Origin of the sequence: Dysosmobacter segnis, assembly GCF_014297285.1 — a bacterium.
GTDB classification, from domain to species: domain Bacteria; phylum Bacillota; class Clostridia; order Oscillospirales; family Oscillospiraceae; genus Oscillibacter; species Oscillibacter segnis.
Map to the genome: position 1 here is coordinate 1 of NZ_JACOQI010000017.1, position 56,747 is coordinate 56,747.

A 56,747-nucleotide genomic window follows, 5' to 3' on the forward strand; every position below is an offset into this window, starting at 1 on the left:
GACTACGGCCTATTCACCCACAACTTCGTCGCGAGCCTCGTGAAAAGCTCGCTCCGCTGGTGCTTTCTTTTCTCACGTTGTTTAATTTACAAGGTGCACGTCCCTCAAGCGGAACAGTCACTATTATATCAGGCTCAGTTTCGTTTGTCAAGTACTTTTTTCAAATCTTTTTCAGATTTTTCTTCAGATCTTTTCAGATCTTCAAGCACCCGACTCATTCACTTCATCGCCGTCAAACAGCTTAGTTAGAATACCAGACGATCAAGGAAAAGTCAACACGTCTTTCGACGGTTTGTTCACTTTTTTCCGGCTCTCCTAAAATAGTTTACATAATGTTATTATTTTCCACACCTAGCTAATGCTGATTATAGCTATCATCATCTGTGCTTATCTATTTTTTGACGCGTTTCGTCATTTTGCCTTATCAGGTAAATCAGCTGTCAAATTCATGTAAAGGGCCGGACACCGTTTTTCTGTGTCCGGCCCCTCAAAAAACTACTTTAAGAGCAGCGGTTGAAGCTGTTTTCCCTCCAGTGCTGCCTCTACTGTTTTTCCGATCAGCCCAAAATCCGCCGCCAAGGATGCAGGCTTCTTCTCCGGATCATCCTGTCCAAAGGGTACAAAGTAATAATGCTTCCGATTCAACAGCTCCCCGATGTTCTTCGCCGAGGCGGAAAGGCCGTCATTGGTGGAAAAGGCGATCACCACAGGCCTGCCGCACCGCAGATGGGATTTGGCTGCCATGGTCACTGCCGTATCGGTGATGCCGTGGGCCAGCTTCGCCAATGTGTTGCCGGTACAGGGAGCGATGACCAGCACGTCGATCATCCCCTTTGGTCCCAGCGGCTCCACCGACGGAATATCGTAGAGTACCTCATGGCCTGTCAATTCCTCCAGCTGCTCCAGCAGTGCGTCGGACGTTCCGAACCGCGTATCCGTAAAAGCGGCGTTCTCCGACACGATGGGAATGACCGTCTCATATTCTTCCGTCAGCCGTTTCAGCGCCGCAAGCGCCTTTTCGTGAGTGCAAAAGGACCCGCACAGGGCAAAGCCCACCCGCTCCGTTCTCATAAAATGACCCCCTGTTCTTTTATAATAGTATAGACCGTGTCCCGGATCACGGCTCCCGCCGTTTTGGGCATCAGCTTTCCCGGCAGGCCTCTGGCCCAGATACATTCCAATCCCAAAGCCTCGGCGGCGCTCAAATCGATTCCCTGAACGGACGCCACATCCACGCAGAGGCAGCCTGGCTTCAATTCCCGCAGACGGTCCTCACCGAAGATCGGCTCCGGGACGGTGTTGACCACCACATCAAATGCTCCCAAATTCCCTTCCAGCTTTCCAATGTCCGCTGCTTTATAGCCATACGCCTTGGCCCACGCAAGGCTCTCCGGACGCCGAGCCGCTGCCGTCACATGGGCGCCCATGGCCGTCAGTCGGTGGCACAGCAGCTTTCCGATGCGCCCAAAGCCCAGCACCAAACACCGACTCCCCAGCAGCGACCGTTCCAAGCGTTCCAAAATCACCTGGACTGTTCCCTCCGCCGTGGCGGCGGCATTGGCCACTGTCAATTCTTCGCGTCGGAAATAGTCGACAAGCTTCAGGTCCAACTCCGCCGCAAGGGCTGCCTGGGCAGGCTTCACCTGTCCCGCCAGGATCAGCTGATCCCGCCGAAGCTGGCGGAACAGTGCCCCCGCGCCCCGCCGCGGGCCTTCTATGTTCAGGGTATCCCCCTCCTTGCACAGCGGCAGCGGCAAAATCACCACCTCCGCCGCTACGGCAGCGTCCCAATCCATTTCTCCGGCCACGCCGCAGGCCGCCACTGTGTATCCGTCCCGGCGCAGCAGCGCCAGCAATTCCTCCTGTCGGCGGTCACCGCCGATGATTCCAAACAGCAAAATCCACGCACCCCCTTGCCCCAGCGTATGACGCCGACGCAAAGCTGTGCGTGGATCTCATCTGATTTTTCCGGCCGCCGTCAGCAGCGCATCCCGGTCATTGGGCAGCGTTCCGTCCATGACCTGGTCCAATAGCCCTTGCAGCGTCCGGCCCACCGCCGGGCCGGACAGTCCCAGTCCCAGCAGATCGTTTCCGTTCACCGCCAGCTGCTTCAGAGAAAAGCAACTTCCCTTTTCCAGTTCCCGGTCCAGCATGGCCTCGATCCGGTCGATCTCCTTCTGCCGGCCACGGAATTCCTCCGCCTGCCCCATGTTGTCCGCCCGCTGGATGGCGAGAAGGTACCGGAAATTCCGTTCTCCGAAGCGGTTCAGCATCCGGCGGATGCCCTTTTCCGTCTCCACCCGGTGATCATGCCACTCCACCAGCTCACCGATCCGTTCCTTAGCGGCATTGTCGAACCGAAGCCGGTCCATGACGCCGTCGGCAATGCGGCGGGAAACCACGCCGTGTCCCATGAAATGTCCGATGCCCTGCGTGTCCAAGGCGAAGCACTCCGGCTTACCCATATCGTGAAACAGCACCGCCCAGCGGAGCACCGAGTCCGGCGGCGCGGCGTCCAGAGCATGAAGCGTGTGCTCCCATACGTCATAACAGTGGTGGGGGTTCCGCTGGTCAAACCCCACCATCGGCAGGATCTCTGGCAGCCCCGCGCCGATCACGTCCGGGTACCGCCGCAGGACGGACGCTGCCCACGGGCCGCAGAGCAGCTTCGTCAGTTCCTCGTGAACACGCTCCGGGGCCATCTCCCGCAGCAAGTTCCGACAGGTCATCAGTGCCTTGCCGGTTTCCGGTTCGATGGAAAAGCCCAGCACCGCCGCAAACCGCAGGCAGCGCAGGATCCGCAGGGCGTCCTCCGAAAACTGCCGCTCCGGATCGCCCACGCAGCGCAAAATTCCCTCTTGCAGGTCCGCCTGTCCGCCGAAGGGGTCATACACCGTCCCTCGAAGGTCTGTTGCCATGGCGTTGACGGTAAAATCCCGGCGGGCCAGATCTTCTGTCAGATCAGGGGTAAACGTGACCTGTTCCGGATGACGGTGGTCGGCGTAAGCGCCATCCCGGCGGAAGGTGGTGGTCTCCACTTTGCCCTCCTGACAGCAGACGGTCACCGTACCGTGCTTCAGTCCCGTGGGAATAGCCTGGTCGCCGAAAACCTTCATGGTCTCCTCCGGCAGCGCGGAGGTGGTGACGTCCCAATCCTCCGGCATCCGGCCCAGCAGGCTGTCCCGGACGCAGCCGCCCACGCAGTACGCCTGATGGCCCGCCGTCTCCAGTGCCGTCAGCGTTTCCCGCACATAGGCAGGAATTTTTAAGTTCACTCGTTTTTCCCGCATATTTCCCGCCCCTTTCAGTTGCATTTTCCAAAAACACATACTATAATAAGTTGATTTGGAATCGGTACTACTATACACCATTTTCCGCCGTCACGCAATCACGGCGTTTTTTGAAAGGAAGAGCCTTTATATGATGAACAATCCCAAGCCCATTTCCGAATTTCTGGTTCCCGGCAAGCGCGCCCATCTGGTAGGCATCGGCGGCGTGTCCATGTGTCCGCTGGCAGAGGTGCTGGCCGGTAAGGGTCTGCTGGTGCAGGGCTCCGATATGACGGAGAGTGATTCCGTCAAGCATCTGCGCTCCAAGGGCATTTCCGTTGCCATCGGCCACAACGCGGAAAACTTAGGTGACTGCGATTTTGTGATCCGCACCGCCGCCGTCCATGACGGCAACCCGGAGATCGCCGGGGCCATCGCCCGGGGCATCCCCGTCTATGAGCGGGCGCAGGCCTGGGGCGCCCTGATGCGGAAATACCCCAACGCCCTGTGCGTTTCCGGCACCCACGGCAAAACCACCACCACCTCCATGTGCACCCACATTTTTATGGCGGCGGAGCAGGACCCCACCGTGATGATCGGCGGCACATTGCCTCTGCTCCACTCCGGCTACCGGGTGGGCCACGGCGACACCATTATTCTGGAATCCTGTGAATACTGCAACAGCTTTCTCAGCTTTTATCCCACTGTGGCGGTGATTCTGAACGTAGAGGCCGACCATCTGGATTTCTTCAAGGATCTGGGGGACATCCAGCATTCCTTCCGCTCCTTTGCGGAGCTAGTACCGCAGGAGACCGGTCATGTGGTTGCCAACTATGATAACGCCAGCGCCAGAACAGCTCTGAATGGTCTGGACCGCCCTCTGTTCTGGTTCAGCCTCCACGATCCCAAGGCCGACTGCCGCGCGGAGCACATCACCTGGACCGACGGTCTCCCCAGCTTTGACATTGTGATCCACGGCGAGGTCTACGCCCATGTGGAATTGAAGGTGGGTGGCGAGCACAACATCTGCAACGCTCTGGCCGCCGCCTCCGCCGCCTATGTGCTGGGTCTGCCCGGCAGCGCCGTGGAAACCGGTCTGGCCGGCTTTACCGGCGCGGGCCGCCGCTTTGAGTACAAGGGGGAGTATCACGGTGCCAAGGTCTACGATGACTACGCCCACCATCCCGATGAGCTTCACGCCCTTTTGACCATGGCCCGCCAGCTTGGCTATCAGCGGCTGGTGGTGGCCTTCCAGCCCCACACCTATTCCCGCACGGCCAAGCTGTTTGACCGGTTCGTGGAGGAATTGAAGTTGGCAGATGTGGCAGTTCTGGCGGAGATCTACGCCGCCCGTGAGCAGAACACCATGGGTATTTCCTCCGCTGATCTGGCCCGGAACATTCCCGGCAGCGTCTACTGCTCTACTTTAGATAAGGTAACTGCCCAGCTGCGGGAGCTGGCCCGCCCCGGCGACCTGATCCTTACCGTAGGCGCGGGCGACATCTACCGGGCCGGTGAAAAACTGCTGAGCGAAACGGAGGGCTGATGATGACCGTTTCTGAAATTTACACCACCTCCCCCACCCAAGGCCCTGAAAAGGTTCTGGAGAGCTTCGCCCTGTTGGACCAGCTCCACATCCCGTACAGCCGGGTAGAGCACGAGCCTGCCGAGACCATGGAGGCCTGCGCCGCCATTTCTGACGCGCTGGGCATCCGCATCTGCAAAAACCTTTTCCTCTGCAACCGCCAAAAGACTGATTTCTACCTGCTGACCATGCCGGAGGACAAGCCCTTTCACACCAAGGACCTCAGCGCCCAGATCGGCTCCTCCCGTCTCTCCTTCGCCCCGCCGGAACTGATGGAAGAGCTGATCCACTGCACCCCCGGCTCCGCCAGCGTTTTAGGACTGGCCTATGACACGGAGCATCGGGTCCGGCTGCTGATGGACCGGGAAACCTACGAGGCGGCGCAGTTCGGCTGCCATCCCTGCCTGAACACCGGCAGCCTGCGAATGGCCACCGCCGACCTTCTGAACGTGTTCCTCCCCCATACCGGCCACACGGTCACGGTAGTGGACCTGCCCAATAAATAAGGAGGCGCCATGAAAAAGTTGATTGCCGCACTGTCCCTGCTCTTTGTTCTCTCCCTCACCGCCTGCGGCAACTCCGATGCCGCGCTCCGACAGGAAAACGAAGCCCTCCGCCAGCAGATATTGGCTTTGGAGGCTGAACGGGACAATCTTACCAAAGAAAACAAGGATCTGACTGAGGAAAACGCCGCGCTGGACGACACAGCCCCAGAATCCGGGGACGATGAGGCCAATCCCATCGACCGCTTCTTTGAAGGTGTGGATGTCGGTTCCTCCACGGCAGAGATGAACGCCGTGGCCGACAGTTGGGCCGGTGCTTGGGAATCCGAATGTCGGAATGCTGCCAAGTGGCTGAAGGGACAGCTCCCGCTTCAGGAGGATCAGGCATTGGTGGATGCTTACATCGCCTCTGCCGAGGAACAGTCCGCCCGGATGGACATTATGGCTATCTATCCCATTGCGGACCTCACTCTTCCGCAGACTGACCGGAGCGCTTCCAGCGGCACCCTCCGGGGCGTCCTCTGGGCGGGAGCTCATCAGCAGATCTGGAAGGACACCTTCTATCAGCTGCTGTATGTGGCCCCGGACTACACCAGCGGCGTGGATTCCGCCGTGTCCTATCAGTTTCTCTTTGACGTAGAGGCAGCACAGACGCAGCTGGACTCGTTGCTTTCCGCAGATTGAAAAACGTTGTCCATTGTAACCGAATTATAGTTGACATAAAATCCACCCCATATGCTGTTCTCAAAAACAGATGTGGGGTGGATTTTATGAAGCATACGTGCTTGCATTGTTGGCCGCAGCATTACCTCCTCTCCCTCACCGCCTACGGCGGCTCCCAACCGGACGCGCCGGCACTGGAACCCGCAGGCTGACCGCTTCAGGTTTCCGTGCAAAGTTCTCCATTCAAGCTCAACACTCCTTATAAAAAAATCCTGCCGCAATGCGGCAGGATTTTTTTATAATAGGATTCTTTACTTGCTGAGAGCCTCATCGATGGCCTTGGCAGCAGTCTTGCCTGCGCCCATGGCCAGAATGACGGTAGCAGCGCCGGTCACGGCGTCGCCGCCAGCGTAAACGTGCTCGCGGGAGGTCAGGCCGTCCTCGTTGACCACGATGCCGCCCTTCTTGTTGATCTCCAGACCCTTGGTGGTGGACTTGATCAGGGGGTTGGGGCTGGTGCCCAGAGCCATGATAACGCAGTCCACGTCCAGCTCGAACTCGCTGCCAGGAACCTCAATAGGACGGCGGCGGCCGGAGGCGTCAGGCTCGCCCAGTTCCATCTTGATGCAGCGGATCTTGTTGACATTGTCGTTCTCGTCGGCCATGATCTCCACAGGATTGTTGAGGGTCTTGAAGATGATGCCCTCTTCCTCGGCGTGCTCCACCTCTTCCTTACGGGCGGGGAGCTCCTCCATGCCGCGGCGATAGACCACATAGACCTCGGCGCCCAGACGCTTTGCGCAGCGGGCGGCGTCCATAGCCACGTTGCCGCCGCCCACAACAGCCACCTTCTTGGGGTGCTGGATGGGAGTGTCGGAATCAGGCTTATAGGCCTTCATCAGGTTGATACGGGTCAGGAACTCGTTGGCGGAGAGGACGCCCTTGTAGTTGACACCGGGGATGTTCATGAACATAGGCAGGCCAGCGCCGGAGCCGATGAACACGGCCTCGAAGCCCTGCTCCTCCATCAGCTCGTCCACGGTGATGGTACGGCCGATGACGGTATCGGTGGCGATGGTAACGCCCAGCTCCTTCAGGCCGTCCACTTCTTTCTGAACGATGGTCTTGGGCAGACGGAACTCGGGGATGCCGTACACCAGAACGCCGCCAGCCAGATGCAGAGCCTCAAACACGGTGACGTCATAACCCTTCCGGGCCAGGTCGCCGGCACAGGTCAGGCCGGAGGGACCGGAACCCACCACAGCCACACGGTGGCCGTTGGAAGCGGGCTTCTCCGCAGCGCCGGAAGCATGCTCACGGTGCCAGTCGGCCACGAAGCGCTCCAGACGGCCGATGCCCACAGGCTCGCCCTTGATGCCGCGGACGCAGTACTTCTCGCACTGGCTCTCCTGGGGGCAGACACGGCCACAAACAGCGGGCAGAGCGGAGGTAGCGGCGATGATCTGATAAGCGGCCTCGAAATCGCCCTTGGCGACCTCGGCAATGAAATCAGGGATATGTACCATCACGGGGCAGCCCTGCATGCAGGGCTTGTTCTTGCAGTTCAGGCAGCGGGTGGCTTCATCCAGAGCCTGCTCCTCGGTGTAGCCCAGAGCGACCTCGTCAAAGTTCTTGTTCCGGACGTTGGGGTCCTGAGAGGGCATGGGATTCTTCTTCAAAGACATATTGGCCATGGTTATTCGGCCTCCTTCTTGAACAGGTTGCAGGTCTCCTCGTACTTGTGGGCCTCGAAGTCCTTATACATCTGGTTCCGCTTGACTGCCAGATCCCAGTCCACCTTGTGACCGTCAAAGTCAGGACCGTCCACGCAGGCGAACTTCATCTCGCCGCCCACGGACAGGCGGCAGCCGCCGCACATGCCGGTGCCGTCGATCATGATGGGGCTCATGGAAACGGTGGTGGGGATGCCGTAAGGCTCCGTGGTCTTGGAGACGAACTTCATCATCACCATGGGGCCGATGGCGAACACTTCATCATACTGGTTGCCGGCGTCGATCAGCTCCTTCAGAGCCTCGGTGACCAGACCCTTGCGGCCATAGGAACCGTCATCGGTGCAGACGATCAGCTTGTCGCTGGACTTCTTGAAGTCCTCCTCCAGGATCACCAGATCCTCGGAGCGGAAGCCCACGATGGCATGGACCTCAGCGCCATCGTCATGGAACTTCTTCAGCACGGGATACGCAATGGCGCAGCCCACGCCGCCGCCCACAACGGCGACCTTCTTCTTGCCCTCGGTCTCGGTGGGCTTGCCCAGAGGTCCCACGAAGTCTGCCAGGCAATCGCCTTCCTTCATGTGGCTGAGCTTCACAGTGGTGGCACCAACCGTCTGAACAATGATGGTGACGGTGCCCTTTTCGGGATCATAGGCGTTGATGGTGATGGGGATACGCTCGCCGTTTTCATCCGTCCGCAGGATGATAAACTGACCGGGCTGAGCCTTTTTGGCAATGAGGGGCGCTTCGATCTCATAGAGAGTTACGGTGGGCCTCAGTGCCTCTTTTCTCACGATTCGGTACATATTGGTGTCTCTTCCTTTCCTATCTGAAATTCTTCCAACATAATAAATCGCACATTGTCTGAATTTTAACATAGGTGCTTTCATCCGTCAACTGCTTTGGAGAAAAAAAGCGCGAAATTCTCAGAAACCGTGCAAATTCTTTGCCATCCCGCCCTTTTTAACGCTCCCGCGGCCGACGCTTCCCTGTGTCAAAACCGCTTTCCGGGCCTGAAAACCGCCGAAAACCCGTTTCAAAACCAGAATTCTATGGTATACTACCAAACAGGCGCAATTTTTCCCCGGAAAAAATTTCTTCAAATTTTCGGGAACTTTTTTCGTTCCCCTGCGTCTATGGTATACGGTGCCGCCTCGGCGACCATTCAAAAAACTTTCTGCAAGGAGAACACACATGAAAAAAATCACTTCCTTGGCGCTGGCTCTCGCGCTGGCCCTGACCCTCACCGCCTGCGGCAAGAAGGACAACACCGCCGGTAATGGCGATTCCAGCGTGCCCGCTGACGCCACCGCTCTGCTGACCGCCGTGTGGGACGCTCACTCCGACGACGAGAAGTTCCCAGCTGCCGGCGGCGACTATGAAAATCCCGTGGAGGACGCCCCCGGCGCCGTGAGCATTGCCGACGCCGACAATCTGAACTACATGCTGACCCTGCCCGTGGAGGATGCCGGTAAGATCGACGGTGCCGCCTCCCTCAGCCACATGATGAACGCCAACACCTTCACCTGCGGCGCTTTCCACGTCACCAGCAAGGACGATGTGGAGACCGTTGCCAGCGACCTGCGGGATGCCATCCAGTCTAAGCAGTGGATGTGCGGCTTCCCTGACAAGCTGGTGATCTTCACCTACGATCAGTATGTGGTGTCCCTGTACGGCGACGAGGAGTTGGTGAACACCTTCCGCGACAAGTTCACCGCCACCTATTCCGACAGCACCATCGCTTATGACGAGGCGATCCTGTAACGTTTCCGCTTTTCTCACAGCGTCCGCACCGAATCGTGCGGACGCTGTGAAATTCAATTTTGGAGTTGCCCTATGCTGTTTTCCAGTATTCCGTTTCTCTATACCTTTTTACCCTGCGTCCTGATCCTGTACTTTCTGGTCCCCGGCTGGCTGAAAAATACAGTGCTGCTGCTCAGCAGTCTGTTTTTCTATGCCTGGGGTGAGCCCCGCTTCGTGGTGTTCATGGTCATTGCCATCGTACAGGGTTATGTATTCGGCCTGCTGGCTGAAAAATTCCGCGACCGGCCCAAACGGGCCAAGCTGTGCCTGTGGGCCTCCGCCGTTGTCAGTCTGGGACTTTTGGGCTACTGCAAGTACGCCGACTTTTTCATCAGCGGCTTCAACACCCTCACCGGGCTGTCCCTCCCGCTGCTCCATGTGGCCCTGCCCATCGGCATCAGCTTTTACACCTTCCAAATTCTGAGCTACGTCATCGACGTATACCGGGGCGATGTGACTGCCCAGCGGAATCTCATTGACCTTGCCGCGTATGTGGCCATGTTCCCCCAGCTCATCGCCGGGCCCATCGTCCGATACGCGGACATCGCTCCCCAGTTGAAGCATCGCACCCACACGCTGGCCGATGCTGCCTACGGCGCCCGCCGCTTCATCCTCGGCCTTTCCAAAAAGGTGCTGCTGGCCAATGTCCTCTACGAACTGATCTCCGCCTACAAGAGCGCCGCGAACGTCTCCGTCCTGTTCGTCTGGCTTTACGCCGCAGCCTATGTGCTGCACCTTTACTTCGACTTTTCCGGTTACAGCGATATGGCCATCGGTCTGGGCCGCATCTTCGGATTCCATTTTATAGAAAACTTCAACTATCCCTACATCTCCGCCAGCGTCACGGAGTTCTGGCGGCGGTGGCACATGAGCCTGGGCAGTTGGTTCCGGGACTATGTGTACATCCCGCTGGGCGGCAACCGGGTCTCCAAGGCCAAATGGTTCCGCAACATTTTCATTGTCTGGCTGCTGACGGGCCTGTGGCACGGCGCGGCATGGACCTTCATCCTGTGGGGGCTGTTCTTTGCCGTGTTCCTGACGGCGGAAAAGCTCTGGTACGGCGAAGCTCTGGCCCAGACACGATTCCTGAAGCATCTCTATGTTCTGCTGCTGATCGCAGTCAGCTTCGTTATCTTTGATGCCGCCAGTGTGTCGGACGCCTTCCGTACCATCGGTTCCCTGTTTGGCCTGGGTGGGCTGCCCCGTTCCGACGTTCTGGCCCGCTATTATTTTGACAGCTACTCCGGCGTGTTCCTTGTAGCAATCGTGGGCGCTACACCACTGCCCGCCAAGATCGTCCGGCAGTTCTCCGAGGATGGCCCCGGCAAAAAGATCATGTCCGTTGTGGAGCCGGTGGTGCTGCTGGCCCTGCTGGCGGTGGTCACCGCCTATCTGGTGGACGGGTCCTTCAACCCGTTCCTGTATTTCCGCTTTTAAAGGAGGTCCCGCCATGTTTGAAAAATGGAAAAGCATTCTCACGGTGGGGCTCCTGTCCGCGTTTGTTCTGGGTTTTGGCATCTGGGCGGCGGTCAAGCCCGCCGATGCGCTCTCCACCAGTGAGCGCCGCCCGCTGGCCCAGATGCCGGAATTGTCCGCAAGCAGCTATCTCTCCGGCAAATTCATGTCCGGCTACGAGGATTACGCCACGGACCAGTTTCCTCTGCGGGAGCAGTTCCGCACCCTGAAAGCCCTGATGGGGCTGTATGTGTTCGGCCAGAAGGACAACAACGGCGTCTATCTGGCAGACGGCTCTGCCGCCAAGCTGGAATACCCCCTGAATGAAGACTCCGTTGCCCACGCTGCCGACCGGTTCCGCTATCTCTACGAGACCCTCATGGCCGGGACCAACGCCAAGGTCTACCTCTCCGTGATCCCCGACAAGAATTATTTTCTGGCGGAGGCCAACGGCTATCCCGCTCTGGACTATCAGGCCCTGACGGACGCTCTCCGGAAGCAGACGGAGTTCGCCGCGTATATCGACCTGTTCGGCACGCTAACCGCAGATGACTACTACCGCACCGATTCCCACTGGCGGCAGGAAAATCTGCTGACCACAGCGGATACGCTGGCCGCCGCCATGGGCGCCGCGCTGCCGGACAGCCGCTATACAGAATGGACACTGGACCGGCCATATTACGGCGTGTATTACGGCTACGCCGCCCTGCCCATGGAGCCGGACCGGCTGACTTACCTCACCAGCGACCTTCTGGACGCCTGCACGGTGTACAATTACGAGACTGGTAAGACCGGGCCTATTTATGATCTGGCAAAAGGTGCCGGCAAGGACCCCTACGAGCTGTTCCTCTCCGGGTCCGTGTCGCTGCTGACCATTGAAAATCCCAATGCGGATACAGACCGGGAACTGGTGATCTTCCGGGACTCCTTCGGCAGCTCTCTGGCCCCTCTGCTGGTCCCCGGCTATGCCAAGGTGACGCTGGCGGACATCCGCTACCTCCCCAGCAGCCAGATGGGAAAGTACCTGACCTTCACCGATCAGGATGTGCTGTTCCTTTACAGCGCCCCGGTGCTGAACAACAGTGAAACTCTGAAATAAGCCGCAAAGCGTCTGCCGGAAATGGCAGGCGCTTTGGACTTTTCTGCGGAAATGAGGCAGTTTCCTTTTTTATCTTGTACTTTTGAAAGAAATCATATATAATAGTAGCCTGATAATTATGCTCCGAAAGTGCGCTCTGCGTCGGAGCAGCGGAAAGGAAGGTTATCCTATGCTGAAATTTCATTCGGAACAGGGCGAGATCTCCGTCTCCAGCGCTGTTTTTTCCAACATTACCGGCATGGCTGCCACCAACTGCTTCGGTGTGAAGGGCATGGCCTACCGCTCCATGACGGACGGTCTGGTCCATCTGCTGCGGCGGGAGGCCATGAGCAAGGGCGTCAACGTGATCTATAACGAGGACGAATCCATTTCCATTGAGCTCCACATCATCGTGGAAAACGGCGTCAACATTCCCGCAGTGTGCCGCTCCATCATGAACGAGGTACGCTACGTGGTGAATAAGAACACCGGTGCGGAGGTCCGCGCTGTGGATGTGTTCGTAGATTCCATGATCCTGTGAGGAGGACAGCAGAAGAATGAGTAAAGAAATCACCGGCGCGCTTTTCAAGCAGATGATCCTGCACGGGGCCGCCGCTATCACGGCCCAGAAGCAGGCCATCAACGATCTTAATGTATTCCCCGTGCCGGACGGTGACACGGGCACCAATATGTCCATGACCATCGCCACCGCTGCCGAGGCGCTGCGCAAGGCCGCTCCCGCCTCTGTGGGACAGGCGTCCTCCGTCACCGCCTCCGCTCTGCTTCAGGGTGCCCGGGGCAACTCCGGCGTCATCCTCTCCCTGCTGTTCCGGGGCCTTTCCAAGGCTCTGAAGGGCATGGAGACCGCTGATGCCGCCGCCTTCGCCGCCGCCATGCAGGAAGGTGTGGCCGCCGCTTATAAGGCCGTTATGAAGCCCGCCGAGGGCACGGTGCTGACGGTTTCCCGCCTCGCTGCCAAGCGGGCGGTGGACACCGCCGCCGAGGGGGCCGATGTGGAGGCCACCTTAGCCGCCGCCATTGAAGAGGGCTACGACGCCCTGGCCCAGACCACGGACATGAACCCGGTGCTGAAAAAGGCCGGCGTGGTAGACGCAGGCGGTAAGGGCTACCTGCTGATTCTGGAGGGTATGCTGGCAGAGCTCCGCGGCGAGCCCATTCCCGAAAGCATGGAGGAGCCTGAAACGCACAAGGAAAAGGCTGACTTCAACGCTATGGCGCAGGAGGAGATCACCTTTACCTTCGACACCGTGTATGTGGTGCGCAAGGCCCGGGAGGACATCGACCTCATGCCCCTGCGGGCTTATCTCAGCAGCATTGGCGACAGTCTGGTCATCGGCGAGGATGACGAGACCTTCAAGGTCCATGTCCATACCGACATTCCCGGCGCGGCCCTGACGGAATCCCAGAAATACGGCACACTGGAGCTGGCGAAGGTTGAGAATATGCGCTCTCAGGCCGACGCGCTGGCCGCTGGCCAGACCGCCCAGAGCACCGATGATCTGGACGCCATTGAGGAAGAACTGGAAAACGGAGAAAGCGGCCACAAGGTAGCCGCCCCTGAAAAGGCCGTGGGCTTTCTGGCCATCTGCGCCGGCGACGGCCTTGCCGCCGTGTTCCGGGATCTTGGCTGCGACGCCGTGGTTTCCGGCGGTCAGACCATGAACCCCTCCACGGAGAGTATTCTGGCCGGGATCGATCAGGTCCCCGCTGAGACCGTGTTTGTTCTGCCCAACAACGGCAACATCATCATGGCTGCCCAACAGTGCCAGGGCCTGACGGAGAAAAACGTGGTGGTCATCCCCAGCAAGACTGTTCCCCAGGGCATCACCGCCATGATGAACGTAGACCCGGAGGCGGAGGTCGCATCTATTACGGAGGCCATGACTGAAGCGCTGTCCACCGTCACCACCTCCCAGATCACCTATGCCGCCCGGGATTCCGATTTCGATGGCTTCGAGATCCATCAGGGCGACTATCTGGCCCTGAAGGAAGGCAAGCTGTTCGGTACCGACACCCAGCTGGACGCTCTGCTGGAAAAGCTGGCGGAGGAAGGGAAGGACGCCTCCTTCATCTCCCTGTACTACGGTGAGGATGTCACCGAGGAGGCCGCTCAGGCCGCAGGCACCCGGTTTCAGGCCGTCTGCCCTGATGCGGAGATCAGCGTGCTCTCCGGCGGTCAGCCTGTATACTACTATATCATTTCCTTTGAATAATCCCCAATTACAAACAGGGCAGTCCATCGGACTGCCCTGTTCTTGACAAAAGGAGAACGCTATGCTGTTTTTGTGCTATCCCAAGTGCTCCACCTGCCAGAAGGCCAAGGCCTGGCTGGAGGAACGGAGCATTTCCTATGATCTGCGGGACATCAAGCAGAACAACCCCACCGCCGAGGAGCTGACCGCGTGGTATCAGAAAAGCGGTTTGCCTCTGAAAAAGTTTTTCAACACCAGCGGTCTGCAATACAAGGCCCTCGGCCTGAAGGAGAAGCTGCCCGCCATGAGCGAGGCGGAGCAGCTCGCTCTGCTGGCCACCGACGGGATGCTGGTGAAGCGCCCTCTGCTGGTGGGTGAGAACTTCGTTCTCACCGGCTTCCGCGCCACGGAATGGGAAGCGAGACTGGTATGATCCAGACGATCGACTTCGCCCCACTGGACGGCATCACCAAAATCGTGTTCCGTCAGGTGTGGAGCCAGTTTTTCGGCGGCGTAGACCGCTATTTCATTCCCTTTTTCTCCCCCACCCCCCACCATCTGATGACACCCCGGGATCTCCGTGAAGTGGACTATATCCACAACGCCAATCTCCCCTCGGTGCCGCAGGTGATGACGAAAAACGCCGACGATTTCCTCTGGGCCTGCAACGTCCTCAAGGACATGGGCTACACGGAGGTCAATCTGAATCTGGGCTGCCCCTCCGGCACCGTTACCGCCAAGGGCAAGGGCTCCGGGTTTCTGGCCCATCCGGACGAACTGGCCGCCTTTTTTGATGAGGTGTTTTCCAAAAATCCCCTGCCGGTGTCCGTCAAGACCCGGCTGGGCTATGAGACGCCGGAGGAATTTGCCGCTCTGCTGGACCTCTACAACCGCTATCCCATCGCCTGTCTCACCGTCCATCCCCGTGTGCGGAAGGAAAAATACCGGGGGCCTGTCCATCTGGACACATTTACCGACGCACTGGCAAACAGCCGGAATCCCGTGTGCTACAACGGCGATCTGCGGACAGCGGATGAGGTCCGGGTCTTGGAGACTCGGTTCCCGACGGTCACGCATGTGATGATCGGCCGGGGACTGGTGGCGGATCCGGCGCTGGCCCGGAAGCTCCGGGGCGGCAAGGGCACCGACCGGAAGGAATTGACAGACTTTCTGGCTGCGCTGTATCAGGGCTATACGGACTTCTATCAGGGGCAGGTCCCCACTGCCGCCCAGCGGATGCGGGAGGTGTGGTTCTACCTGATCCATCTGTTTGATGACGCGGAAAAGCTGAATAAGCAGCTTCGCCGGTTCCGCACCCCCTCGGAATATGAACGGATCCAGGCAGAAATTCTGGCCTCCTGTCCGATTCGGTCTAACGTTCAGGGGGATCTGATCTAAGCACAAAACTTCATGCATGAGCAGCGCGCCACGAACATGCACAAATGCCAGTGCGTGAAGTTTTCGTGCATCATTTCCGGTTGCCCCGCAGGGGCGAGGAAATGGCACATTTTTTATTTTTCTGTGCTTTTGCATAGCAAAAAACTTCTCCAGTCAAACTGGAGAAGTTTTTTGTTGAAATACCGTTATTTCAAATGAGCCTCCGCGGCGGTCAGGATATTCCGCATGAGCATAGCCCGAGTCATGGGGCCAACACCGCCGGGAACCGGGGTAATGTAGGACGCCTTCGGCTCCACGGCGGCAAAATCCACATCCCCGCAGAGCTTTCCGGCCTCGTTCCGGTTCATGGCCACGTCAATGACCACTGCGCCATCCTTCACCATGTCGACGGTAACGCAATTCACCTTTCCAACGGCGGATACTAAAATATCCGCCTGCCGGGTGATGTCCGCCAAGTCCGGCGTTTTGGAATGGCACAGCGTCACGGTGCCGTCCGCCTGAGTCAGCAGCGCTGCCATGGGTTTGCCCACGATGTTGCTGCGGCCCAGCACCACACACCGCTTTCCCGCCGGGGAAATGCCATATTCCCGCAGCATTTCCATAACTCCCGCCGGGGTACAGGGCTGGAACACCGGATCGCTGATGTTCAGCCGCCCCACGTTGTAGGGATGGAAGCAGTCCACATCCTTTTCCGGGGCGATGGCAGCGATTACCGCCGCCTCCTCCAAGGGCTCGGGCAGGGGCAGCTGCACCAGAATGCCGTCCACCGCCGGATCACGATTCAGTTTTTCAATGAGGTCCAGCAGTTCCTGCTGGGTGGTCTCCGCCGGGAGCCGGTAGGGAAAGCTGCGGATGCCGCACTCTCCACAGTCCGCTTCCTTACCCCGGACATAGACCTGCGAGGCGGGGTCCTCCCCTATCAGCACCACCGCCAGCCCCGGCTGACGGGGCAGCTTGGCGGCTTTCTCCGCTACCTGGGCCTTTACCTTGGCCGCAAGGGCTTTTCCGTCAATTCTCGTTGCCATGCGTCTCTCCCTTTTCCGGTTTCTCCTGTGTTTCCGTATCCGGAACGGTCTCGGCGTCAGGGGACTCCACAGCCTCCGTCTCCAACGGGTCCGCCGCTTCTCCCTCCGTAGGCACTTCGTTCATAAGGGTCTCCGCCAACACGGCGTCCTCCGCTTCCGCAGCGGCCAGACGCGCTTTTTCTGCCGCCACCTGATGGACCCACAGGCTCTCCGGCGACCGCTTCTTGATGCGGATATTATAGAACAGCATAAAGGCTGCCACCGCCACCATCACAATACTCAGCGCCTGAGACACCCGGATTCTCTGTCCGAACAGCTCCCAGTTGAAGAGGTACAGGCTGTCGGTCCGCAGGCCCTCGATCCAGCTGCGGCCCAGACCGTACCACAGGAAATAGAACCAGGTGTTCTCCCCGTCAAACCGACGGCCCTTGGACACGATGAACAGGATCAGCAGCAGGCCGATCAGATTCCAAAAGCTCTCATAGAAAAAGGTAGGATGGACCTCGATGCTGGTATACTGGCTGACCCACAGCTTCATCCGCCAGGGCAGGGTAGTCTCCCCGCCGAAAGCCTCCCGATTGATGAAATTGGCCCACCGGCCGATGATCTGGCCTAACAGCAGGCCCATCACCGCTACATCGCCCATGGCAAAGAACGGAAGCTTATGGCGCTTTGTGTAGGCCAATGCCACCAATACGCCTGCGATCACCGCGCCGTAAATAGCCAGTCCGCCGTCCCAGATCCGGAACATGGCACCCCAATCCAGGCTGCCGTCCGTATTCCGGTAAAGGTCCAGATAGAACAGAACATAATAGAACCGGGCACCGATGATGCAGCAGGGCACCGCCCAGAGCACCATGTCCATAATGTTGTCCTCAGTCAGGCCATAGTGTTTGGCCTGCTTCATGCAGAGATACAGCCCCGCCAGCATGGCAAATGCCAGAATGATCCCGTACCAGTAGATTCCGTGGCCGATATGGATGGCCACCGGGTCAATGTTCAATTCCCAATCCCCGAACAGGCCGGGGAAGCTGATGGGCATGTTTTTCAGTGCGCTCACAACAGGTTCTTCCTTTCGGCGGCAAAGAGTTTACCCCGCCGCATATGTTTTCTGCAAGAGACCCAACGGGCCTTTTCGTCTCTTCCCAAAGACTTATTGTTTCGGCACGATCCGGCTGAGGACCATCCGCTCCGCCGTGACATTGGTTTTCAGGAACGCCGCAACGTCCTCCGGCGTGATGGATTCAAATACCTCCGGGAAGCGGAGGGGATCATAGCCGTGGAAATAGCCCTCCGTCAAGGTCACAGCGATGTTCTCAAAGGAGTTCAGTCCCCGGAGATTGGCGCCGAAGGATGCCTTGCGGATTCGCCGGAAGTAGTCTTCGTCCACGCCCTCCGCCGCGATGCGGGCAGCCTCCCGCAGGATGGCGTCGGTGACGGCATTGGCATCCTTGCTGTCGCCGCCGGCGTAGAGATAAGCCACGCCGGGCATCATCTCAAAGGCACCGCCGAAGCTGGGGTTGATGAGGCCCTGCTCATAAAGCCGCTGATACAGCGCGCTGGACTCCCCCATCAGAATATCGCTGGCCATGTCACCCAGAATGGCGGCGCGCATATAATCGTCGCCCTCCGTCGCCGGGGCACACTTGAAGCCCGCCAGGAACTGCGGTGCGGAGACCTCCATCTCCAGAACGGTCTCCTTCTCCGCCACGGTCTCCGGCTCCGTGCCGTAATCCCGCTCAATGATGGGGCCGCTGAGCTTGGGCAGCACCCGGTTGGCCAGATCGATCACATGGACCGGGTCCACGTCGCCCACCACCGTCAAAATCATGTTGGCCGGGGTATAAAATGCCTTATGGCAGTCATACAGCGTGTCCGCGGTGATTTCGGCAATGCTCTCCACTGTACCGGCAATGCTGGTGCGGGCCGCATGGCGATGATACATGGCCCGCAGCATCCGGGTGTAGATCTGCCAGTCGGGGTTGTCCTCGATCATGCGGATCTCCTGACCGATGATGCCCTGCTCCTTGGCAACGCTCTCGTCGGTGAAATAGGGAATGGACACAAAGGACAGCAGGATCCGCAGGTTTTCCTCAAAATGCTCCGTGGAATCGAAATAGTAGGCCGTCATGGCGTTGGAGGTGAAGGCGTTGGGCTCCGCGCCGTTTTTCGCCAGCTCCTGCAAGGCGTTGCCCTCCCGGGTGTCGAACATCTTGTGCTCCAGATAATGGGCGATGCCCGCCGGGGTGTTCAGCCACTGCCCGTCCAGACAGAACCGGGTATCCATACCGCCGTAGCGGGTGGAGAAAAAGGCGTACTTTTTGGCGTAGCCGGGCTTAGGCACCACGCAGACCTCCAGTCCGTTGGTCAGCCGTTCCCGGCAGACTGCCTCGCCGATCCGCTCATAAAAAGTCTCTTTCACGCTTCCCCCTCCTTCCCCTTCAGGAAATACACCGTATCCAGCTTCACGGTGCTCATGGCCCGGCAGATCCGTTCCGCCGTCATATCCTGAATGGCGCGGGCCAGGTCCGCCGGGGTCTCATGCTGCCCTGTGGCAGCCTGCCCCAGATAAAAGTTTTCCAGCTTGCCCTGAGAATCGCCAACAGTTGCATAGTTGTTCAGCAGCGTGGAGCGGGCGCCTTCCAGCTCCCAGTCCTCCAGCTCACCCTTCTGAACCGCCTCCATCTGGGCCATGATCTCATCGTAAGCCCGCTGATAGTTCTGGAACTCAATGCCGGAGGACACGGTGATGAGGCCCTTCTGCCGGTGGTAGAGGGAGGACGCGTAATAGCAGAGGGACAGCTTCTCCCGGACGTTCAAAAACAGCTTGGAGTTGCTGGAGCCGCCGAAGAGGGTATTACCCATCAGCAGAGCGGGCATATCGTCACTGCCGCAGGAAAAACCCATGCCCAGCTTGCCCTGGGTCACGTCCAGCACATCCTCCACATGCTGCACGGATTCCCGGCAGACGTGGGGCGCCGCCGTGGAGATCACCCGGACCTCCTCACGGGGCAGGGTGGCAAATGCCGCCGCCAACGCCTGCTTTACCCGTTCCAGATCGGCGCTGCCGCTGTATATGATCTCCAGCGGCGCTGTGGAGATCAGATCGCGGTACTGGGTATAGACCTTCAGCGCTTGCAGCTTGTCCACCGTCTCCTCGTCGCCCAGACGGGGCACGGCGTAGGCCTCTCCGTCGCACAACGCCCGCAGCAGACGGCTGTCCGCCCAATCCCGCTTATCGTTGATGAGAGACCGGATGGCCTCCAGCAGATTGGTCTTTTCGCTTTCAAAATACTCCGGCACAAACCGGCCGTGGTAGGTGACAGGATCGCAGATCAGCTCGCCCAGCAGCGCCGCCGCCGGTTCCAGCAGCCGTTCGCCGTCGGGAGCGTACCGATCGTCAATAAAGCTGGCCACAAAGCCCACGCACTGGTTTTCGCCTTTTTTTCGCACTGTGTAGTCGATGGAGGCATCGTAGAGGTTGTCCATCTTTGCGGAAAGCGCTCCCATATCGGGACAGCTTACCGTACCCCGCCGCAGCACCGCCGCCAGCAATGCGTTGGCTCCCGCCGTCTCCCGCCGCAGGGGCGTGACGAACTGTGCGGAAAGCAGACTGGTTTTGAATTTTCTCGCCGGCAGATAGGTCAGGTGGACGCCCTCTGCCAGCCGGATGCGTGTCGCTTCCAAATCATCAACTCCTTATGGACCGCGCAGGCAGCCCGTTCAATGTCAATACAGAGCTTATTATATGTCAAATATATGAATAATTCAAACCTTTTTCTGTGGGCCTCTCCATCATTTTTGCCACTGTGCGCAAAAAGCGGAAAAACCGGCGGTCTCCCGCCAGTTTTTCCGCATAAAACGATTCTTTTTTATTCCAGCACCCGCAGGAGATTTTCCGATGCGATGGCCTGCCGCTCCGCCTCCGAAAAGCCGATCCGTTCCAGCTCAAAAATGAAATTCTGAGCCTGACCGCAGTCCTCCATGCCCTCGCACCCCTCATAACCGGGGCCGAAATACTCGCAAAAGTCAAAGCCGCAGGCCACATGCTCCGGCCCCATCACCTCCGCCATGTGGGCGGCATGACGGGCCAGCATAGCCGCCGTCTGCTGCCGGGGCTCCTTATGTACAAAGTTGTGGGACACGTTGACCCCCACCACACCGCCGGTATCCCGGATGGCGCGAAGCTGCTCATCCGTCAGGTTCCGGCGAACATCGCACAAGGCCCGGCAGTTGGAGTGGGAGGCGATCACCGGCCCCTCCGCCAGATCCATAATATCCCAAAAGCTGCGGTCACTGGTGTGGGATACATCCGGCAGGATGTTCAGCCGCTGCATCCGCCGGACCGCCTCCCGGCCCAGCGCCGTCAGGCCCTTGTCCGGATCGCCGCCGGCGCCGCAGGCCAGCAGGTTTTCCTCGTTCCACGTCAGCATCCCCATTCGGACGCCCCACTGTGCATACTGTTCCAGCCGCTCCAGCCGGTCACCCACCGGCTCCATGCCCTCCACGCTCAAAAAGGCGAACAGCTTTCCCTCCGTTTGCGCTTTCCGGGCCTCCGCCGCCGTCCGTACCAGCGCCAGCCAGGGGCACTCTGCCAGTTCCTCCCGAGCGCGGGCCATCATCTCCTCCGTCCGCCGCCAGCCGTCCCAGTCCGGGTGAGCGGACCAGATGGAGTCCTGTTCCACCGTTGTCCAGATGGAAAGCCCCAGGCCGCCGATCTGCCCCGCCTGTAATCTCGGCAGGTGACGCCGTTCAAAGACACGGTCCTCCCCGGCCTGCCGCCACTTGGTCACATCATATAAGAGGTCCGCATGTCCGTCGAAAATCATCATCTGGTGTCTCCCCTTTCTTCCTTATACAGTATATCTGCCTGTTCATCCTGGTGCAACTGTAAATTTCCTTGAATTTTTCCGGGTTTTTCTCCATTTTCCCCTTGACTTTCCGGCAAAAATCCTGTAAACTGATTCCTGTTGTAAAGCGTCACAGCTTTACAGGAAAGGAGTTCAACATGAAAAATCAGACTTATCGGATGACGATGCTCTTTGATTTCTACGGTGAACTCCTGACTGACCGTCAGAAGGAGTTCTTTGATCTTTATTATAATGAGGACCTCTCCCTGTCTGAGATCGCTGAAAACGAAGGCATCTCCCGTCAGGGCGTCCGGGACGTGATCGTCCGGGCGGAGGCCGCCATGCAGGAGATCGAGGACAAGACCGGCCTGATCCGCCGCTTTGAGCAGTTCCGGGGTCATCTGGATGCCATCCGCAGCGCTGCTGAGGATATCCGCACCCTGAACTACCGGCAGTATGAGGACAGCCGCCTGACGGAACTGGCTGACAAGATCACGGCGGAGGTCTCCGCGCTGAAGGAGTAACCCATGGCATTTGAGGGACTGAGTGAAAAACTGAATGCGGCCTTTAAGCGCCTGCGGGGCAAAGGCCGGCTGACGGAAAATGACGTCCGGGAAGCCATGCGGGAGGTCCGTCTGGCACTGCTGGAAGCCGACGTGAGCTACAAGGTGGTCAAGGAATTCGTGGCCACCGTAACGGAGCGGTCTGTGGGCACTGACGTGCTGGACAGCCTGACGCCCGCTCAGCAGGTGGTAAAGATCGTCAACGAGGAACTGACGAACCTCATGGGCGGCGGCACCGCCAAGCTGGCTTTCGCCAACAACGGCCCCACGATCGTCATGATGGTGGGTCTTCAGGGCGCCGGTAAGACCACCACCACCGCCAAGCTGGCGGGCTATATGAAGAAGTTCCACAGTAAGCGGCCCCTGCTGGCCGCCTGCGACGTGTACCGCCCCGCCGCTATTGAGCAGTTGAAGGTAGTGGGCGGACAGCTGAATCTCCCGGTTTTTGAAGAAGGACAGGGCGATCCCGTAAAAATTGCTGAAAACGCCCTACGCTATGCCAGAGATCATGGCAATGACCTGGTGTTCCTGGATACCGCCGGCCGGCTCCATGTGGACGAAGCCCTCATGGACGAGTTGAAGCGGATGAAGGCAACCGTCCATCCCAACGAGATCCTGCTGGTGGTGGACGCCATGACAGGTCAGGACGCCGTCAACGCCGCCTCCGCCTTTGACGAGGCGTTGGGCATCGACGGTGTGGTGCTCACCAAGCTGGACGGCGACGCCCGCGGCGGCGCAGCCCTCTCCATCAAGGCCGCAACCGGCAAACCCATCAAATTTGTAGGTACCGGCGAAAAGCTGGATATGATCGAGCCCTTCCATCCCGACCGCATGGCCAGCCGGATTCTGGGCATGGGCGATATGCTGTCCTTCATCGAAAAGGCACAGCAGACCTATGACGAAAAGCAGGCCAAAAAGCTGGAGGAAAAGCTGAAGAAAAACAGCTTTACCCTGTCGGACTATTTCGACCAGCTCCAGCAGATCCGGAATATGGGCGACCTCAGCCAGCTGGCAGGTATGATGCCCGGCAATCTCGGCAGTAAGCTTCAGGGTGCACAGATCGATGAAAAGGCCATCGCCCACACGGAGGCCATCATCCTCTCCATGACCCCGGAGGAACGAGAAAATCCTCAGATCTTAGGCGCCAGCCGGAAAAAGCGGATCGCCGCCGGCTGCGGTCTGGATGTTGTGGATGTAAACCGGCTGCTGAAGCAATTTGAGGGAATGCAGCAGATCATCAAGCAGGTCACCGGCGGGCGGAAGCCCGGCTTTGGGTTCGGCGGTCTGGGACATGGCCGCGGCCTGCGCAAGCGCAAAAAGAAATAAACCGTATATTAGATGTCATAACCCGGACATTTATTATAAAAACATCAATCTATTTATTACATTTTGGAGGTACTATCAATGGTTAAGATCAGACTGCGCCGCATGGGCGCCAAGAAGGCTCCTTTCTATCGTGTTGTTGTCGCTGACTCCCGTTTCCCCCGCGATGGCCGTTTCATCGAGGAGATCGGCACTTACAATCCCTGCGTGGCTCCCGCCGATATCAAGATCGACGCTGACCGCGCCAAGGAGTGGATCAAGTCCGGCGCTCAGCCCACTGACACCGTGAGAGCTCTGCTGAAAAAAGTGGACGTCCTCTAATCCGGAGGGCGGAGCATGAAGGACTTGCTGCTCTACATCGCCAGAAACCTGGTGGACGATCCTGACAGCGTCTCCGTGACGGAGGTTCAGGGCGACCAGGAACTGACGTTGGAGCTGCGCGTCGCCCCTGATGATATGGGGAAGGTGATCGGCCGTCAGGGCCGCATCGCCAAGGAGATCCGGACCGTGGTCCGGTCTTACGCCCAGCGCACCGGCGTTAAGGTTTCCGTCGATATTGTAGACTAAAAAAGCAGCTCACCTGCAATGCAGGTGAGCTGCTTTTTCCTTTTACGAACCGTTCAAATCGGCGTTCAGACACCCAGACCGGCATAGAACAGCCAGCACAGTACATATCCGGTCAATACCGCCGTCAGTGTGAAGGGCACGCCGATCCGCATGAACTGCCCCGCCGAGACCTCATAGCCCTCCCGGCGCAGAATACCGCAGGCGGCGATATTGGCGCTGGCTCCCACAGGAGTCAGGTTGCCGCCCAGCGTCGCGCCTACCAGCAGTCCGAAGCACAGCACCGTCTGATCCACCCCAAGGGCGGCTGCCACGCCGCCTACCACCGGCAGCATGGTGGCCGTATAGGGGATGTTGTCCACAAAGGCGGAGATCAGCACCGAAGCCCAGACGATGATGGTATAGGTCAGGAACAGGTTTCCGCCGCCCATTCCCGTGATGATATAGCTGAGATCATCGATGATCCCCGCCCGTTCAATGCCCCGGATCACCAAGAACAATCCTGCCAGCAGCGCTAATGTCTCATAGTCGATGGCCTTCAGCACGTCCTTTGCCAGGGCTGTGCCGTACCTGCCGCACTCCGCCGCAAGCCCCGCCAGGAAGAATGTCATGCAGATCAGGCCGTTGGTGATCTCCGGTTTGTTGGGGATAAAGGACGCGGCGATCAGGGAAAGCACCGTTCCCAGCAGCAGACAGGTAGGCAGATAGTCCGTCACCGGCGTCAGTGCCGCGCCGTACAGCTTGCCCTTTTCCTTCCGGAACAGAAACAGCATCACCGGCACCGTCATCAGCGCCCCGGCCTGCACCACCCAGAACAGGCCTGGGCGGCCCCGGTAGACAAAAAAGTCCATGAAATCCAGTCCCATGTGGCCGCCCAGCAGGATGGACGTGGTATCTCCCACCAGCGTAGCCGCGCCCTGCAAGTTGGAGCTGACGGCAATGGCCAGGATCGGCTGCGCCGGGGAAATATTCAGCTTTTTGGAGATGGCAAGTCCCACCGGAGCCAGCATCAGCACCGTGGCTACATTATCCACAAAGGCGGATACCAGCCCCGCGAACAGTGCCAGCGCGATGATGAGCCACTTCACGCTGGGCAGCACCGCTACCAGCCGGTCCGACAGGCGGTTTGGCATATTGGACCGGATGAACAGATCCACAGTCCCCATGGTGCCCGCCAGCATCATCAGCACATTCCAGTCCACCGTTCCCGCGACGTCCCCCAGCGGCACGATCCGCAGGAGCAGGAACAGCGCCGCCGCGGACAGGGCGGACACCGCCCGGTACTTGGGCAGTAAAAGCAGCAGGGCGTAAACCGCGATAAAGGTCAGGAGTGCGATGGTTTTCATATGGTATCCTCCGTACAAATTCGATAGAACTCCAAATACGGCAAAAGCGGCACTTTCGCCGCGTCAGACAGCAAAAGTCCCGCTTCTTCCCACGCGGCCCAGGTCCTTCATCCGGGATGGCAAACCGCGCAGCACCCTGATGGCGCAAGCCGCTTCCTTTTACGCATGTCAGGATACCAGACTTTTCTCCGTCCGTCAAGCGAACGCTTCGATAGGATAAGATATGCGGGCCTGTCCCATTTCATTCCTGCGTCACCTCCGGAGCGGGAAGGCTTCCCCCTCAGCTTCGGCCAACGGGAACGCGGGGCCACCGTCCCGGCTTTCCCTGTCCGGTCCCTTACTGCCGCCGGGCCGTCCGGTACTCGTCACCGGGGCGGTAAAAGGGGCAGCTGTCATTGGCAGAACGGAGGAACCGCTCCATCTCGTCCTCATCCAGATCCGCCTCGCAGTAATTGGTATCCGCTTCCGGATCGTACTCATAATAAACGCAGTCCTCACAATTCGTCATAGCGTGCTCCTCACTTGGTAGGAATGATCTCGATCCAGTAACCGTCGGGATCAGAGATAAAGTAAATACCCATGGCCGGGTTCTCGTAGCAGATGCAGCCCAGCTTTTCGTGGAGAGCGTGAGCCTTCTCCATATCCTCCACCGCCAGAGCCAAGTGGAATTCGCACTCGCCCAAATCGTATTTCTGGGGATGATCCCGGAGCCAGGTCAGTTCCAGCTGAAACTCCGTTTTCCCGTCCCCCAGAAACGTGAGGATAAAGCTGCCGTCTGCCGCTTCCTTTCTGCGGACCGGCTCCAGCCCCAGCGCGTCATGATAAAAAGCGATGGACCGATTCAGATCCGTCACATTAAAATTAAAATGGTTAAAAGCAAACATAGGTTCCCTCCTGTTTTGATCTGCCTGCATTATACCGCGTTCCGGGTCTGTCCGCAAGCGGTTCTCTCTTTTTATATTCCCTGCCGCGGCCATTTGTCTTTCTCACAAAATCTTAGGAAAATCCGCCCTCACTCCGGAATTTTGTATAAAACGCCCTCAGCTTTTATGCCTTCCCCCTTATCTTTATCCATTTTCACATGCGCTTTCCTGTTGACAATTCAATTCCGCGGGATTACAATAAGCCCATAATTCAGGCAGAAAGGAGCGATCCAGATGATGTTCAATCGTTTTTACAACATGGAAATGAAGAATACTTCTGCGTCCGCTCCCAGTGCGAACGCTGGCTCTTCCTGCGCACATACCGCTTGCACTTCTCATACTGCCAATACTGCTATGATCGCTATTATGGACGCCATTATTATGGCGTCCATTATTATTTGCGGCCTGATTATTAGCCTGCGTGCCATCGCCTTGATTGCGATTCTGGTACTGGTCGTAGGTCTGATTATTCAGGAAGTGAATACGCCCTGGTGTAATGAGTTAGCGATTTAACTGTTTGATACAGTAAAGCGGCTCCGCCAGTGGCGGGGCCGCTTTTTTGTATGACTTCCCCCGTATTCCGCACGGCCGGCGGAGCGGAGAAAGCCCCATATAAATCTGATTTCGTTTTGATGAAAAGGAGATCCAATATGAAAAAGAAATTGTTAGCCTTTGTTATGGCCGCGACTATGGTGTTCAGCCTGGCCGCCTGCGGTTCCAGCAGTTCCAATGATTCCAGCAGCTCCAGCGATTCCAGCGATTCTGATTCCGCCCAGTCCGGCGACGAGGTCCAGACCTTTAAGCTGGGTTCCATCGGCCCCCTGACCGGCGACAACGCCATCTACGGCCAAGCCGTGGTCTACGGCGCCCAGCTGGCCGTCGATGAGATCAACGCCAGCGACTCCAAGATCAAGTTTGAGTTCAAGGGCGAGGATGATGAGGCCGACGGCGAAAAGTCCACCAACGCCTACAACAAGCTGATGGACTGGGGCATGCAGGTTCTGGTCGGCCCCACCACCACCGGTGCTTCCATGGCTGTGGCTGATGTCTGCAACAGCGAGCGCACCTTCATGATCACGCCCTCCGCTTCCGCTGTGGACGTGACCGCCGGCAAGGACAATGTGTTCCAGGTCTGCTTCACCGACCCCAACCAGGGCATTTCCTCCGCTGACTACATCGCCGAGAACATGCCGGACGCCAAGATCGCCGTGCTGTACCGCAACGATGACGCCTACTCCCAGGGCATCCACGATACCTTCGTGAAGGAAGCCACCGAAAAGGGTATGAGCGTTGTCTATGAGGGCACCTTCACCAACGATACCGCCACCGACTTCTCTGTCCAGCTCTCCGGTGCCCAGAGCAACGGCGCCGATCTGGTGTTCATGCCCATCTACTATCAGCCCGCTTCCATCGTTCTGGCTCAGGCCAAGGCCATGGGCTACGCTCCCACCTTCTTCGGCGTGGACGGCATGGACGGCATCCTGACCATGGAAGGCTTCGATCCCTCTCTGGCTGAGGGCCTGATGCTCCTGACTCCCTTCTCCGCTACCGTTCCCGAAACCCAGTCCTTCGTGGAAGCTTACACCGCTGCCAATGACGGCGTGACCCCCAACCAGTTCGCCGCTGACGCTTATGACGGTGTCTACATTGTCAAGGAAGCTCTGGAAAAGGCCGGCTGCACCGCTGATATGAGCAGCGCCGATATCTGCGAGGCTCTGGTGGCTCAGATGACCCAGATCTCCTACTCCGGTCTCACCGGCAAGGACATGACCTGGAACGCTGAGGGTCAGGTCTCCAAGGCTCCTACCGCTTATGTCATCAAGGGCGGCGAGTACGTCCTGCCCGAGGCTTAATGTCTCACACCTGAACGCTGACCGCAAGGACCGGCAGCCGGGGCCTTCCCCGGCTGCCCCCTGCGGTGTTCAGGTCCCTGTCCTCTTCCGCTGTTTCCATGGCGGAAATCTGGGCAGAGGCGCTCCCTCCGCCCGTATTTCTGTCATGGAAGGCTCCACTCCATATTCTATAAAGAGAAAAGAGGTATTGCCCCATGGAATTTCTGTCCTATTTGATCAGCGGCATCAGCCTGGGCAGCATTTACGCCATCATCGCTCTGGGCTACACCATGGTGTACGGCATCGCCAAGATGCTGAACTTCGCCCACGGCGACATCATTATGATCGGCGGCTATGTTTCCTTCTGCTCCATGTACTATTTAAATCTCCCCCCCATCGTGGCCACCCTGCTGGCAGTGATCGCCTGCACCGTCCTCGGCATCGTGATCGAGCGGCTGGCCTATGCGCCTCTGCGCTCCGCCCCCTCTCTGGCAGTACTGATCACCGCCATCGGCGTCAGCTATTTCCTCCAGAACTCCGCTCTGCTGATCTGGAAGGCCGCCGCCAAGACCTATCCTCCCGTTGTCGCAGGCGCTGTGCAACTTTTCAACGGCCAGCTCACCATTTCCTACATCTCTCTGCTGACCATCGCCGCCTGCATCGTCATCATGCTGGCGCTGACCACCTTCGTCAGCAAGTCCAAGATGGGCAAGGCCATGCGTGCCTGCTCCGAGGATAAGGGCGCGGCCCAGCTCATGGGCATCAACGTCAACTCCACCATTTCCGCAACCTTTGCCATCGGCTCCGCTCTGGCGGCCATCGCCGGTGTGCTGCTGTGCTCCTTCAACACCTCTCTGATGCCCACCACCGGCTCCATGCCCGGTATCAAGGCGTTCACCGCCGCCGTGTTCGGCGGCATCGGCTCCATCCCCGGCGCATTTCTGGGCGGCCTGCTGCTGGGCATCATCGAAGCCCTGGCCAAGGCCTATATTTCCACCCAGCTGGCAAACTCCATCGTTTTCGCCGTTCTGATCGTGGTCCTGCTGGTGAAGCCGGCCGGTCTGCTGGGCAAGATCGTGCCCGAGAAAGTGTAAGGTGAGCAGGATGAAACAACGAAAGATCAGTAAAACCAATGTGGTGAATTTCTCCACCTATCTGGGCATGGTCATCTTTTTCCTTGTGATGACCGCTCTCAGCAAGGCCGGTGTTCTGAACCGTTCCATGACCGGCCTGCTGGTCCCCATCTGCTGCTATATGTCTATGGCTGTGTCCCTGAACCTGACGGTGGGCATCCTTGGCGAACTGAGTCTGGGTCACGCGGGCTTTATGAGCGTGGGTGCCTTCGCAGGCGTCATCGCTTCTCAAAGCCTGCTGGATGTGGTCCCCTCCGCCGGTCTGCGGCTGACCATCGCTATGATCGTGGGTGCGCTGTTCGCCACCGTGGCCGGCTTCATCGTGGGCGCTCCCGTGCTGCGGCTTCAGGGCGACTATCTGGCCATCGTGACTCTGGCCTTCGGCGAGATCATCAAGGAGCTTGTGACCTGCCTCATCGTGGGCCATGACGAAAATGGTCTCCATATCCTCTTTAACCTCACCGGCAACAAGACCGTGGAGGATCTTGGCCTCAGCGACACCGGCATCGCCATCATCAAAGGTGCGCAGGGTACCGCCAGCGTCAAGACCATCGCCAGCTTCACTGCCGGTTTCATTCTGGTGATGGTGACGCTGTTCATCGTGCTGAATCTGAAGCACAGCCGGGCCGGGCGGGCTATCATGGCCCTGCGGGACAACCGCATCGCCACCTCCAGCATCGGCATCAACACCACCAAGTACAAGCTCATGGCCTTCGTCACCTCCGCTGCTCTGGCCGGTGCCGCCGGTGCGCTGTACGGCTTGAACTATTCTTCTCTCCAGGCCGCTAAATTCAACTTCAACACCTCTATCCTGGTGCTGGTGTTTGTGGTGCTGGGCGGTCTTGGCAACATCTGGGGCAGCCTGGTAGCTGCCGCGGCGCTGACCATCCTGCCGGAGGCCCTCCGGGAATTTGCCGACTACCGGATGCTGGTGTACGCCATCGTGCTGATCCTCGTCATGCTGGCGACCCACAACCCCACGCTGCAAAGCTTCTTCGCCCGGCTCAAGCCCGGCAAGAAGGAAGAAAAGGAGGCTGCCTGATATGTTCGGAAAACTGGTTCCCGTCCCCTCCGGCGCTGTGATCCCGGAGCGTGACATCGGCAAGCGTCCCATCCTCAATTGCATCAATCTGGGCGTCACCTTCGGCGGCCTGAAGGCCGTGGACGATTTCAACCTCATGATCGGCCGGACGGAGATCGCCGGTCTCATCGGCCCCAACGGCGCGGGCAAGACCACGGTGTTCAACCTGCTGACCAAGGTGTATCAGCCCACTCACGGCACTATCCTTCTGGATGGGCAGGACACCCACAACATGACCACCGCTCAGGTGAACCGGGCCGGTATCGCCCGTACCTTCCAGAACATCCGCCTGTTCAACGACCTGACGGTGGAGGAAAACGTCACCGTGGCGATGGACGCTCAGATGAAGTACAGCATGGTCAGCGGCATCTTCCGCCTTCCCAGCTTCTGGAAGGAGGAAAAGGTGGCACACGAGCGGGCGCTGGAGCTGCTGAGCCTGTTCCATATGCAGGATCTGGCAAATGTCAAGGCCGGTTCCCTGCCCTACGGCGCCCAGCGCCGTCTGGAAATTGTCCGGGCGCTGGCAACCAACCCCTCCTTGCTGTTGCTGGATGAGCCCGCCGCTGGTATGAACCCCTCCGAAACTGCGGAACTGATGGAGAACATCCGCAAGATCCGGGATACGTTCCAGATCGCCATTATGCTCATTGAGCATGACATGAATCTGGTCATGAACATCTGCGAGGGCATCTGCGTGCTGAACTTCGGCCGTGTCATCGCCAAGGGCAGCCCCGAAGAGATCCAGTCCAACCCAGTGGTCATCGAGGCCTACCTGGGCAAACAGAAGGAGGCGTGAGCATGAGCACCATTTTAAAGGTTGACAATATCAACGTCTATTACGGCAGCATCCACGCCATCAAGGGCATCTCCTTTGAGGTCAATGAGGGCGAGATCGTGACCCTGATCGGTGCCAACGGCGCCGGCAAGTCCACCACTCTGAACACCATTTCCGGCCTGCTCCACAGCAAGACCGGCCATATCGAGTTCATGGGCGAGCCTCTGAACCATGTACCCAGCCATAAGGTTGTTTCCAAGGGACTGGCGCTGGTCCCCGAGGGACGGCGGATCTTCCTCCAGATGTCTGTGCAGGAAAATCTGGACATGGGTGCTTTCTCCCGCCGGGGCGGCAACATCGACGCCGATATGGAGCGGGTCTTTGAACAGTTCCCCCGCCTGAAAGAACGCCGCAAGCAGGTGGCCGGTACCCTCTCCGGCGGCGAGCAGCAGATGCTGGCCATGGGCCGGGCACTGATGTCCAACCCCAAGCTGCTGATGCTGGACGAGCCCTCCATGGGCCTGGCCCCCATTCTGGTGGAGCAGATCTTTGACATCATCAAAAATCTCCACAAGGCCGGCACCACGATCCTGCTGGTGGAGCAGAATGCGCAGGCGGCCCTGTCCGTGGCTGACCGGGGCTATGTACTGGAAACTGGAAAGATCGTCACCACCGGCACAGGCGCGGAACTGCTGGCCTCTCCCGCCATCAAGAAGGCGTATCTGGGAGGCTAAACGTCGGAGCAAAGTTCGTACACTCCGTTTCCACCTGACGGCGAAACCCTCGTTTTCTTCCTTGCTCCTCCTCTTTCGCGTCAGATTTGCTTCGCCGGATTCTGACGCGAGTGGGACGGGAGATGCGAGGGAGCAAAGTCCGCATGGTTCCTTTCCATCTGGCATGAAGCCTTTACTGTTTTCCATTTTCGCAGCATAAACCGCACGTCCGTTTGGACGTGCGGTTTCAGCGTGTCGAAAAAGTCTTTTCGCCCCGCTGAGCAAGTTTTCAGAACTTTATAATAGTTCTGAAAACTTAGGATTTTAATGGCGCAGGACACCCTTCTTGGGTTTCCCGCGCACACCTTTCCTTACCGTCGCGGAGAATTTACCACTTTATCGACAGTCTCAAACCGCACGTCCGTTTGGACGTGCGGTTTTTTCTCCCCGCCTCTTTTCAAAGCCGCTTCCCCGTGGTATACTGCTGTCAAGACAAGTTTGAAAGGGGTATCGTATGCACGCGGAGGAACGCAGAGAAACGATTTTGAAGCTGCTGCGGCAGTCTGCTCAGCCGGTCAGTGCCTCGACGCTGGCAGGCCAGCTATCTGTCAGCCGCCAGATCATCGTAGGAGACATTGCCTTGCTGCGGGCCGGAGGCGCGGACATTTTAGCCACCCCCCGGGGGTACTGCCTGCAAAATGCCGCCGCAGCCGGTCTCACCCGCCGGGTAGCTGTCCGCCATGACGAGGCAGGCATGGAGGTAGAGCTGAACACTATGGTGGACAATGGCTGCACCGTGGTGGACGTTATCGTGGAACACCCTCTTTACGGCCAGCTCACCGGCCCCTTGCAGCTTTCCAGCCGATACGATGTGGCCCAGTTCATCGCCCGGAGCCGCACCGCCCAGCCTCTCTCCGTTCTCACCGGCGGCATCCACCTTCACACGCTGCTCTGCCCCAGTGAGGACGCTTACCGGCGGGTACTGGACGCCCTGCGGCAGGCAGGCTTCCTGCTGGAGGGATAAAACTTTCTGTTGACAAGCATACCGATTCCGTGTATAGTGTGTTGGACAGGTGTCAAGACACCAGTCTGACACACTATTTTTGATCGATACGGAGTATTCTCATGGAAAAGGTAAACGCATTCCTGAAGCGCAAAAACATCGTTTTTTCCGCCAAGCGCTATGGCATTGATGCCCTGGGCGCTATGGCACAGGGCCTGTTCTGCTCCCTGCTGATCGGCACCATCCTCAACACGCTGGGCACGCAGTTCCACATCGGTTTCCTCACCGCCCAGATCGGGGAAAAGGTTCCCTACACCATCGGCGGCCTGACCTCCTTTATGAGCGGTCCCGCCATGGCCATTGCCATCGGCTACGCCTTGCAGGCGCCCCCGCTGGTGCTGTTCTCTCTGGCGGCTGTGGGTTATGCCTGCAACCTGCTGGGCGGCGCGGGCGGCCCCTTGGCCGTGCTGTTTGTGGCGATCATCGCTGCGGAGTGCGGCAAGGCCGTCAGCAAAGAGACGAAGATCGACATTCTGGTGACTCCCATTGTCACCACCCTCATCGGCGTAGGCACGGCCTATGTTATCGCCCCGCCCATCGGCACCGCCGCCAGCGCCTTCGGTATGGTCATTATGCAGGCCACGGAGCTTCAGCCCTTCCTGATGGGTATTCTGGTGTCCGTGCTGGTAGGCGTGGCCTTGACCCTGCCCATCTCCTCCGCCGCCATCTGCTCCGTACTGGGCCTCACCGGTCTGGCAGGCGGTGCGGCTGTGGCTGGCTGCTGCGCCCAGATGGTAGGCTTCGCCGTTATGAGCTTCCGGGAGAACGGCTGGGGCGGTCTGGTGAGCCAGGGCCTCGGCACCTCCATGCTGCAAATGCCCAACATCGTGAAAAACCCCCGCGTCTGGATCGCCCCTACCGTCACCTCCGCCATTACCGGCCCCATTGCCACCTGCCTGTTCCGTCTGCAAATGAACGGCGCGGCCATCAACTCCGGTATGGGCACCTGCGGCCTGTGCGGCCAGCTGGGCGTGTGGACCGGTTGGGTGGCTCCCAGTGAAAAGGCTCTGGCCAATGGTGCCATCGCCATGAACCCCACCGCTTTTGACTGGGCGGGCCTGATCCTGATCTCCTTCATCCTCCCCGCCATTCTGTGCCCCCTTATCAACCAGCTCTGCCGCAAGGCCGGCTGGGTGAAGGACGGCGATCTGAAGCTGCCCTGATATCCCTAATTTCACACATGTAGAAAAAACCATCGGCTTTTTGTGGAAAAAGCCGATGGTTTTTGTTCTTCTATAAGATTGTGCCCTGTTTAGCCGAATTTATGCCCCAATTCCCGTCCGAACGTACATTTTTAATAGGTGTTTTTCATTGTTAAAAAGCAAACATCTGTTGACGAAACGCCATGTTTTGGGTTAGAATACGAGTCAGGAAAGTATGTTCCTTTCAATGGCTGATCGCGCTGTCTCATAAGTTCTGCGTACGGCGCGCTCTTTGTCGGGAGTCCCGGAAAACGATTACTTGTATTCATTTTCCGGAACGTGTTATTTTATCTAAAATTGGAAGCGTACACATACCGTTATTTCCTTGTTTTACTTCATTTTTTCATCAAAGCAAGCAGAAAGGATGCGTGTTACATGGATGTAAAAAAGTGCAACGTTCTGGCGGCTGAGATCCGGCTGGAGACCCTGAAGGTCATCCACTCCCGGGGCTTCGGTCACGTGGGCGGTTCCATGGATCTGGCAGACCTGATGGCCGTTTTGTACGGTGAGGTCATGAAGTTCGATCCCAAAAACCCCCGCTGGGAGGATCGCGACTGGCTGGTGCTCAGTAAGGGCCACGCCGGTCCCGTGGCTTATGCCACCTTCGGTCTCATGGGCTTCTATCCCATGGAGGAGGCCTACACCCTGAACCAGCCCCACACCAAGTTCCCCAGCCACACTGACCGCAAGCTGACTCCCGGCGTGGATCTGACCACCGGCTCTCTGGGCCAGGGCGCTTCCACCGCTGCCGGCGCCGCTCTGGGCAACAAGATCGACGGCCGCACCAACCACGTCTTCTGCGTCATCGGCGACGGTGAGGCGGACGAGGGCCAGGTCTGGGAGTCCTTCCAGTTCGCCTATGCCCACAAGCTGGACAACCTGATCTATTTCATCGATAAAAACGGCTATCAGTTGGACGGCCCCACCGATGACATTCTGGCTCACGGCGATCTGGCCAAGAAGGCGGAGTCCTTCGGCCTGTACACGCAGGAGATCGACGGCCATGACGTTCAGGCGATCTATGACGCCATTCAGAACGCATACGCCAAGAAGGGCGTTCCCAGCTGCATCGTGCTGGATACCTGCAAGGGCAAGGGCGCTACCTTTGCCGAGCCCAAGCATGACCACTCCTCTCAGCCCAACGAGGAGCAGTGGGCCGAGGCCATCGCCGCTTCCGAGAAGGCCTTGGAAGCTGTCAAGAACGCTTAAAGGAGGGTGCGAGTAATGAGTGTGAAAGTAATTGGTAAGCATGAAAAGGACTCCCGCGCCTGCCGCGACGCGCTGGCCCTGACTCTGAACGAAATGATGGCCGAGGACAAGTCCATCGTCTATGTGGACTGCGATCTGATGGGCTGCATCAACACCAAGATGCTGAGGAAGAACTATCCTGACCGCGCTTTTGAGGCCGGTATTGCCGAGGCCAACGGCGCCGGCGTGGCTGCGGGCCTCGCTGCCGCCGGCAAAAAGGTGTTCTTCCATTCCTTCGGTACCTTCTCCTCCCGCCGCTGCTATGACCAGATCTATATGTCCGCCGCTTATGCCGGTCTGCCCGTCCACGTGCTGGGCTCCGACGCCGGTGTGACCGCTGCCTTCAACGGCGGCACCCATATGCCTCTGGAGGATGCCGCTATGTACCTGAGCATCCCCGAGACCGTGGTGCTGGATCCCGCCGACTATGCCCAGCTGGAGTGCATCACCCGTCAGCTGCCCGGCATCACCTCCGGCGTGACCTATACCCGCTTTGTCCGCAAGGGCATCGTCAAGGTCTATGAGGACGGTTCCGAGTTCCCCATCGGCAAGGGCGTTGTGCTCCACGAGAGCGACAAGGACGTGGCCACCATCATCACCTCCGGCATCATGGTGGACGAGTCCTTGAAGGCTTATGAGGCCCTCCAGGCGGAAGGCATTTCCGTCCGCGTGATCGATATGTTCACCTGGAAGCCTCTGGACGAGGAGTTGGTCATCAAGGCCGCCAAGGAGACCGGTGCTATTGTCACCGCCGAGAACCACAACGTCACCTGCGGTCTGGGCAGCGTGGTTTCCAACTGCCTGGCTAAGAACTGCCCCACCGTTCAGGAGTTTGTGGGCGTGCAGGATCTGTTCGGTCAGGTCGGTCCTCAGGACTTCCTGATGGATGAGTACGGCCTCCGTGCCGCCAATATCGTGGCTGCCGTCAAAAAGGCGATCAGCCGCAAGTAATTCGGATATCCGGCGGGGTCTCCCCGAAGATCCCGCCTGTATCACTTAAATCAATTAAAAGGAGATTTCAATCATGGATGCATTTTCCGCTTCTCTGATGGCTGACAAGAGAGAGATTGTCTTTGCTCCCACCGTGTATAAGTTCCAGACCTTCGCTCAGATGGCTGAGGAGTTCAAGCTGGGTGAACGGGACGTGGTTCTGACCAACGAGTTCATCTACACCCCCTTCATGAAGGAACTGGGCCTGAAGTGCAACTTCGTGTTCCAGGAGAAGTTCGGCGCCGGCGAGCCTTCCGAGGCTATGATCCAGACCATGTATGACGCCATCCCCTATGACAGCTATGACCGTGTCATCGCTGTGGGCGGCGGCGCCATCATGGACCTGTGCAAGCTGCTGGGCTGCAAGCGTCCCGACACCGTCCACAACCTGTACTTCAAGCGCTTCCCCGTGGTCCACGAGAAGGACGTCATCGCCATCCCCACCACCTGCGGCACCGGCTCTGAGTGCACTAACATCTCCGTGGCCATCGTCAAGGACGAGAAGGACGGCGTGCTCACCGGCGGCGAAACCAAGCTGGGCCTGGTGTCCGATGACATCATCCCCAACAAGGTGTGCCTGATCCCCGACCTGCTCAAGACCCTGCCCTACAAGCCCTTCGCCTGCTCCGCCATCGACGCGCTGGTCCACGCAACCGAGTCCTTCCTGAGCCCCCACCGCAAGACCATGACCTCCGAGCTGTTCAGCGAGAAGGCCATGGACATGATCCTCAAGGGCTTCAAGCTCATCGACGAGAAGGGTAAGGACGCCCGCTTTGAGTATCTGGATGAGTTCGTCACCGCCTCCTTCTACGCCGGCATTGCCTTCCTGAAGGCTGGCTGCGGCCCTGTCCACGGCATGAGCTTCCCCCTGGGCGGCACCTATCACGTGCCTCACGGCGAGTCCAACTACATGCTCTTCGGCGCCATCATGGACTACTATGATGCCAACAAGCCCGACGGCGAGATCATGAAGTTCAAGGAGCTGGTGGCCCGCATCCTCGGCTGCGAGGTCAAGGACGCCATCCCCGAGATGAACGCTCTGCTGCAGCGCATCCTGCCTCTGCGTCCCCTGCGTGACTGCGGCTTCACTGAGGCTGACTTCAAGATCTTCCCCCAGTCCGTGGAGACCAACCAGCAGCGCCTGATGACCAACGCTTACTATCCCTTCGATCTGGAGAGCGAAGAGGCCATCTACCGCAAGTGCTATTGATCCCAACGGATCATCCGCAAAAGAAAAATCGCAGCGGTCAGCCGCTCCTCTCCTTTGAGAGAAACGGCTGACCCCGCAGAACCCCCGACAGGCGATCGTATTTACGATGCCTGCCGGGGGTTTTCGTTTTGACCGCAGCCTGTCGGCAGAATCAATATGGCGGCTGGCCGGGAAAAGCAGACTGCCCCCGCCCATACGGGCAGTCTGCGGTGCACCGTTTTTTGCCAAAATTTTGTTCTTGACAGAGAACCTATGCACTTTTGGGATCAGCATAAAACCATCACGCGGTATTATGAGATTCTGATGTCGTCCGTGTGCGAGAAATATCAGCTCAAGCATCTGGAATATGATATTCTGATGTTTTTGCACAACAATCCCCAGTATCGCACGGCGGCAGATATCGTCAGGGTCCGGAAATCCACCAAGTCCCATGTGTCCACCTCACTGAAAACTCTTGAGGACAGGGGCTTTATCGCAAAAAAGACAGACCCGGTAAACAAAAAGCACATTGAGCTTGATCTGCTGGAACCGGCAAATGAGATCGTCCGGGACGGACTTCTGGCCCAGCGGCAGTTCACGGAGCAGATGCTCCGGGGCCTGACGCCGGAGGACATCGCCGTTTGCAAGCGCGTATTCCAACAGGTATGCAGCAATGCAGAAGCATGCATCAAACAGAAAGGATAAAAACATGGATCACAAAACCTATCAGCCCAAAATGCCCGATATTATGGAGGCCATATTTGATACGATATATCTGTTGTTCGACCTCGTAGCAGGCATCGTATTTTTCGCCATGGCGCAGGGCCGCCCCCTGTTTGTTCTCTACGGCATCCTGACCCTGACCCTCTGCGGCGGCGATGCCTTCCACCTCGTTCCCCGGATCTTCCGGGCGTTCCGTGGAAGCACCCCCAAGATCAAGCATCTGATGGGCACCGGCCTGCAGATCTCCTCCATCACGATGACGGCGTTCTATGTGATCTTGCTGTTCATCTGGAAGCTCACCTTCCCGGACTTTACCGCTCCTGCGGCTGTGGAGGTGATGATCTGGGCCTCCGCCATCATCCGGATCGCCGTGTGCCTGCTGCCCCAGAACAACTGGTGCACAGACGAGGGCAATCTGAAGCTGTCCATCCTCCGGAACGGTGTATTCGCCGTCACCGGCATCGGCGTCATTATCCTGTACGCCATTTCCGGGAACGCCGGAGGGTATCACATGACGAAAATGGTGGCGGCCATCCTGATCTCCTTCGGCTGCTATCTGCCCGTTACGCTGTTCAGCAAAACGAAACCCAAGGTGGGCCTGCTGATGATTCCCAAGACCTGCGCGTATATGTGGATCATCGCTATGGGCCTCCAACTTTTGTGTTCCTGGAACGGCTAATTGAATGAAGGTCAAAAAATTTCCGGGTGCAGTGCACCCGGAATTTTTTATCCTAATTCTTTTGTTCGGCGATAGGCCGCTTCCACAGCTGCGATCGCCGCCCCACGGAATCCCCGATCTTCCAGCGCCGCCACACCGGCGATGGTACTGCCGCCGGGACTGCACACGGCGTCCTTCAAAGCGCCGGGGTGCTCTCCCGTTTCCAGCAGCAGGGACGCGCTGCCCAGAAGCATCTGGGCGGCGTACCGCATAGCCTTGGCACGGGGCACACCGCACTTCACCGCCCCGTCTGCCAATGCCTCCACAAACATGTAGGCATAGGCGGGGCCGCAGCCGGACACGGCGCTGGCCGCGTCGATCAGATGCTCCGGAAGGTCATCCAGCAAGCCGGATTCTGCCATCAGAGCTTTGAAGGCCGCCAGTTCCTCCGCCGTTACACGGTCATTTGCCGACACCAGCATCAGCCCCTGTCCCACGGCGCTGGGGGTGTTTGGCATGATGCGGATGATCTTCTTCTCTCCGCCCAGCATCTCCGCCAAGCGGTCCAGACTGACGCCCGCCAGCATGGAGACAAAAACAGCGTCAGACGCCGCAATGTCCTCTGCCAGCTTTGCCGCCACACCGGCAAACATCTGGGGCTTCACTCCCCAAAACACGAATCGGCTCTCCCGCAGGATCGCTTCCGCCGTCTCCGCGGTGCAGCCGATGGATGCCGCCGCCTTTGCGGAGTGTTCCGCCGTGGAGCAAGCCACGGCCACCGCCGCCCCGCCCACGGTTTTCACCGCTGCCCGCGCCAGCGCGCCGCCCATATTTCCAGCGCCGATAAAACCGGCCTCATACTGATATGCCATACGCCTCTCCTTACCGGGTCTGTCCGCTGCCCCGAATGATGTATTGATAGGTGCTCAGCTCGTCCAACCCCATCGGGCCGCGGGCATGGAGCTTCTGGGTGGAAATTCCCATCTCGCAGCCAAGGCCGAACTCGCCGCCGTCAGTGAACCGGGTGGAGACGTTGACGTACACCGCCGCGCTGTCCACCCCGTTGACAAATTTCTCCGCGTTGGCGTCGTTCTCCGTCACGATGGCCTCGCTGTGGTGGGTGGAGTGGGCCTGAATATGTTCGATCGCCTCGTCCACGCTGTCCACTACCCTGACCGCCAAAATGTAGTCCAAAAATTCCGTGTCGAAATCCGCCGGGCCAGCCGGTGTTCCGGGAATCACGGCGGCAGCCCTTGGATCCAGCCGCAGCTCCACGGGGATCTGCCCCGCGGCTGTCCGATCCTCCGTCAGCGCCTTCCGCAGCATGGGCAAAAATCGCTCCGCCACGGCTCTGTGGACCAGACACACCTCCTCGGCGTTGCACACGGAGGGGCGGCTGGTTTTGGCGTTGACAATGATCTTCACCGCCTTGTCCAAATCGGCGTATTCGTCCACATATACATGGCAGATACCGGTGCCGGTCTGGATGCAGGGCACCGTCGCCTGCTCCACGCAGGCCCGGATCAGTCCCGCCCCGCCACGGGGGATCAGCAGATCCACCAGCCCGTCCGCCGTCATCAGAACGCGGGCGCTCTCATGACTGGTATCCTCCAGAATATTCACGATGTCCGGGTCGCCGCCCACGGCGGAAATCCCCTGCTTCAGCGCCTTTACGATGGCGGTGGAGGTGCGGACGGCCTCTTTCCCGCTGCGGAGAACGCAGACGTTGCCACTTTTCACTGTCAGTGCCGCCGCATCGGAGGTGACGTTGGGGCGGCTCTCGTAAATGATCGCCACCAGTCCCAAGGGCACCTGCTTTTTATAGATGGTCATACCGTTGGCGTGGTGTGTCTCCGACAAAATACGTCCGGTATGATCCGGCAGCTTCACCGTGGCCCGGATACCCTCCGCCATAGCAGCGATGCGGCCCTCATCCAGCCGCAGCCGGTCCAGCATCACATCGGAAATGTGGCCCCGTGCCGCTTCCAGATCCGTTTCGTTGCAGGTCAGGATCTCCGCCGTGTGGTCCACGAGGCTGTCCGCCATGGCGGTCAGGAGGCGGTTTTTCGTCTCCGCGTCCGCGTCCCGGAGGGCGCTCCAAGCGGCTTTCGTTTTCCGAATGATATCCAATGTGGTCATTTGCTCACCTTCTTTGCCAAAAATCGGGTGCCGATGGGTTCTCCCCCTACGATGCCGTACAGCAGATCCGGGTTCCAGCCGTTGGCGATCACCATTTCGCAGCCTGCCTCCGTGGCGATCTGCGCTGCATGGAGTTTTGTCACCATGCCGCCGGTGCCCAGTTCGGAGCCGCTGCCCCCCGCCAGAGAGAGGATTTTCCCGTTGATCTCCGACACTTCATGGATCAGCTTCGCATCCGGGTTCTTATGGGGATCGCTGTCATACAGACCGTCAATATCCGACAGGAGGATCAGCAGCTCCGCTCTCGTTGTGGCGGCCACCACAGCGGAAAGGGTATCATTATCGCCCACGGCGATCTCCTCCGTGGAAATCGTGTCATTCTCGTTGATGATGGGCAGGGCCCCCAGCTCCAACAGGCGGTCCAGGGTGTTGTGGAAGTTCTCCTTCCGGCTGCCGCCGTCGGCAATGTCCGGTGCGGTGATCAGAAGTTGGGCCACCGTATGATTGTATTCGGTGAACAGCTTGTCATACACATACATCAGTTCGCACTGTCCCACTGCCGCCGACGCCTGCTTGGTTGGCATATCGTGGGGCCGCTCCCGGAGGTTCAGCTTGCCGAAACCCATGGCAATAGCGCCGGAGGACACTAAAATAATCTCGTGGCCCGCGTTTTTCAGGTCACTGAGCACTCTGCACATCCGCTCCACCCGCTGAATATTCAGCCGCCCGGTGGCATAGGCCAGTGTGGAGGTCCCCACCTTGACTACGATTCTCATAGATCGTTCCCCTTTCCATCCGCCGCAATCGGTTTCTCCGGGATTCGGTGCCGCTGTCAAGAGGCTTTGGCGCCGCCCTCTTTTTTGCCGATTTTATACCAGAATACCGTATCCGTCAAGGCGTCCGGTCCTCCCTTTGACAATTTTTACAAGAAGCTTTACAATAAGGGAAAATTTGTGTACACAGGCGTCTCCGACGCCGGGAAAGGCTGATCCTATGGAACGTTCCTCCGGTATTCTGCTGCCCCTGTTTTCTCTGCCCTCCCCCTACGGTATCGGCACTATGGGCCTCGCGGCTTATGACTTTGCCGATCTGCTCCACGCCGCCGGTCAGCGGTACTGGCAGATGCTCCCCCTCGGTCCCACCAGCTACGGCGATTCCCCCTACCAGAGTTTTTCCTCCTATGCGGGCAATCCCTATCTCATTGATTTGGATTTGTTGATCGAGGATGGGCTTCTGACGGAGCAGGAGGTCTGTGACCGGGACTGGGGAGAAGATCCCCGTCATGTGGACTACGGCAAGCTCTATGAAAACCGTCTGGACCTGCTGAAAAAGGCTGCGGAACGGGGCTGGATGCGGGATAGCGGCGCGGTGGCGGGCTTTACAGAGAAAAACGCCTCCTGGCTGCCGGACTACGCTCTGTTCATGGCCCTCAAGCGGCATTTCGGCATGAAGCCCTGGCAGGAATGGCCCGATGAGGCTGTCCGGCTCCACGATCCTGCGGCTCTGGCCCGGTACCGGGAGCTGCTGCGGGAGGATGTGGAACTGTTCACCTATATCCAATTTCTGTTCTTCCGCCAGTGGACCGCCTTGAAGTCCTATATCAACAGCCTTGGCATCGGTATCATCGGCGACCTGCCTATTTATGTGGCCATGGACTCCGCTGACGTCTGGGCGGAACGATCCATGTTCCGTCTGGACAGCCGGGGCGTTCCCACAGAGGTGGCCGGTGTTCCGCCGGACTACTTCTCCAAGGACGGCCAGCTTTGGGGCAATCCGCTCTACGATTATGACGCCATGAAGCGGGACGGCTTCGGCTGGTGGATCCGCCGGGTGGACGGCGCCGCCAGACTGTATGATGTGATCCGCATTGACCATTTCCGGGGCTTCGCCAGCTATTGGGCGGTGCCCTACGGTTCTCCGACCGCCAAAACCGGCCGCTGGGTCAAGGGGCCAAGACTGGATCTGCTGAACGTCCTCACCGGCTGGTTCCAGGGCATCCGCTTCATCGCAGAGGATCTGGGTGAGCCTTCTCCCGACGTGATGAAGCTGCTGGCGGATTCCGGTCTGCCGGGGATGCGGGTTCTGGAATTTGCCTTTTCCCCCACAGCGGACAGCGCCTATCTCCCCCACAACTGCGTAGAGAACTGCGTGTGCTATGCCGGGACTCATGACAACGCCCCGCTGGCCCTGTGGCGTCAGGAGGCAGAGCCGGAGGAGATCGACTTTGCCGTGCAGTATCTGGGGCTCAATGAGCGGGAGGGCTTCAACCGAGGTGTGCTCCGGGGCGGCATGACCTCCCCCGCATCCTTGTTCGTGGCCCAGATGCAGGACTGGCTGGAGCTGGGCAAAGGCAGCCGGATCAACACCCCCGGCACAGGCCGGGACAACTGGCAGTGGCGGCTCCTTCCCGGTGAACTGACGGTAAAGCTGATCGGTGACATCCGTGAGATGACCCGGATCTATGGCCGTCTCCCCGCCAAACAGTCCAAAACTTAAGCGATATACGAACCGTCCCCGGAGGCTTGAAAGCCTCCGGGGACGGTTTTTGAACTATTTGGCAGAAAAATCTGTTTTACAGACGGTTTTACAGTTTTTTCAGATGCTTTCCGGCGGCCTTCAGCATCAGCTTCTTCGTACCGCCCTCGAAGGCCACCTCCGCCAGGGCGTCGCCGCCCATAGGCTTTACCGACACCACAGTGCCCTTGCCGAAAGCGGTGTGCTCCACCTGGTCTCCCTGACTGAGCTGGATCAGTCCCACCGACGGTGCGGCAGGGGTACTGCCCCGGCTGCTGGTGCGGAGGGTCTGGGCCGTGGGTTTGGTGCTCTTGTAGGTATGGACGCCGCCGCTGACATAACCGCCGGAACGGCCCGAGCTTCCGCTGTAAGAACTGCCGCCAAAAGAACCTCCGCCAAAATCATCGCCCCAGCGGCTGCCGCCGAAGCTGTCCTCGTCATAGGTGCCGAATTTCGGTTCCGGCTTGCTCTCCCAGCGCATATCCTCCGCCGGGATCTCGTCTAAAAAGCGGCTGGACTTGTTGGCGCTGGTGCGGCCGTAGAGCATCCGCTGGCGGGCGTTGGTCATCACCAGTTTTTCCCGCGCGCGGGTCATGGCCACATAGCACAGCCGCCGTTCTTCTTCCAGTTCTTCCTCGTCATACATGGAGGCCGTGCCGGGGAAGATCCCCTCCTCCATGCCCACCACATACACCACCGGGAATTCCAAGCCCTTGGCAGAGTGAATGGTCATCATGGTCACACAGTTGTCATCCGCCTCCACACTGTCCAGATCCGTGTACAGGGCGATCTCGTTCAGGAACCCGGACAGGGTGGCGTCCTCCGGGTCCTGCTCCAAAAAGCCCAGAATGTTGGACTTCAATTCCTGCACGTTTTCGATGCGGCCCCGGCTCTCCATGTCCTTTTTCTCCTCCAGCGCCCGGACGTAGCCGGTCTGGTTCAGGACTTCATCGTAAAATTCCGGCAGGGCCAGCGTCCCTCCGGCCCGGCGCAGGCCGTCGATCAGGTCGGCGAACTTTGTCAGCTTGCCTGCCGCCGTTTTCAAAGTGGGGAACAAATCGGCGTTGCGGATGATCTCATAGAGAGACGCCCCCTGCTCTGCCGCCAGCTCCGCCACCTTGTCCATAGTGGTTGCGCCGATGCCCCTCGTGGGCGTATTGATGATGCGGCGGAGCCGCAGATCGTCCATAGGGTTATTCAGCACGCAGAGGTAGGCCAGCATATCCTTGACCTCGGCGCGGTCAAAGAACTTCATGCCGCCCACAACTTTATAGGGGATGGCGTTGCGCTTCAGGGCGTATTCCAGTGCGTTGGACTGGGCGTTCATCCGGTAGAGAATGGCGGTATCCCGGAAGTTCCGTCCCCGGTTGACCCCCATGAGGATGTCCCCGGCCACGAAGTTTGCCTCGTCTCCCTCGTTGAAGCTGGTCTTTACCGTCACCACGTCGCCGCTGCCGTTGTCCGTCCAGAGGGTCTTGCCCTTCCGGCCCTCATTGTTCTTGATGACGGCGTTGGCGGCATCCAGAATGTGCTGGGTGGAGCGGTAGTTCTGTTCCAGTCGGATCACCCGTGCGTCCTTGTACTGCTTTTCAAAGTTCAGGATATTTTCGATGTTAGCACCCCGGAAGCGGTAGATGGACTGGTCATCGTCGCCCACCACGCAGAGGTTCCGGTGTCCTCCGGCCAGCAGGCCGGTGAGGAGGTATTGCAGGTGGTTGGTGTCCTGATACTCGTCCACCAGCACATACCGGAACTTTTTCTGGTAGTAGTCCAGCACCTCCGGCTCCTTTTGCAGCAATGTGACAGTGTGGTAAATGATGTCGTCAAAGTCCAGCGCGTTGGCGGTGCTGAGCTTTTGCTGATAGGCGGCGTAGATCTTGGCGATCCGGGTATTTTTCCAATCGTTTGCGGCTTCCGCCTTCTTGCGGAATACCTCCGGCCCCTCGTAGCGATCCTTGGAGGCGCTGATGGCGGAGAGAACGCTGCGGACGGGGAAGGTCTTTTCGTCCAGATTCTGCTCCTTCAGAATATCCTTGATGACCCGCTTGGCGTCATCGGTATCGTAGATGGTGAAGTCCTTGTCAAAGCCGATGCGGTCAATGTCCCGCCGCAGGATGCGGACGCAGGCGGAGTGGAACGTGGAGGCCCACACATCGTTGGCGGCGGGGCCAAGACGGGCCGCCAGCCGCTCCTTCAATTCTCCCGCCGCCTTATTGGTGAAGGTGATGGCGATGATCTCCCATGGCCGGGGGGCGTCCACGGCACAGAGCCGGTGGACCCGGCGGACCTCGTCACCGTCTGGCCGATCCGGGAAGTGCTCCAAAAAGTCCAGATCCTCTTCCGTGGCCCAGTTGGGGACCTCGTCGCTGTCGCTGCCCCGGCCATAGGTCAGCAGGTTGTAGACCCGCTGGATGAGCACCGTGGTCTTGCCGCTGCCCGCCCCCGCCAGCAGCAGGAGAGGTCCCTCGGTGGTCATGGCCCCCTGACGCTGCATAGGGTTCAGCCGGGCCAGATCCCGGGCGATCACCGCTTTCCGGGCGGTCACATACCGTTGTTCAAAGTCAGTCATACTGTTCTCCGTTCTCTCTGTTTTCTCAAACTGACCTCTATTTTACGGCAAAAAGCGGCCACGGTCAACGGCGGAACCGCCGATTTTTCCGTATCCGTTTTGTAATCAAATTGAGGTTGACATTTGTCTACCTTTTTGCTACGCTGGTGGTGTAAGAGGTAGACAACTGTATACCAAGCGAGGTGCGCTATGAAAATTGATCTCTCCAACAGCGAATGGAAGCTGATGAACCACCTGTGGCAGACCGCCCCCATGACCATCACGGAGCTGACCGCCGCCTTAAAAGAGGACACCAGCTGGTCGAAAAACACGGTCATCACCATGCTCTCCCGTCTGGAGGGCAAGGAGGCCGTCCGCCACGAGGAAGGCCGCCGGGCCAAGCTGTATTTCCCCGCCGTGGACCGGGAGGACGCCATTGAGGTGGAAACCGAGACCTTTTTGGATAAGATCGGCGGGCTGGGCCTGCTGATGAGCGCCATGGTGGAAAAAAACGCCCTGACAGAGAATGACATTGCGGAGCTGTCCGCCATTTTGGAGAAAGCGGGTGGAAAACTATGAAAGAGATCCTGTTGACTTCTTCCGTTCTGATCCTTGCCCTGCTGCTTTTGCGGCTGCTGTTCCGAAAAACCATCTCCCGCCAGGTGCAGTACGCCCTGTGGGGGCTGGTGGCGCTGCGGCTGCTGGTGCCGGTCAGCCTGCCCGCCATGGAGCACAACGTCCTGACGGCGGCGGAGCCGGTGACGGCCCGGATCACCGCCCCGGCCCTGTATGTGACCCCCTACCGGGAGACCATTGTCTCCGCCCCGCCGGGCGTCTTCCAAACCCCCGCCCCCTATCAGTCCTTCCGGGTGGACACCGCCACAGAGGACAGCACCGTGACGTTTACCGACGGGAAAAATGTCACCCATTCCATCGAGTATAAAAGTCAGATCCCTCTGACCCCCGTTCTGAAAGCCGTCTGGCACACCGGGATGTATGTCATGGCGGCGTGGTTCCTGCTTGCGAACCTCCGCTTCATGCTTCGTCTCCGCCGGAGCCGGAAACTTTACCCGGTGGAAAACTGCCCCTATCCGGTGTATCTGACGGCGGATCTGCCCTCCCCCTGTCTGTTCGGCCTGTTTCACCCCGCCGTCTACCTGACCCCCGCCGCCGTGGAATCCCCGGAGACCCTGCGGCATGTTCTGATCCACGAGACCACCCACGCCCGCCATCTGGACCCCCTGTGGAGCCTGCTGCGGTGCATGTGTCTGGCGGTGTACTGGTTCGACCCGCTGGTGTGGATCGCCGCCATCGTCTCCCGCCGGGACTGCGAGCTGGCTTGTGACGAGGGCGCGCTGCGGCAGCTGGGAGAATCGGAGCGCATCCCTTACGGTCAAACGCTGCTGCGGCTGATCCCCGTGGCCGGACGGTCGGAAAGCCCCTTGCTCTCCGCCACCACCATGACGGCGGGAAAGCGGGAATTGAAGGATCGCGTCACCCGCATCGCGGAAAACCGCCGCACCGTGGGCGTCGCTCTGCTGGCGGTGGTGACCGCCGCCGCGCTGGTATGCGCCCTCACCTTCACCGGGGCAAAGCCCTCCGTGCGGTCTCTGACCGGCGAGGAGCTGTCCGAGTACGCGCTGACGTTCAACACCGTTGACCGCTGGCAGGACTCTGCCGGGAATGACTGCGGCCTCCGTCCTGTCCAGTTTTTGACCTCCGTCTATGACGATCCCATAAAGATCGATATGTATCACCTGTTTTACAACGGCGTTTCACCGGAACAGCCAATTTCCGCTGCGGAACGGCAAGAGCTGGTGGACACCTGCTATGACGGCTATGACCCGGAGGTGGATCTCATCAAAATCACCGCGGAGCAGGCGGATCACGTTCTGGTGCGCTGGGTCGATCTGCCCCTGGCAGAAACCGACGCGCTGAGTATGGGCAGCTTTGCCTATCTTGCAAATTATGACGCCTATTACCACTTCCACGGAGACACCAACGCCCTCGGTGATGTCTGTTTCTATGCCGGGGAGCGGAGCGGCGATACCGTGACCCTTTATTATCAGCCGGAGCAGTGCGGCGCGCAGCTCGTGGATACCGCCGGTTCCGGGGAGGAGGTCTGGGCCAAGGTCACGGTGGTCCCCCAGCCGGGCGGCGGCTTCCAGCTCCGCTCCAACCAGCTTTGCGCCCGGCCGGACGCTCTGCTGTCCTCCCGCCTCCTGACCGGCGAGGAGCTGGCCTTTTTCAACACGCAGTTTTTCAACAGTCAGACCACCAACGAATTTGGCGGCGTGCAGCACACGCTCCACAACCAGTTCCTCACCTGCCTGTATGCCGGCCCTCAGGACATCAACCTGTTCGACCTGTTCTATAACGGCGTTGGTACCTGGGAGGCACCCAGTCAGGCGGAGCTGGAGCAGCTGGGCGTGTTAGCGGAGGACGGCAGCCAGATCTGCCCCACCTATAAGCTGACCACGGCGGCTATGGACGCCTTTCTGCTGGAAAACACCGGCCTGACGCTGGCCCAGACCAACAAGGTGGATCTGGATGCGTTTGACTACCTGCCGGACTATGACGCCTACTATCTGACCAAGGGCGACACCAACTACCGCTCTGTCACCTTTACCGGCGGTGAGCGGAAGGGCAGCTATATCCGGCTTTACTGGAAGGATTTTTACTACGGCGGCGAAACCAACGAGTGCGTCACTCTGCTGGACCGGGGGGATGGACAGTATTGGTTCGTGTCCCACCTGCTGGTGGACAGCGTTACCCCCTCTGCCTTTGCCTACCCGGAGGAAGATCCGTGGATGACGATCCCACTGGACGACCTGACGCCCTACGAACCGCAGAAGATGTCCCTGACCCGCCATTCCGATGACTGTGCGGAGCGGGGCGGCGGCTTCTCGGTTGACGGCAGCGGCGGCGAAAGATATTCCCTCCGGGTTTACCGCTCCACAGACGGGGCAATCTACGCGGCAATCATGCGGGCGGAAGCGGTCAGCAGTCAGCAGGGCATTACCCAGTGGGAGGCCGACGTATTTTTCACCGCACCGGCTTTGGATGTTCAGGAGCTTGATGATACGGTACGGCTGTTCTTCTTCCACAATCTGCTGGGTCACAGCGGCTTTACGGTGTCCTATTCGGACTATCTCACCGGCGGGCCGGGACGGGGCGGCTACATCGGCACCGTCACGGATTACTACTATCTGGACAACAGCGGAACGCCCTACCTGCTGGCCCGGGCCAAGGGAGACTGCGAGGCCATCGACCTGGACGGCGACGGGGAAAATGAGCTGTGCGCCGCCTCCGGCGTTTCCGGACAGCTGTTCTTCCTGCGGAGCGGCCAGCTTTACGAAGCGGATGTCAAGGCGCTTTTGCAGAACGCCTGGCCGGAAATAAACTACTGGGATCACGCCAGCTGGGATCTCAACTACCGCCGCCTGACCGTCCGCGGTTTTGTGTCCATGCCCGAATGGGCCACGGCGGAGCATCCCCAGCCCAACGCCGATTTCATCCGCTATCTCTACTACCGGGATGGGGCGCTGCTGGTCTACAAGCCTGATAAGGACAGCCAGACAGCGGATCATGTGGTGGGAACGCCCGATGTGCCGGAGCCGGTGCTGGCCGCAGCCAAGGCCACCGTACAGAAAGCCTATCAGGACTACAAAAACGGCGGATACGATTCCGGCGCCGACCTTGATAACTGGCGGGTGGAATATGTGTCGGAGGACTGGTACAGGGCTTATCCCAATGGAACGCTTATCGCCTATAACCTGAATTATGAGTATCATGCCCAAAAGCCCGCCAACGTCACGCTGGCCGGCGGGGCCTATGTGGACGAGGACGGCTGGCTCATGCCGGACTACCCCTACTGCCATTATCTTTTCTTCACAGAAACGGATGGACAGTACACCTTCCTGGAGGAATGGATGCTCAATGACGGCGGTCCCGGCTCGAAGGTATTTGACGCGGAGATGCAGCGCTGGGCGGTGGAACTGGGGTTGTCCTCCGTGGCGGATACCACGCCGGAGGAATTGCTGCACCAGCTTTACGACGGCATGGGCGGCCAATTCCTGACCCAACTCAGCACCATGAGCGAAACGGACCGGCAAACCGTATGCCAGAAGCTGGATGTCATTTTGCAGGAGGGCACAGCGGAGCAGCAGAGCCTTTATCTGGATGCGGTGCAGACCATGGCGTGGTGTTCTCACTCCTTTGACGGCGCTCAGTGGGAGGCCTACGACTACTTTCTGGAGCATTCCGCCCGCTCGTCTCAGGCGGCCTACCGGGCGCAGGCTGTGATGGACGCACTGACCGGCGGCGGAGCGGTGCAGATGCGTCTGGAACCTGCCGACGGCGTCCGGGGCGGCGACTATACCGTTGGCGTTTCCGACGGCAGCGGCGCTGTCCGGGCGCAGGGCTTTTCCGGCAGCTTTTACTGGGCCACGGCCTCGGACAGCGATCCCTCCGGCAGCAGCATCACCCTGCAAAGCCCGGACGGACGCTGCACCATTACCGCGTGGGAGAATTCCTCTATCGTGCGCTGCGAGGAACCGGGGAAAACCGCATGGTTGATGGCGGCCTCCACCTCCTCTGCCCCATATGACGGCAACACCGTGTTTACCTATCTGCGGAAGTGGTACGATGAGGCGGAATTCAACGCGCTGGTGGACAGATTGATCGTTCCGGCGGATGGCCGGAACCGGGAGGAACTGGCCCAGAGCTGGCTGGACGCCGTGGGCGATGTGACCATCCATCAGGTGACGCCGGGCAGCAAGTACGAAAATTCCTTCGTGCAGAACCGGGTCACGGTGGAAAGCGCGGAACCGGCGGCCGGTCTGTATGACCCGGAACTGCTGGCAGGCCAGCATTTCACCTTCACCAACGAGCGCATTTTCGTGCCGGGGAACTACCGCTCCAAGGAGCAGCAGACGGTGAACAGCAGCGCCAGAGCTTATCATGGCGAATATGGACCCATGCCCGGCGGCGGGGCCTTTCTGGATACCCGCTCCGGCCTGCTGTACCAGACGGCGGACGGCTGGAAGGGGACGTTTGCCCCCTGAGGGGGATCTTTTCAGAAAAGTCTGGCAAAAATAAAAGAACATAACCGGCGGATTCATTGACTGATTGGACGGCCGCAATGGCTGCATCCAATGAAAAGGAAGTATATGGAAAGCATGAAGCAGAAATTTTTCTGCGCCGCCGTGCCGCTGGTAATGCTGGCGGTGTCCGCGGCCCTGAGCGTATTCGTTTACCGATTACCGCAGCCGGTGCGGGAGCCGCTGCCGGTCCTCATGTATCACCACATGGTCCCGGACGGGCAGGACTGCAATGACATGACCGTGACCCCCGGCAAGTTCCGCGCCGACTTGGAGACCGTTCTGGCGATGGGCTATACGCCGGTGCTGCCCCGGGAATTGGCCGCCGGGGACGCCCTGCCGGAAAAGCCCATCCTCATCACCTTTGATGACGGCTACCGCAGCAATTACGATCTGGTGTACCCCATTTTGCAGGAATACGGCGTAAAGGCCTGCATTTCCATCATCGTCCTCATGCCGGATCTGCCTACGGACAACTTCTGCACCTGGAACCAGCTGCGGGAAATGACGGCCTCCGGTCTGGTAGAGATCGGCTCCCACAGCTACCGCCTCCACAACTTAGGCGGCGACGGCGGCAATTTTGAGTCCGGCGGGGCCAACGGCGTGGAGCGCCGTCCCAACGAGTCCGACGCGGATTTTCAGACCCGTGTGCTGGATGACATCCAGTTGAGCCATGACCGGATCGCAGAGGAGCTGGGCGGCGTCACCTGCTTCGCCTATCCCTTCGGCTGCTCCGACCCGGATGCCAAGGCCCTTGTGGACGAATTGTTCCCGGTGACTCTGATGACCACGCCCAAGTGTGCCGATCTGGCCAAGGGGCTCCACGATCTGCCCCGGTTCACCGTTACCATGAAGACCAATCTGGAAAAACTCCTGCGCTGACCATACATCGCCCCCCGCCTGCGCTTTTACGCAGGCGGGCGTGTGACTGTCAATAGATGTGGTAAATTCTCCGTGACGGTAAGGAAGGGTGTGCGCGGGAAACCCAAGAAGGGGAAGCAGGCGAAGCGCCGCCAGCAGCGGATGAAGCGAGCCTGTTTCGAGGATGGCCCCCGGTTTTCGGGGGCAAAGCACACGGAAACCGGCTGGGCCGACGGTGTATTCTTGCTCCACGCGGGGAGAAAAGACTTTTTCGACACGCTGACGCCCGCCTGCGTATAAACGCAGACGGGGCCTTTGTTTTCAGCAGAAGTCATTTTTCCCTCGCGGCGTATTTTTTACTGCGGACAACTATTGTTCCTCCCTTGACTTTTTGTCAGCAAAGCTTTAAAATAGTAAAGTGCCCTCCCTGTGAGGGGTTTGTTTCCCCCGGAAGTCCGGGATCAGATAGAAGCCGATAGCACGGGCCCCGATCCCGTGCGGTTTTTTTACGGCTGGATGGGAGAAAAACATGGAACACAAGAAAAACACCAAGAGCTTTGCGAGCCGCTGGGGCTTTATCCTTGCGTCCGTCGGTTCGGCGGTGGGTATGGCCAACGTCTGGGGCTTCCCCAACAAAATGGGCAGCAACGGCGGCGGCGCATTTTTACTGATTTATCTGCTGTTTGTTTTTATTTTCAGTTATGTGGGCCTTCCGGCGGAGTTTGCCATGGGCCGCCGTGCCGCCACCGGTACGCTGGGCGCTTACGAAAACGCTTGGGACACCCGCAGCAAGTCTGCCGGCAAAGTCGGCGGTCTGCTGGGCTGGCTGCCTCTGGCTGGCTCCCTGTGCATCGCCATCGGCTATGCCGTCATCGTCACCTATGTGCTCAAGGCTCTGGTGGATTCCCTGCTGGGCACACTGCTGACCACGGACACCGCCGCCTGGTTCGGTGCCTTCTCCTCCACCCCCTACTCCGTGATCCCCTATCACATCGTTGTGGTGGTGGGCACGCTGCTGACGCTGTTTCTGGGCGCCCGCAGCATTGAAAAGACCAACAAGGTCATGATGCCTGTCTTCTTTGTGATCTTCCTGATTCTGGCCGTGCGGGTGGCCCTTCTGCCCGGCGCCGCGGAGGGATATGTCTTTATGTTCACCCCCCGCTGGGAGGCCCTGACGAATCCCATGATCTGGATCTGGGCTATGGGGCAGGCGTTTTTCTCCCTGTCCGTCACCGGCAGCGGCATGATCGTTTACGGTGCGTACCTCTCCAAGGACGAGGACGTGGTGGGCGTGGCCCAGCACACGGCCCTCTTTGACACCATTGCCGCCGTGGTAGCCGCCCTGGTTATTATCCCCGCCTGCTTCTCCTACGGTCTGGACGTGGGCGCCGGTCCCAGCCTGCTGTTCGTGACCCTGCCCACCATCTTGCAGGACATCCCCATGGGTCAGCTCTTCGCCATCATCCTGTATATGGCCATGATTTTCGCCGGCGTCAGCTCTTTGCAGAATATGTTTGAGGTGGTGGCGGAGTCCCTGATGCACAAGTTCCCGAAGCTCACCCGCGTTACCGTCCTGGTACTGCTGGGCGCGCTGTGCCTGGGCTTCGGCATCGGCATGGAGACCATCAGCAAGTGGGGTCCCTGGATGGATCTGGTGTCCATTTATATCATCCCCATCGGCGCTACACTGGGCGCGGTCTCCTGGTTCTACGTGATGAAGAAGGACGCCCTGCTGGACGCCATCAACACCGGCAGTACGAAAAAACGCGGCGATCTCTGGTACAATGCGGGCCGGTATGTGTACGTCCCTCTGGCGATCATTCTCTGCTGCGTGGCCCTGTTCATGCACGTTGCTTTCTGATACCCACAGAAAATTTCCACGCATATAGCTAATAAAAAGGACCCGGCGGCTGAAAATCAGCTGCCGGGTCTGTTTCGTATAAAAGGTTTCATCAATCGTAGCGCAAGCTCAAGGTAGCGGAGTCCTCGCCGTTCCGCAGGAAGGGCATCCCCTCGCCGATGCGGGAGCGCTGGAAGTACAGATACTCGCCGGAGGGGGAGATCAGCACTGGGAAGCTGCCGCTGAGGGAGCTGCCCACCCCGGCGGACATATCCAGCCGCAGGCAGTCATCCTCCATGCGCCATACACCGAAGAATCGCAGATCCATCTGGTTGTCATAGCACTCGTACAAATTAGCCAGCCCCGCATAGTCCGGGCCACAGTCGCCGTAATGCAGCTCCAGCGTCCACTCATCGCAATCCCACGAGGTATCGGCCAGCCCCAGATCCGTAGGAGGCCACCACCAATCGTCACCGGACGGCTCCCAGCCCTCGGGATGGTCGATGGCGGTGGTGTTGGTGTAGATGGAGAAGTCGAACAACAGCATACGGCCCTCCTCGCTGGCAGGCAGGATCACATCGCCGTACAAATCCTCCTGCGGATACCAGCTCACCGCCGTACCACCGTTAGCCACGAGGTTGATCTCCATATCCGGCTCCTCCGGATCCACGAATACCAAAACAGGCTGGGCACATTCCTCCCGGTAGAGGACTTCGTCCGCCACCGGATGCAGGCCGTTGCCCTGAGACTGCCATGTGATGTGGTTCACGGCAAGGCTGGTGTTCTCTCCCCGCGGAATGACGCAGAACAGCTTGCCGTACCCCGGACCGAGGACCCGCTCCGAGGGGATGGTCAGCATGACCGGCATCTCCGCCGTCAGGTCAAGGCAGTTTTCCAGCATCCAGTCCGACAGCTTGGAGGTGTCCCCCTTCTCCCGGCAGCCGAGATAGGCCGCGGCGCCGGGATAGCCGCCGTATTCCAAATCAAAGCCCAGCTTGTCGAGACATTCCTCCACCAGCTTCGGGTCCACCTCCGCTTCCGGTTCGGAAGGCTTCACAGGATCGGCCTGACCGGTCTGATCGGTCCTGCTGTCGGAGATCGTCTCCTTTACGCCGCCGTTTCCCGCTGCCGGGGCCGGTTTCTTTTTCCCTCCGCAGGCAGTCAGGCTAAGAGCCAGCGTCAGGCAGAGAAGTGCCGACGCCAGCCGGTGCAAAGTCAAGCGCTTCATGATTCTGCCTCCTTCTCAGAATTTTCCGCTGCGGCCGTGACCTCCTCCGCCGCTGCGGCTTACAGTTCCTCCGCTGCTTCTGCCACCGCCGCCGGAGTCGCTCTCGATCTTACGGCGGGTCTCCGTGGTATGGGTGTAGTGGTCATAGCTGTCCGTCAGCTTCAATCCACCGCCCGCCGTGGTATACACGTTGGCGTCAACGCCCTTGCGCACGGACTTCATCTGTCCCTTCAGGATCATGCACACCAGAAACGCGATCAGGCAGGAGACTGCCACCGCAATGCCGATGGCCGGCAGGGGGCTGGACCGCACAGGTTTTCCATCCTCAGCCAGAGTCAGAAACTCGTCACAGGCGGCAAGATAGCTGGAAACCCCGGCATACCAGTCGCCGCCGCTGAATTTATCCAAAAAGCGATCCTCCAGCTGTTTTTCGCCGTATCGGTCAAAAGCATACTCCGCCCATTCGCCGTAGACGAACATGGCGTAGTCCCGCTCTTTCATGCTCAGCATGATGATGACGCCGTTTCGGTCCTCGCCCACACCAAGGCCCTCGGCGTGGTAGATCTGATACAGGGCGGTATAGGGATCGTCACCGTAGCCGTAAGCTGTAAAGTCCTCCACAAAAAGGGTATAGATGCCGCAGCTGCGGCGGAGGGCGATATCCTCGGCCCGATCCTCCAGTTCTTCCCGCTCCCCGTCGGAGAGCATTCCCCGCAGATCGAACACATAGTTCATGCCGGTGCTGCCCAACTCCGGAGCTTCGCCGGACTGGACGGTCTCGGGCTGCTGCGCCTCCGTTGGGAAGTCTGCGGAGAGATAGTCCGCCGCCGTCGCCGCCATGGCGTTCACCGCCTGACAGAGCGCCTCGGCGCTCACGGTCATATCCGTACCGTCCCACGCCCGCGCCGTCATATACGGCTCCACCGCGTCATACACCAAGCCGGAGAGTTCCTGCCCGTCGCCCCGCGTCTCGCTCAGCATCGCGTAGACGCACCAGTCGGTCTCCGCCAGGGTGTAAGAACCGTCCGCCAGAGGCTCCATCACCAGCGTCAGCGAGATGCCGTCCTTTTCCTCGCCCCAGCCGTAGCCGGAATCTTTGTAAACATATGTGGCGATATCTCCGGCGGTGGTACCCTCGCTGACATCCTCATTGGTAAATATGTCCACCCGCAGGTCAAGGTGAAGCGCCTCCGTCAGCTGGGGCAAAGTGTACTGACCCAGATCGGACAGTTCCTCCGAGCCCAGTGCGTCGGTCTCGTCATAGATCGCGCCGTATTCCGTCCACGCCAGAGTGGGGACGCACAGAGTCAGCGTCAGCAGGAGCGCCGTCAGCAAAGCTGTGACTTTTCTTTTCATGTCCGTCCCTCCTTATCGCATCAGCAGGACAATGACCGAACTCAATACGGACAGCGGCACGGCAATGGCGGCAAACATCCCCCAGAACCGCCCCTTGTCCACAGGCAGGTCTCCTACCAGCTTTCCGGTCTGTCCATTCATGGCGAAGAGGAAATCCTTGCCCTGCCATTTGGTATTCAGCAGCCACACCGGCAGCAGCGCGTAGTGGACCTTGCCCCGCTGGATGTCTGCGTGTTCGCCCCTCGGGAAACAGGTCGC

The 56,747-nt window shown here is 59.1% G+C and carries 54 protein-coding genes (1 of these 54 running past the window's edge); 34 read left to right on the forward strand and 20 right to left on the reverse strand.

Annotated elements, in window-relative coordinates:
• A partial coding sequence (locus tag H8Z83_RS19415; protein ID WP_207732065.1) for a hypothetical protein occupies positions 1-245 on the forward strand: 245 nt, incomplete at its 5' end.
• A 250-nt stretch (positions 246-495) separates the two neighbouring features.
• Here H8Z83_RS19415 and H8Z83_RS14140 read toward each other — a convergent pair.
• Genes H8Z83_RS14140 through H8Z83_RS14150 form a run of 3 tightly spaced genes read right to left on the reverse strand, consistent with a single transcriptional unit; the run spans position 496 to position 3,290 of the window.
• Complete coding sequence (locus H8Z83_RS14140; protein ID WP_187015630.1) at positions 496-1,071, reverse strand: dipicolinate synthase subunit B; 576 nt, start codon at positions 1,069-1,071, stop codon at positions 496-498.
• The gene (locus H8Z83_RS14145) at positions 1,068-1,898 is read right to left on the reverse strand and encodes a dipicolinate synthase subunit DpsA (protein ID WP_187015631.1); all 831 of its coding nucleotides are present in this window, start codon (positions 1,896-1,898) and stop codon (positions 1,068-1,070) included. The genes H8Z83_RS14140 and H8Z83_RS14145 overlap by 4 nt, the downstream gene beginning before the upstream one ends.
• 57 nt (positions 1,899-1,955) lie before the next feature.
• Positions 1,956-3,290, reverse strand: coding sequence for a CCA tRNA nucleotidyltransferase (locus H8Z83_RS14150; RefSeq protein ID WP_187015632.1), 1,335 nt, complete (start codon positions 3,288-3,290; stop codon positions 1,956-1,958).
• Between the two features lie 130 nt (positions 3,291-3,420).
• Between H8Z83_RS14150 and murC the strand changes: the two genes are divergently transcribed.
• Genes murC through H8Z83_RS14165 form a run of 3 tightly spaced genes read left to right on the forward strand, consistent with a single transcriptional unit; the run spans position 3,421 to position 6,041 of the window.
• Entirely contained in the window at positions 3,421-4,815 is a 1,395-nt protein-coding gene (gene murC / locus H8Z83_RS14155) for a UDP-N-acetylmuramate--L-alanine ligase (protein ID WP_187015633.1), read from the forward strand.
• 2 nt (positions 4,816-4,817) lie between these two features.
• Positions 4,818-5,360 carry a prolyl-tRNA synthetase associated domain-containing protein gene (locus H8Z83_RS14160; protein WP_187015634.1) on the forward strand — a complete coding sequence of 181 codons (543 nt, stop codon included), beginning with the start codon at positions 4,818-4,820 and terminating at the stop codon, positions 5,358-5,360.
• Positions 5,361-5,369: 9 nt separating this feature from the next.
• The gene (locus H8Z83_RS14165) at positions 5,370-6,041 is read left to right on the forward strand and encodes a hypothetical protein (protein WP_187015635.1); all 672 of its coding nucleotides are present in this window, start codon (positions 5,370-5,372) and stop codon (positions 6,039-6,041) included.
• Between the two features lie 290 nt (positions 6,042-6,331).
• Here H8Z83_RS14165 and gltA read toward each other — a convergent pair whose 3' ends face one another.
• Together gltA and H8Z83_RS14175 are read right to left on the reverse strand one after the other, a co-directional pair.
• Positions 6,332-7,714, reverse strand: coding sequence for an NADPH-dependent glutamate synthase (gene gltA / locus H8Z83_RS14170; protein WP_187015636.1), 1,383 nt, complete (start codon positions 7,712-7,714; stop codon positions 6,332-6,334).
• A 2-nt stretch (positions 7,715-7,716) separates the two neighbouring features.
• The gene (locus H8Z83_RS14175) at positions 7,717-8,559 is read right to left on the reverse strand and encodes a sulfide/dihydroorotate dehydrogenase-like FAD/NAD-binding protein (protein ID WP_187015637.1); all 843 of its coding nucleotides are present in this window, start codon (positions 8,557-8,559) and stop codon (positions 7,717-7,719) included.
• A 388-nt stretch (positions 8,560-8,947) separates the two neighbouring features.
• Here H8Z83_RS14175 and H8Z83_RS14180 point away from each other — a divergent pair, with 388 nt between their 5' ends.
• The 7 genes from H8Z83_RS14180 to H8Z83_RS14210 all read left to right on the forward strand — a co-directional run bounded on the left by H8Z83_RS14180 (position 8,948) and on the right by H8Z83_RS14210 (position 15,700).
• Positions 8,948-9,517: a bacteriocin transport accessory protein gene (locus tag H8Z83_RS14180; RefSeq protein WP_187015638.1), complete on the forward strand. Its 570-nt coding sequence runs from the start codon at positions 8,948-8,950 to the stop codon at positions 9,515-9,517.
• 72 nt (positions 9,518-9,589) lie between these two features.
• Positions 9,590-10,993 (forward strand): MBOAT family O-acyltransferase, encoded by a 1,404-nt coding sequence (locus tag H8Z83_RS14185; RefSeq protein ID WP_187015639.1) that lies wholly within the window; start codon positions 9,590-9,592, stop codon positions 10,991-10,993.
• A gap of 13 nt (positions 10,994-11,006) precedes the next feature.
• Positions 11,007-12,110 (forward strand): alginate O-acetyltransferase AlgX-related protein, encoded by a 1,104-nt coding sequence (locus H8Z83_RS14190; protein ID WP_187015640.1) that lies wholly within the window; start codon positions 11,007-11,009, stop codon positions 12,108-12,110.
• A gap of 169 nt (positions 12,111-12,279) precedes the next feature.
• Complete coding sequence (locus H8Z83_RS14195; protein WP_187015641.1) at positions 12,280-12,630, forward strand: Asp23/Gls24 family envelope stress response protein; 351 nt, start codon at positions 12,280-12,282, stop codon at positions 12,628-12,630.
• 16 nt (positions 12,631-12,646) lie between these two features.
• Positions 12,647-14,323: a DAK2 domain-containing protein gene (locus H8Z83_RS14200; RefSeq protein WP_187015642.1), complete on the forward strand. Its 1,677-nt coding sequence runs from the start codon at positions 12,647-12,649 to the stop codon at positions 14,321-14,323.
• A 61-nt stretch (positions 14,324-14,384) separates the two neighbouring features.
• Positions 14,385-14,735: an arsenate reductase family protein gene (locus tag H8Z83_RS14205; RefSeq protein ID WP_187015643.1), complete on the forward strand. Its 351-nt coding sequence runs from the start codon at positions 14,385-14,387 to the stop codon at positions 14,733-14,735.
• Complete coding sequence (locus H8Z83_RS14210; protein ID WP_187015644.1) at positions 14,732-15,700, forward strand: tRNA dihydrouridine synthase; 969 nt, start codon at positions 14,732-14,734, stop codon at positions 15,698-15,700. Before H8Z83_RS14205 ends, H8Z83_RS14210 begins: the two co-directional genes overlap by 4 nt.
• 185 nt (positions 15,701-15,885) lie before the next feature.
• Here H8Z83_RS14210 and folD read toward each other — a convergent pair whose 3' ends face one another.
• The 5 genes from folD to H8Z83_RS14235 all read right to left on the reverse strand — a co-directional run bounded on the left by folD (position 15,886) and on the right by H8Z83_RS14235 (position 21,557).
• Positions 15,886-16,725, reverse strand: a complete 840-nt coding sequence (folD, locus tag H8Z83_RS14215) for a bifunctional methylenetetrahydrofolate dehydrogenase/methenyltetrahydrofolate cyclohydrolase FolD (protein WP_187015645.1) — start codon at positions 16,723-16,725, stop codon at positions 15,886-15,888.
• Positions 16,709-17,785, reverse strand: a complete 1,077-nt coding sequence (lgt, locus tag H8Z83_RS14220; RefSeq protein WP_187015646.1) for a prolipoprotein diacylglyceryl transferase — start codon at positions 17,783-17,785, stop codon at positions 16,709-16,711. The genes folD and lgt overlap by 17 nt, the downstream gene beginning before the upstream one ends.
• A gap of 93 nt (positions 17,786-17,878) precedes the next feature.
• Positions 17,879-19,147 (reverse strand): EF-P 5-aminopentanol modification-associated protein YfmH, encoded by a 1,269-nt coding sequence (gene yfmH, locus H8Z83_RS14225; RefSeq protein ID WP_187015647.1) that lies wholly within the window; start codon positions 19,145-19,147, stop codon positions 17,879-17,881.
• Complete coding sequence (gene yfmF / locus H8Z83_RS14230) at positions 19,144-20,412, reverse strand: EF-P 5-aminopentanol modification-associated protein YfmF (protein ID WP_187015648.1); 1,269 nt, start codon at positions 20,410-20,412, stop codon at positions 19,144-19,146. Before yfmF ends, yfmH begins: the two co-directional genes overlap by 4 nt.
• A gap of 185 nt (positions 20,413-20,597) precedes the next feature.
• Positions 20,598-21,557, reverse strand: coding sequence for a dipeptidase (locus H8Z83_RS14235; RefSeq protein ID WP_187015649.1), 960 nt, complete (start codon positions 21,555-21,557; stop codon positions 20,598-20,600).
• A 176-nt stretch (positions 21,558-21,733) separates the two neighbouring features.
• On the opposite strand from H8Z83_RS14235, the gene ylxM reads away from it, so the two are divergent.
• The 4 genes from ylxM (at position 21,734) to H8Z83_RS14255 (ending at position 24,028) form a co-directional block, all read left to right on the forward strand.
• Positions 21,734-22,099: a YlxM family DNA-binding protein gene (ylxM, locus tag H8Z83_RS14240; RefSeq protein WP_187015650.1), complete on the forward strand. Its 366-nt coding sequence runs from the start codon at positions 21,734-21,736 to the stop codon at positions 22,097-22,099.
• 3 nt (positions 22,100-22,102) lie between these two features.
• Positions 22,103-23,464, forward strand: coding sequence for a signal recognition particle protein (gene ffh, locus H8Z83_RS14245; RefSeq protein WP_187015651.1), 1,362 nt, complete (start codon positions 22,103-22,105; stop codon positions 23,462-23,464).
• A gap of 78 nt (positions 23,465-23,542) precedes the next feature.
• Positions 23,543-23,782, forward strand: coding sequence for a 30S ribosomal protein S16 (gene rpsP / locus H8Z83_RS14250; protein ID WP_187015652.1), 240 nt, complete (start codon positions 23,543-23,545; stop codon positions 23,780-23,782).
• Between the two features lie 15 nt (positions 23,783-23,797).
• Positions 23,798-24,028, forward strand: a complete 231-nt coding sequence (locus H8Z83_RS14255) for a KH domain-containing protein (RefSeq protein ID WP_187015653.1) — start codon at positions 23,798-23,800, stop codon at positions 24,026-24,028.
• Between the two features lie 65 nt (positions 24,029-24,093).
• On the opposite strand, the gene H8Z83_RS14260 is transcribed toward H8Z83_RS14255, so the two are convergent.
• The 3 genes from H8Z83_RS14260 to H8Z83_RS14270 form a co-directional block, all read right to left on the reverse strand.
• Complete coding sequence (locus H8Z83_RS14260; protein ID WP_187015654.1) at positions 24,094-25,371, reverse strand: ArsB/NhaD family transporter; 1,278 nt, start codon at positions 25,369-25,371, stop codon at positions 24,094-24,096.
• Between the two features lie 337 nt (positions 25,372-25,708).
• Entirely contained in the window at positions 25,709-25,879 is a 171-nt protein-coding gene (locus H8Z83_RS14265) for a DUF6472 family protein (protein ID WP_187015655.1), read from the reverse strand.
• Positions 25,880-25,889: 10 nt separating this feature from the next.
• The gene (locus tag H8Z83_RS14270) at positions 25,890-26,255 is read right to left on the reverse strand and encodes a VOC family protein (RefSeq protein WP_187015656.1); all 366 of its coding nucleotides are present in this window, start codon (positions 26,253-26,255) and stop codon (positions 25,890-25,892) included.
• 273 nt (positions 26,256-26,528) lie between these two features.
• On the opposite strand from H8Z83_RS14270, the gene H8Z83_RS14275 reads away from it, so the two are divergent.
• From H8Z83_RS14275 to H8Z83_RS14335, 13 genes are all read left to right on the forward strand, one after another.
• Positions 26,529-26,807 carry a hypothetical protein gene (locus tag H8Z83_RS14275; protein ID WP_187015657.1) on the forward strand — a complete coding sequence of 93 codons (279 nt, stop codon included), beginning with the start codon at positions 26,529-26,531 and terminating at the stop codon, positions 26,805-26,807.
• Positions 26,808-26,944: 137 nt separating this feature from the next.
• A complete protein-coding gene (locus H8Z83_RS14280; RefSeq protein ID WP_187015658.1) occupies positions 26,945-28,147 on the forward strand; it encodes an ABC transporter substrate-binding protein in 1,203 nt (400 codons plus the stop codon).
• 194 nt (positions 28,148-28,341) lie between these two features.
• Positions 28,342-29,220, forward strand: coding sequence for a branched-chain amino acid ABC transporter permease (locus H8Z83_RS14285; protein WP_187015659.1), 879 nt, complete (start codon positions 28,342-28,344; stop codon positions 29,218-29,220).
• Positions 29,221-29,230: 10 nt separating this feature from the next.
• Positions 29,231-30,301: a branched-chain amino acid ABC transporter permease gene (locus H8Z83_RS14290; protein WP_187015660.1), complete on the forward strand. Its 1,071-nt coding sequence runs from the start codon at positions 29,231-29,233 to the stop codon at positions 30,299-30,301.
• A 1-nt stretch (position 30,302) separates the two neighbouring features.
• Positions 30,303-31,136, forward strand: a complete 834-nt coding sequence (locus H8Z83_RS14295) for an ABC transporter ATP-binding protein (RefSeq protein ID WP_187015661.1) — start codon at positions 30,303-30,305, stop codon at positions 31,134-31,136.
• A 2-nt stretch (positions 31,137-31,138) separates the two neighbouring features.
• Positions 31,139-31,849 (forward strand): ABC transporter ATP-binding protein, encoded by a 711-nt coding sequence (locus H8Z83_RS14300; protein WP_187015662.1) that lies wholly within the window; start codon positions 31,139-31,141, stop codon positions 31,847-31,849.
• Positions 31,850-32,342: 493 nt separating this feature from the next.
• Entirely contained in the window at positions 32,343-32,852 is a 510-nt protein-coding gene (locus tag H8Z83_RS14305) for a transcription repressor NadR (protein ID WP_187015663.1), read from the forward strand.
• A 101-nt stretch (positions 32,853-32,953) separates the two neighbouring features.
• Positions 32,954-34,054, forward strand: coding sequence for a PTS sugar transporter subunit IIC (locus tag H8Z83_RS14310; RefSeq protein WP_187015664.1), 1,101 nt, complete (start codon positions 32,954-32,956; stop codon positions 34,052-34,054).
• 414 nt (positions 34,055-34,468) lie between these two features.
• Positions 34,469-35,302 (forward strand): transketolase, encoded by an 834-nt coding sequence (locus H8Z83_RS14315; RefSeq protein WP_187015665.1) that lies wholly within the window; start codon positions 34,469-34,471, stop codon positions 35,300-35,302.
• Positions 35,303-35,317: 15 nt separating this feature from the next.
• Positions 35,318-36,292: a transketolase family protein gene (locus tag H8Z83_RS14320; RefSeq protein ID WP_187015666.1), complete on the forward strand. Its 975-nt coding sequence runs from the start codon at positions 35,318-35,320 to the stop codon at positions 36,290-36,292.
• A gap of 73 nt (positions 36,293-36,365) precedes the next feature.
• Positions 36,366-37,541, forward strand: coding sequence for a 4-hydroxybutyrate dehydrogenase (locus tag H8Z83_RS14325; RefSeq protein ID WP_187015667.1), 1,176 nt, complete (start codon positions 36,366-36,368; stop codon positions 37,539-37,541).
• A 252-nt stretch (positions 37,542-37,793) separates the two neighbouring features.
• On the forward strand, positions 37,794-38,225 hold the full coding sequence (locus H8Z83_RS14330; protein WP_187015668.1) for a MarR family winged helix-turn-helix transcriptional regulator: 432 nt from the start codon (positions 37,794-37,796) through the stop codon (positions 38,223-38,225).
• Positions 38,226-38,229: 4 nt separating this feature from the next.
• The gene (locus tag H8Z83_RS14335; RefSeq protein ID WP_187015669.1) at positions 38,230-38,922 is read left to right on the forward strand and encodes a hypothetical protein; all 693 of its coding nucleotides are present in this window, start codon (positions 38,230-38,232) and stop codon (positions 38,920-38,922) included.
• 47 nt (positions 38,923-38,969) lie between these two features.
• Here the strand turns inward: H8Z83_RS14335 and proC are convergent, their stop codons facing one another.
• The 3 genes from proC to proB are packed head-to-tail and all read right to left on the reverse strand — an operon-like array spanning position 38,970 to position 41,816.
• The gene (gene proC, locus H8Z83_RS14340) at positions 38,970-39,773 is read right to left on the reverse strand and encodes a pyrroline-5-carboxylate reductase (RefSeq protein WP_187015670.1); all 804 of its coding nucleotides are present in this window, start codon (positions 39,771-39,773) and stop codon (positions 38,970-38,972) included.
• 10 nt (positions 39,774-39,783) lie between these two features.
• Positions 39,784-41,040: a glutamate-5-semialdehyde dehydrogenase gene (locus H8Z83_RS14345; RefSeq protein ID WP_187015671.1), complete on the reverse strand. Its 1,257-nt coding sequence runs from the start codon at positions 41,038-41,040 to the stop codon at positions 39,784-39,786.
• A complete protein-coding gene (proB, locus tag H8Z83_RS14350; protein WP_187015672.1) occupies positions 41,037-41,816 on the reverse strand; it encodes a glutamate 5-kinase in 780 nt (259 codons plus the stop codon). Before proB ends, H8Z83_RS14345 begins: the two co-directional genes overlap by 4 nt.
• Before the next feature lie 217 nt (positions 41,817-42,033).
• Here proB and malQ point away from each other — a divergent pair, with 217 nt between their 5' ends.
• A complete protein-coding gene (gene malQ, locus H8Z83_RS14355; RefSeq protein ID WP_187015673.1) occupies positions 42,034-43,536 on the forward strand; it encodes a 4-alpha-glucanotransferase in 1,503 nt (500 codons plus the stop codon).
• Positions 43,537-43,624: 88 nt separating this feature from the next.
• On the opposite strand, the gene H8Z83_RS14360 is transcribed toward malQ, so the two are convergent.
• Positions 43,625-46,123 (reverse strand): ATP-dependent helicase, encoded by a 2,499-nt coding sequence (locus tag H8Z83_RS14360; protein WP_187015674.1) that lies wholly within the window; start codon positions 46,121-46,123, stop codon positions 43,625-43,627.
• A gap of 189 nt (positions 46,124-46,312) precedes the next feature.
• Between H8Z83_RS14360 and H8Z83_RS14365 the strand changes: the two genes are divergently transcribed.
• The 5 genes from H8Z83_RS14365 to H8Z83_RS14385 all read left to right on the forward strand — a co-directional run bounded on the left by H8Z83_RS14365 (position 46,313) and on the right by H8Z83_RS14385 (position 53,926).
• Positions 46,313-46,681, forward strand: a complete 369-nt coding sequence (locus tag H8Z83_RS14365) for a BlaI/MecI/CopY family transcriptional regulator (RefSeq protein ID WP_187015675.1) — start codon at positions 46,313-46,315, stop codon at positions 46,679-46,681.
• Positions 46,678-51,168 (forward strand): M56 family metallopeptidase, encoded by a 4,491-nt coding sequence (locus H8Z83_RS14370; RefSeq protein WP_187015676.1) that lies wholly within the window; start codon positions 46,678-46,680, stop codon positions 51,166-51,168. The genes H8Z83_RS14365 and H8Z83_RS14370 overlap by 4 nt, the downstream gene beginning before the upstream one ends.
• Positions 51,169-51,282: 114 nt before the next feature.
• Positions 51,283-52,086 (forward strand): polysaccharide deacetylase family protein, encoded by an 804-nt coding sequence (locus tag H8Z83_RS14375; RefSeq protein WP_187015677.1) that lies wholly within the window; start codon positions 51,283-51,285, stop codon positions 52,084-52,086.
• Positions 52,087-52,128: 42 nt separating this feature from the next.
• The gene (locus H8Z83_RS14380) at positions 52,129-52,365 is read left to right on the forward strand and encodes a hypothetical protein (RefSeq protein WP_187015678.1); all 237 of its coding nucleotides are present in this window, start codon (positions 52,129-52,131) and stop codon (positions 52,363-52,365) included.
• Between the two features lie 229 nt (positions 52,366-52,594).
• Positions 52,595-53,926 (forward strand): sodium-dependent transporter, encoded by a 1,332-nt coding sequence (locus H8Z83_RS14385; protein WP_187015679.1) that lies wholly within the window; start codon positions 52,595-52,597, stop codon positions 53,924-53,926.
• 91 nt (positions 53,927-54,017) lie between these two features.
• On the opposite strand, the gene H8Z83_RS14390 is transcribed toward H8Z83_RS14385, so the two are convergent.
• The 3 genes in view from H8Z83_RS14390 to H8Z83_RS14400 are tightly spaced (at most 15 nt apart) and all read right to left on the reverse strand, a layout consistent with a single transcriptional unit that may run on beyond the window.
• Positions 54,018-55,133, reverse strand: coding sequence for a hypothetical protein (locus H8Z83_RS14390; RefSeq protein WP_187015680.1), 1,116 nt, complete (start codon positions 55,131-55,133; stop codon positions 54,018-54,020).
• A 15-nt stretch (positions 55,134-55,148) separates the two neighbouring features.
• Positions 55,149-56,489 (reverse strand): TPM domain-containing protein, encoded by a 1,341-nt coding sequence (locus H8Z83_RS14395; protein WP_187015681.1) that lies wholly within the window; start codon positions 56,487-56,489, stop codon positions 55,149-55,151.
• Positions 56,490-56,501: 12 nt separating this feature from the next.
• Positions 56,502-56,747, reverse strand: partial view of a TFIIB-type zinc ribbon-containing protein gene (locus tag H8Z83_RS14400; protein ID WP_187015682.1) — the final stretch only. The gene runs 888 nt beyond the window's last position; 246 of the gene's 1,134 nt are visible here — the last part of the coding sequence; the start codon falls outside the window, past its right edge — the gene reads right to left on this strand; its stop codon occupies positions 56,502-56,504.

Bases quoted from the DNA above. Each gene is read 5' to 3' on its own strand.
- H8Z83_RS14140 (WP_187015630.1), bottom strand. From the start codon at position 1,071: ATGAGAACGGAGCGGGTGGGCTTTGCCCTGTGCGGGTCCTTTTGCACT.
- H8Z83_RS14150 (WP_187015632.1), bottom strand. From the start codon at position 3,290: ATGCGGGAAAAACGAGTGAACTTAAAAATTCCTGCCTATGTGCGGGAA.
- murC (WP_187015633.1), top strand. From the start codon at position 3,421: ATGATGAACAATCCCAAGCCCATTTCCGAATTTCTGGTTCCCGGCAAG.
- H8Z83_RS14160 (WP_187015634.1), top strand. From the start codon at position 4,818: ATGACCGTTTCTGAAATTTACACCACCTCCCCCACCCAAGGCCCTGAA.
- H8Z83_RS14165 (WP_187015635.1), top strand. From the start codon at position 5,370: ATGAAAAAGTTGATTGCCGCACTGTCCCTGCTCTTTGTTCTCTCCCTC.
- gltA (WP_187015636.1), bottom strand. From the start codon at position 7,714: ATGGCCAATATGTCTTTGAAGAAGAATCCCATGCCCTCTCAGGACCCC.
- H8Z83_RS14175 (WP_187015637.1), bottom strand. From the start codon at position 8,559: ATGTACCGAATCGTGAGAAAAGAGGCACTGAGGCCCACCGTAACTCTC.
- H8Z83_RS14180 (WP_187015638.1), top strand. From the start codon at position 8,948: ATGAAAAAAATCACTTCCTTGGCGCTGGCTCTCGCGCTGGCCCTGACC.
- H8Z83_RS14185 (WP_187015639.1), top strand. From the start codon at position 9,590: ATGCTGTTTTCCAGTATTCCGTTTCTCTATACCTTTTTACCCTGCGTC.
- H8Z83_RS14190 (WP_187015640.1), top strand. From the start codon at position 11,007: ATGTTTGAAAAATGGAAAAGCATTCTCACGGTGGGGCTCCTGTCCGCG.
- H8Z83_RS14195 (WP_187015641.1), top strand. From the start codon at position 12,280: ATGCTGAAATTTCATTCGGAACAGGGCGAGATCTCCGTCTCCAGCGCT.
- H8Z83_RS14200 (WP_187015642.1), top strand. From the start codon at position 12,647: ATGAGTAAAGAAATCACCGGCGCGCTTTTCAAGCAGATGATCCTGCAC.
- H8Z83_RS14205 (WP_187015643.1), top strand. From the start codon at position 14,385: ATGCTGTTTTTGTGCTATCCCAAGTGCTCCACCTGCCAGAAGGCCAAG.
- H8Z83_RS14210 (WP_187015644.1), top strand. From the start codon at position 14,732: ATGATCCAGACGATCGACTTCGCCCCACTGGACGGCATCACCAAAATC.
- folD (WP_187015645.1), bottom strand. From the start codon at position 16,725: ATGGCAACGAGAATTGACGGAAAAGCCCTTGCGGCCAAGGTAAAGGCC.
- H8Z83_RS14235 (WP_187015649.1), bottom strand. From the start codon at position 21,557: ATGATGATTTTCGACGGACATGCGGACCTCTTATATGATGTGACCAAG.
- ylxM (WP_187015650.1), top strand. From the start codon at position 21,734: ATGAAAAATCAGACTTATCGGATGACGATGCTCTTTGATTTCTACGGT.
- ffh (WP_187015651.1), top strand. From the start codon at position 22,103: ATGGCATTTGAGGGACTGAGTGAAAAACTGAATGCGGCCTTTAAGCGC.
- rpsP (WP_187015652.1), top strand. From the start codon at position 23,543: ATGGTTAAGATCAGACTGCGCCGCATGGGCGCCAAGAAGGCTCCTTTC.
- H8Z83_RS14255 (WP_187015653.1), top strand. From the start codon at position 23,798: ATGAAGGACTTGCTGCTCTACATCGCCAGAAACCTGGTGGACGATCCT.
- H8Z83_RS14260 (WP_187015654.1), bottom strand. From the start codon at position 25,371: ATGAAAACCATCGCACTCCTGACCTTTATCGCGGTTTACGCCCTGCTG.
- H8Z83_RS14265 (WP_187015655.1), bottom strand. From the start codon at position 25,879: ATGACGAATTGTGAGGACTGCGTTTATTATGAGTACGATCCGGAAGCG.
- H8Z83_RS14270 (WP_187015656.1), bottom strand. From the start codon at position 26,255: ATGTTTGCTTTTAACCATTTTAATTTTAATGTGACGGATCTGAATCGG.
- H8Z83_RS14275 (WP_187015657.1), top strand. From the start codon at position 26,529: ATGATGTTCAATCGTTTTTACAACATGGAAATGAAGAATACTTCTGCG.
- H8Z83_RS14280 (WP_187015658.1), top strand. From the start codon at position 26,945: ATGAAAAAGAAATTGTTAGCCTTTGTTATGGCCGCGACTATGGTGTTC.
- H8Z83_RS14285 (WP_187015659.1), top strand. From the start codon at position 28,342: ATGGAATTTCTGTCCTATTTGATCAGCGGCATCAGCCTGGGCAGCATT.
- H8Z83_RS14290 (WP_187015660.1), top strand. From the start codon at position 29,231: ATGAAACAACGAAAGATCAGTAAAACCAATGTGGTGAATTTCTCCACC.
- H8Z83_RS14295 (WP_187015661.1), top strand. From the start codon at position 30,303: ATGTTCGGAAAACTGGTTCCCGTCCCCTCCGGCGCTGTGATCCCGGAG.
- H8Z83_RS14300 (WP_187015662.1), top strand. From the start codon at position 31,139: ATGAGCACCATTTTAAAGGTTGACAATATCAACGTCTATTACGGCAGC.
- H8Z83_RS14305 (WP_187015663.1), top strand. From the start codon at position 32,343: ATGCACGCGGAGGAACGCAGAGAAACGATTTTGAAGCTGCTGCGGCAG.
- H8Z83_RS14310 (WP_187015664.1), top strand. From the start codon at position 32,954: ATGGAAAAGGTAAACGCATTCCTGAAGCGCAAAAACATCGTTTTTTCC.
- H8Z83_RS14315 (WP_187015665.1), top strand. From the start codon at position 34,469: ATGGATGTAAAAAAGTGCAACGTTCTGGCGGCTGAGATCCGGCTGGAG.
- H8Z83_RS14320 (WP_187015666.1), top strand. From the start codon at position 35,318: ATGAGTGTGAAAGTAATTGGTAAGCATGAAAAGGACTCCCGCGCCTGC.
- H8Z83_RS14325 (WP_187015667.1), top strand. From the start codon at position 36,366: ATGGATGCATTTTCCGCTTCTCTGATGGCTGACAAGAGAGAGATTGTC.
- H8Z83_RS14330 (WP_187015668.1), top strand. From the start codon at position 37,794: ATGCACTTTTGGGATCAGCATAAAACCATCACGCGGTATTATGAGATT.
- H8Z83_RS14335 (WP_187015669.1), top strand. From the start codon at position 38,230: ATGGATCACAAAACCTATCAGCCCAAAATGCCCGATATTATGGAGGCC.
- proC (WP_187015670.1), bottom strand. From the start codon at position 39,773: ATGGCATATCAGTATGAGGCCGGTTTTATCGGCGCTGGAAATATGGGC.
- H8Z83_RS14345 (WP_187015671.1), bottom strand. From the start codon at position 41,040: ATGACCACATTGGATATCATTCGGAAAACGAAAGCCGCTTGGAGCGCC.
- proB (WP_187015672.1), bottom strand. From the start codon at position 41,816: ATGAGAATCGTAGTCAAGGTGGGGACCTCCACACTGGCCTATGCCACC.
- malQ (WP_187015673.1), top strand. From the start codon at position 42,034: ATGGAACGTTCCTCCGGTATTCTGCTGCCCCTGTTTTCTCTGCCCTCC.
- H8Z83_RS14360 (WP_187015674.1), bottom strand. From the start codon at position 46,123: ATGACTGACTTTGAACAACGGTATGTGACCGCCCGGAAAGCGGTGATC.
- H8Z83_RS14365 (WP_187015675.1), top strand. From the start codon at position 46,313: ATGAAAATTGATCTCTCCAACAGCGAATGGAAGCTGATGAACCACCTG.
- H8Z83_RS14370 (WP_187015676.1), top strand. From the start codon at position 46,678: ATGAAAGAGATCCTGTTGACTTCTTCCGTTCTGATCCTTGCCCTGCTG.
- H8Z83_RS14375 (WP_187015677.1), top strand. From the start codon at position 51,283: ATGAAGCAGAAATTTTTCTGCGCCGCCGTGCCGCTGGTAATGCTGGCG.
- H8Z83_RS14385 (WP_187015679.1), top strand. From the start codon at position 52,595: ATGGAACACAAGAAAAACACCAAGAGCTTTGCGAGCCGCTGGGGCTTT.
- H8Z83_RS14390 (WP_187015680.1), bottom strand. From the start codon at position 55,133: ATGAAGCGCTTGACTTTGCACCGGCTGGCGTCGGCACTTCTCTGCCTG.
- H8Z83_RS14395 (WP_187015681.1), bottom strand. From the start codon at position 56,489: ATGAAAAGAAAAGTCACAGCTTTGCTGACGGCGCTCCTGCTGACGCTG.